The sequence below is a fragment of the Sphingobium sp. 3R8 genome (assembly GCF_020166615.1).
Classification (GTDB): Bacteria; Pseudomonadota; Alphaproteobacteria; order Sphingomonadales; family Sphingomonadaceae; genus Sphingobium; species Sphingobium bisphenolicum.
On the sequence record NZ_JAIQXR010000023.1, the window covers coordinates 1 to 56872 of the forward strand.

51 protein-coding genes, 1 pseudogene and 1 riboswitch (1 of these 53 cut by a window edge) are annotated in these 56872 nt (G+C 65.0%); of the genes and pseudogenes, 34 read left to right on the forward strand and 18 right to left on the reverse strand.

What is annotated here, in order from left to right; all coding sequences use genetic code 11:
• Nucleotides 1-314: 314 nt before the first annotated feature.
• The 3 genes from K9B33_RS18825 to K9B33_RS18835 are packed head-to-tail and all read right to left on the reverse strand — an operon-like array spanning nt 315 to nt 2617.
• A complete protein-coding gene (locus K9B33_RS18825; RefSeq protein WP_224550599.1) occupies nt 315-1076 on the reverse strand; it encodes an IclR family transcriptional regulator in 762 nt (253 codons plus the stop codon).
• Nucleotides 1077-1094: 18 nt separating this feature from the next.
• Nucleotides 1095-1484 (reverse strand): nuclear transport factor 2 family protein, encoded by a 390-nt coding sequence (locus K9B33_RS18830; RefSeq protein ID WP_224550600.1) that lies wholly within the window; start codon nt 1482-1484, stop codon nt 1095-1097.
• An 8-nt stretch (nt 1485-1492) separates the two neighbouring features.
• Nucleotides 1493-2617, reverse strand: a complete 1125-nt coding sequence (locus tag K9B33_RS18835) for a cobalamin-independent methionine synthase II family protein (RefSeq protein ID WP_224550601.1) — start codon at nt 2615-2617, stop codon at nt 1493-1495.
• Between the two features lie 135 nt (nt 2618-2752).
• Here K9B33_RS18835 and K9B33_RS18840 point away from each other — a divergent pair, with 135 nt between their 5' ends.
• The 5 genes from K9B33_RS18840 to K9B33_RS18860 all read left to right on the forward strand — a co-directional run bounded on the left by K9B33_RS18840 (nt 2753) and on the right by K9B33_RS18860 (nt 10079).
• Entirely contained in the window at nt 2753-3364 is a 612-nt protein-coding gene (locus tag K9B33_RS18840; protein WP_224550602.1) for a TetR/AcrR family transcriptional regulator, read from the forward strand.
• A 348-nt stretch (nt 3365-3712) separates the two neighbouring features.
• Entirely contained in the window at nt 3713-4114 is a 402-nt protein-coding gene (locus K9B33_RS18845) for a hypothetical protein (protein WP_224550603.1), read from the forward strand.
• Nucleotides 4111-5382, forward strand: coding sequence for an efflux RND transporter periplasmic adaptor subunit (locus K9B33_RS18850; RefSeq protein WP_224550604.1), 1272 nt, complete (start codon nt 4111-4113; stop codon nt 5380-5382). Before K9B33_RS18845 ends, K9B33_RS18850 begins: the two co-directional genes overlap by 4 nt.
• A gap of 90 nt (nt 5383-5472) precedes the next feature.
• Nucleotides 5473-8655, forward strand: a complete 3183-nt coding sequence (locus tag K9B33_RS18855) for an efflux RND transporter permease subunit (RefSeq protein ID WP_224550605.1) — start codon at nt 5473-5475, stop codon at nt 8653-8655.
• An 11-nt stretch (nt 8656-8666) separates the two neighbouring features.
• Nucleotides 8667-10079 carry an efflux transporter outer membrane subunit gene (locus tag K9B33_RS18860; RefSeq protein ID WP_224550606.1) on the forward strand — a complete coding sequence of 471 codons (1413 nt, stop codon included), beginning with the start codon at nt 8667-8669 and terminating at the stop codon, nt 10077-10079.
• A 20-nt stretch (nt 10080-10099) separates the two neighbouring features.
• Here the strand turns inward: K9B33_RS18860 and K9B33_RS18865 are convergent, their stop codons facing one another.
• Nucleotides 10100-10936 carry a p-hydroxycinnamoyl CoA hydratase/lyase gene (locus K9B33_RS18865; RefSeq protein ID WP_224550607.1) on the reverse strand — a complete coding sequence of 279 codons (837 nt, stop codon included), beginning with the start codon at nt 10934-10936 and terminating at the stop codon, nt 10100-10102.
• Nucleotides 10937-11102: 166 nt separating this feature from the next.
• Between K9B33_RS18865 and K9B33_RS18870 the strand changes: the two genes are divergently transcribed.
• From K9B33_RS18870 to K9B33_RS18885, 4 genes are read left to right on the forward strand one after another with little or no spacing between them, the layout of a single operon-like run.
• On the forward strand, nt 11103-11858 hold the full coding sequence (locus K9B33_RS18870) for an SDR family NAD(P)-dependent oxidoreductase (RefSeq protein ID WP_224550608.1): 756 nt from the start codon (nt 11103-11105) through the stop codon (nt 11856-11858).
• Nucleotides 11859-11886: 28 nt separating this feature from the next.
• Complete coding sequence (locus K9B33_RS18875) at nt 11887-13419, forward strand: FAD-binding oxidoreductase (RefSeq protein WP_224550609.1); 1533 nt, start codon at nt 11887-11889, stop codon at nt 13417-13419.
• Nucleotides 13419-13814, forward strand: a complete 396-nt coding sequence (locus tag K9B33_RS18880) for a c-type cytochrome (protein WP_224550610.1) — start codon at nt 13419-13421, stop codon at nt 13812-13814. Before K9B33_RS18875 ends, K9B33_RS18880 begins: the two co-directional genes overlap by 1 nt.
• Entirely contained in the window at nt 13811-14317 is a 507-nt protein-coding gene (locus tag K9B33_RS18885; RefSeq protein WP_224550611.1) for a hypothetical protein, read from the forward strand. The genes K9B33_RS18880 and K9B33_RS18885 overlap by 4 nt, the downstream gene beginning before the upstream one ends.
• Before the next feature lie 118 nt (nt 14318-14435).
• On the opposite strand, the gene K9B33_RS18890 is transcribed toward K9B33_RS18885, so the two are convergent.
• Nucleotides 14436-14933 (reverse strand): nuclear transport factor 2 family protein, encoded by a 498-nt coding sequence (locus tag K9B33_RS18890; protein ID WP_224550612.1) that lies wholly within the window; start codon nt 14931-14933, stop codon nt 14436-14438.
• A gap of 97 nt (nt 14934-15030) precedes the next feature.
• Here K9B33_RS18890 and K9B33_RS18895 point away from each other — a divergent pair, with 97 nt between their 5' ends.
• From K9B33_RS18895 to K9B33_RS18965, 15 genes are all read left to right on the forward strand, one after another.
• Nucleotides 15031-15945, forward strand: coding sequence for an NAD(P)H-binding protein (locus tag K9B33_RS18895; RefSeq protein WP_224550613.1), 915 nt, complete (start codon nt 15031-15033; stop codon nt 15943-15945).
• 5 nt (nt 15946-15950) lie between these two features.
• Nucleotides 15951-18131 carry a PQQ-binding-like beta-propeller repeat protein gene (locus tag K9B33_RS18900; protein WP_224550665.1) on the forward strand — a complete coding sequence of 727 codons (2181 nt, stop codon included), beginning with the start codon at nt 15951-15953 and terminating at the stop codon, nt 18129-18131.
• An 8-nt stretch (nt 18132-18139) separates the two neighbouring features.
• Nucleotides 18140-19747, forward strand: coding sequence for a GMC family oxidoreductase (locus K9B33_RS18905; RefSeq protein WP_224550614.1), 1608 nt, complete (start codon nt 18140-18142; stop codon nt 19745-19747).
• A 105-nt stretch (nt 19748-19852) separates the two neighbouring features.
• Nucleotides 19853-21160 (forward strand): cobyrinate a,c-diamide synthase, encoded by a 1308-nt coding sequence (locus tag K9B33_RS18910; RefSeq protein ID WP_318011154.1) that lies wholly within the window; start codon nt 19853-19855, stop codon nt 21158-21160.
• A gap of 11 nt (nt 21161-21171) precedes the next feature.
• Nucleotides 21172-21363: riboswitch (cobalamin riboswitch) on the forward strand.
• A gap of 149 nt (nt 21364-21512) precedes the next feature.
• Nucleotides 21513-23453 (forward strand): TonB-dependent receptor plug domain-containing protein, encoded by a 1941-nt coding sequence (locus tag K9B33_RS18915; RefSeq protein ID WP_224550615.1) that lies wholly within the window; start codon nt 21513-21515, stop codon nt 23451-23453.
• Nucleotides 23454-23479: 26 nt separating this feature from the next.
• Nucleotides 23480-24016, forward strand: coding sequence for a hypothetical protein (locus K9B33_RS18920; RefSeq protein ID WP_224550616.1), 537 nt, complete (start codon nt 23480-23482; stop codon nt 24014-24016).
• Nucleotides 24016-24423 (forward strand): DUF1636 domain-containing protein, encoded by a 408-nt coding sequence (locus K9B33_RS18925; protein ID WP_066609172.1) that lies wholly within the window; start codon nt 24016-24018, stop codon nt 24421-24423. The genes K9B33_RS18920 and K9B33_RS18925 overlap by 1 nt, the downstream gene beginning before the upstream one ends.
• A complete protein-coding gene (cobT, locus tag K9B33_RS18930; RefSeq protein ID WP_224550617.1) occupies nt 24420-25436 on the forward strand; it encodes a nicotinate-nucleotide--dimethylbenzimidazole phosphoribosyltransferase in 1017 nt (338 codons plus the stop codon). Before K9B33_RS18925 ends, cobT begins: the two co-directional genes overlap by 4 nt.
• Nucleotides 25433-26002, forward strand: coding sequence for a histidine phosphatase family protein (locus K9B33_RS18935; RefSeq protein ID WP_224550618.1), 570 nt, complete (start codon nt 25433-25435; stop codon nt 26000-26002). Before cobT ends, K9B33_RS18935 begins: the two co-directional genes overlap by 4 nt.
• A complete protein-coding gene (gene cobS / locus K9B33_RS18940) occupies nt 25999-26718 on the forward strand; it encodes an adenosylcobinamide-GDP ribazoletransferase (protein ID WP_224550619.1) in 720 nt (239 codons plus the stop codon). Before K9B33_RS18935 ends, cobS begins: the two co-directional genes overlap by 4 nt.
• Nucleotides 26715-27704: a threonine-phosphate decarboxylase gene (locus tag K9B33_RS18945; protein WP_224550620.1), complete on the forward strand. Its 990-nt coding sequence runs from the start codon at nt 26715-26717 to the stop codon at nt 27702-27704. Before cobS ends, K9B33_RS18945 begins: the two co-directional genes overlap by 4 nt.
• On the forward strand, nt 27697-28638 hold the full coding sequence (cbiB, locus tag K9B33_RS18950) for an adenosylcobinamide-phosphate synthase CbiB (RefSeq protein ID WP_224550621.1): 942 nt from the start codon (nt 27697-27699) through the stop codon (nt 28636-28638). The genes K9B33_RS18945 and cbiB overlap by 8 nt, the downstream gene beginning before the upstream one ends.
• Nucleotides 28635-29141 carry a bifunctional adenosylcobinamide kinase/adenosylcobinamide-phosphate guanylyltransferase gene (gene cobU, locus K9B33_RS18955; RefSeq protein ID WP_224550622.1) on the forward strand — a complete coding sequence of 169 codons (507 nt, stop codon included), beginning with the start codon at nt 28635-28637 and terminating at the stop codon, nt 29139-29141. The genes cbiB and cobU overlap by 4 nt, the downstream gene beginning before the upstream one ends.
• 79 nt (nt 29142-29220) lie before the next feature.
• On the forward strand, nt 29221-30696 hold the full coding sequence (locus K9B33_RS18960) for a carotenoid oxygenase family protein (protein ID WP_224550623.1): 1476 nt from the start codon (nt 29221-29223) through the stop codon (nt 30694-30696).
• A gap of 235 nt (nt 30697-30931) precedes the next feature.
• Nucleotides 30932-33331 (forward strand): TonB-dependent receptor, encoded by a 2400-nt coding sequence (locus K9B33_RS18965; RefSeq protein ID WP_224550624.1) that lies wholly within the window; start codon nt 30932-30934, stop codon nt 33329-33331.
• Between the two features lie 56 nt (nt 33332-33387).
• On the opposite strand, the gene K9B33_RS18970 is transcribed toward K9B33_RS18965, so the two are convergent.
• The gene (locus K9B33_RS18970; protein WP_224550625.1) at nt 33388-34431 is read right to left on the reverse strand and encodes an aromatic ring-hydroxylating dioxygenase subunit alpha; all 1044 of its coding nucleotides are present in this window, start codon (nt 34429-34431) and stop codon (nt 33388-33390) included.
• Nucleotides 34432-34496: 65 nt separating this feature from the next.
• Here K9B33_RS18970 and K9B33_RS18975 point away from each other — a divergent pair, with 65 nt between their 5' ends.
• The 3 genes from K9B33_RS18975 to K9B33_RS18985 all read left to right on the forward strand — a co-directional run bounded on the left by K9B33_RS18975 (nt 34497) and on the right by K9B33_RS18985 (nt 37046).
• The gene (locus K9B33_RS18975) at nt 34497-35060 is read left to right on the forward strand and encodes a TetR family transcriptional regulator (RefSeq protein WP_224550626.1); all 564 of its coding nucleotides are present in this window, start codon (nt 34497-34499) and stop codon (nt 35058-35060) included.
• Between the two features lie 103 nt (nt 35061-35163).
• Nucleotides 35164-36633, forward strand: coding sequence for an aldehyde dehydrogenase (locus tag K9B33_RS18980; protein ID WP_224550627.1), 1470 nt, complete (start codon nt 35164-35166; stop codon nt 36631-36633).
• Nucleotides 36634-36635: 2 nt separating this feature from the next.
• Nucleotides 36636-37046: a hypothetical protein gene (locus tag K9B33_RS18985; protein ID WP_224550628.1), complete on the forward strand. Its 411-nt coding sequence runs from the start codon at nt 36636-36638 to the stop codon at nt 37044-37046.
• Nucleotides 37047-37123: 77 nt separating this feature from the next.
• Here the strand turns inward: K9B33_RS18985 and K9B33_RS18990 are convergent, their stop codons facing one another.
• Genes K9B33_RS18990 through K9B33_RS19005 form a run of 4 tightly spaced genes read right to left on the reverse strand, consistent with a single transcriptional unit; the run spans nt 37124 to nt 41058 of the window.
• Nucleotides 37124-38035: a CmcJ/NvfI family oxidoreductase gene (locus tag K9B33_RS18990; protein WP_224550629.1), complete on the reverse strand. Its 912-nt coding sequence runs from the start codon at nt 38033-38035 to the stop codon at nt 37124-37126.
• Nucleotides 38035-39471, reverse strand: a complete 1437-nt coding sequence (locus K9B33_RS18995; RefSeq protein WP_224550630.1) for an aldehyde dehydrogenase family protein — start codon at nt 39469-39471, stop codon at nt 38035-38037. The genes K9B33_RS18990 and K9B33_RS18995 overlap by 1 nt, the downstream gene beginning before the upstream one ends.
• Nucleotides 39472-39480: 9 nt before the next feature.
• Complete coding sequence (locus K9B33_RS19000) at nt 39481-40302, reverse strand: glutathione S-transferase family protein (RefSeq protein ID WP_224550631.1); 822 nt, start codon at nt 40300-40302, stop codon at nt 39481-39483.
• 3 nt (nt 40303-40305) lie between these two features.
• Nucleotides 40306-41058 carry a glutathione S-transferase family protein gene (locus tag K9B33_RS19005; protein ID WP_224550632.1) on the reverse strand — a complete coding sequence of 251 codons (753 nt, stop codon included), beginning with the start codon at nt 41056-41058 and terminating at the stop codon, nt 40306-40308.
• 220 nt (nt 41059-41278) lie between these two features.
• On the opposite strand from K9B33_RS19005, the gene K9B33_RS19010 reads away from it, so the two are divergent.
• The 4 genes from K9B33_RS19010 (at nt 41279) to K9B33_RS19025 (ending at nt 43512) form a co-directional block, all read left to right on the forward strand.
• Nucleotides 41279-41950, forward strand: a complete 672-nt coding sequence (locus K9B33_RS19010; protein WP_224550633.1) for a glutathione S-transferase family protein — start codon at nt 41279-41281, stop codon at nt 41948-41950.
• Complete coding sequence (locus K9B33_RS19015; RefSeq protein WP_224550634.1) at nt 41947-42369, forward strand: acyl-CoA thioesterase; 423 nt, start codon at nt 41947-41949, stop codon at nt 42367-42369. Before K9B33_RS19010 ends, K9B33_RS19015 begins: the two co-directional genes overlap by 4 nt.
• A gap of 133 nt (nt 42370-42502) precedes the next feature.
• Complete coding sequence (locus K9B33_RS19020) at nt 42503-43174, forward strand: DUF4197 domain-containing protein (protein WP_224550635.1); 672 nt, start codon at nt 42503-42505, stop codon at nt 43172-43174.
• A 74-nt stretch (nt 43175-43248) separates the two neighbouring features.
• Nucleotides 43249-43512 (forward strand): hypothetical protein, encoded by a 264-nt coding sequence (locus K9B33_RS19025; RefSeq protein WP_224550636.1) that lies wholly within the window; start codon nt 43249-43251, stop codon nt 43510-43512.
• 10 nt (nt 43513-43522) lie between these two features.
• Here the strand turns inward: K9B33_RS19025 and K9B33_RS19030 are convergent, their stop codons facing one another.
• Nucleotides 43523-44356 carry a helix-turn-helix transcriptional regulator gene (locus K9B33_RS19030; protein ID WP_224550638.1) on the reverse strand — a complete coding sequence of 278 codons (834 nt, stop codon included), beginning with the start codon at nt 44354-44356 and terminating at the stop codon, nt 43523-43525.
• 119 nt (nt 44357-44475) lie between these two features.
• On the opposite strand from K9B33_RS19030, the gene K9B33_RS19035 reads away from it, so the two are divergent.
• From K9B33_RS19035 to K9B33_RS19045, 3 genes and pseudogenes are all read left to right on the forward strand, one after another.
• The gene (locus K9B33_RS19035) at nt 44476-45351 is read left to right on the forward strand and encodes a 3-keto-5-aminohexanoate cleavage protein (protein WP_224550639.1); all 876 of its coding nucleotides are present in this window, start codon (nt 44476-44478) and stop codon (nt 45349-45351) included.
• 14 nt (nt 45352-45365) lie between these two features.
• Nucleotides 45366-46301, forward strand: a complete 936-nt coding sequence (locus K9B33_RS19040; RefSeq protein WP_224550640.1) for an SDR family NAD(P)-dependent oxidoreductase — start codon at nt 45366-45368, stop codon at nt 46299-46301.
• A pseudogene (locus K9B33_RS19045) lies at nt 46298-47190 on the forward strand (SDR family oxidoreductase). The gene K9B33_RS19040 and the pseudogene K9B33_RS19045 overlap by 4 nt, the downstream one beginning before the upstream one ends.
• Before the next feature lie 159 nt (nt 47191-47349).
• Here K9B33_RS19045 and K9B33_RS19050 read toward each other — a convergent pair.
• The 7 genes from K9B33_RS19050 to K9B33_RS19080 all read right to left on the reverse strand — a co-directional run.
• Nucleotides 47350-48135, reverse strand: a complete 786-nt coding sequence (locus tag K9B33_RS19050) for a class I SAM-dependent methyltransferase (protein ID WP_224550641.1) — start codon at nt 48133-48135, stop codon at nt 47350-47352.
• A gap of 175 nt (nt 48136-48310) precedes the next feature.
• Entirely contained in the window at nt 48311-49180 is an 870-nt protein-coding gene (locus K9B33_RS19055; RefSeq protein WP_224550642.1) for an amidohydrolase family protein, read from the reverse strand.
• Nucleotides 49170-51299 (reverse strand): PQQ-dependent dehydrogenase, methanol/ethanol family, encoded by a 2130-nt coding sequence (locus K9B33_RS19060; RefSeq protein ID WP_224550643.1) that lies wholly within the window; start codon nt 51297-51299, stop codon nt 49170-49172. The genes K9B33_RS19055 and K9B33_RS19060 overlap by 11 nt, the downstream gene beginning before the upstream one ends.
• 102 nt (nt 51300-51401) lie before the next feature.
• On the reverse strand, nt 51402-52964 hold the full coding sequence (locus tag K9B33_RS19065; RefSeq protein WP_224550644.1) for an AMP-binding protein: 1563 nt from the start codon (nt 52962-52964) through the stop codon (nt 51402-51404).
• A gap of 4 nt (nt 52965-52968) precedes the next feature.
• Nucleotides 52969-53718 carry a glutathione S-transferase family protein gene (locus K9B33_RS19070; protein ID WP_224550645.1) on the reverse strand — a complete coding sequence of 250 codons (750 nt, stop codon included), beginning with the start codon at nt 53716-53718 and terminating at the stop codon, nt 52969-52971.
• The gene (locus tag K9B33_RS19075) at nt 53715-54482 is read right to left on the reverse strand and encodes a glutathione S-transferase family protein (protein ID WP_224550646.1); all 768 of its coding nucleotides are present in this window, start codon (nt 54480-54482) and stop codon (nt 53715-53717) included. The genes K9B33_RS19070 and K9B33_RS19075 overlap by 4 nt, the downstream gene beginning before the upstream one ends.
• 64 nt (nt 54483-54546) lie before the next feature.
• Nucleotides 54547-56872, reverse strand: the 3' portion of a protein-coding gene (locus K9B33_RS19080) for a TonB-dependent receptor (protein ID WP_224550647.1). 182 nt of this gene lie beyond the right edge of the window; 2326 of the gene's 2508 nt are visible here — the last part of the coding sequence; the start codon falls outside the window, past its right edge; it ends in the stop codon at nt 54547-54549.

Below are 56872 nucleotides of genomic sequence, written 5' to 3' on the forward strand. Positions count from 1 at the left end.
TTGTCGCCATTCAAAGACAGATAGGCTTTCGGCATTTCTTCCAGCCGCCCAACCCCTTCCAATGTAGGATAATGTCTGATCTATCCTGATGGATGAAGCAGCGTTTCGCCTCATTCAGACCCGCCCGGACCGTTGATGCGTTCCTGTCGCGTCGGCGGCGCATAACCGTCGTGCGCCTGTCGCGCCGCTGTCGCCCATGCGGCGCGTCACAGACGCTTCGCAGGGGCGTCGGAAGCGCTTCGCGAGCGCGTCCGGCCTCTTTCACCCGACGACACTGTATACTTTGCCTCGCCGCGTCCATGGCGCGCCACGCTTCACACCGCCGGCATCTCGGCGGCGGTGAACAGGCTCACGGCCTGCGCCAGCTTGGCGATGGTTCGTCCCTCCACCTCGGCGGTGAAACGCGGCACGGGAATCGCCAGGGCAAAGGCGCCGACCGCCACATCGTCCACCATCACCGCCATGCCAAGGCCGCAGATGCCCGGCGTATATTCCTCGCGAGTGCGGCCGATGCCGGTGGCGCGGATCTCCGCCAGTTCCGCGCGCAACTGCGCTTCATCGGTAATGCTGCTGGGGGTGAAGCTCTCCAGCCGCGCCTGTGCGAAATAGCCGTCCAGTTCGGCATCGGCCATGGTGGCGAGCAGCGCCTTGCCCGCGGCCAGGCAATGGAGCGGGCTGCGCGTGCCCACGCTGATCGAATAGCGGAGCGACTGTTCCGCCGTCTCGGTCACGATCGCCTCCAGATGCCAGCCGTCGCGGATGAAGAAGGACGCCGTCTCGTTCATCTGCAACCGCAGCGACTTGACCAGCGGCCGGACCTTGTCGGCCAGCGACATGGCGATGCGCGGCGACGCCAGCCGTTCCAGCGCTGGCCCCGGCAGATAGCGCCGCCCTTCGCGGGTCAGATAGTGGCGCTCCGCCAGCGTCGCGAGCAGGTAGGACAGGCTGCTGACCGGGATCGCCAGCCCGGCGGCGATCTCCTGCGCCACCACCCCGGCCGGGCGCGCCACGACATATTCGATGATGTCGATGGTGCGCATCGCCGATTTGACGGTGGACGGCGTGGTGCCATTCATGAGCCAGCGAACCCCTGTTTAAAACGTAAGACTGCCCCGCCTTTCGGCAAAGCGCCAGCCCGCCTCTATGCGCACGAAACGGTCGTGAAAGGAACCGACTTTCGGCGCGCCCTCGCCTGTGAACAACAGCATTGCGCTTTCCCCCGTCGCTTCGCTGTCGCTCAGGACGTCGATGACGACATTGGAGCAGGCATGCCGCGTCGTCCGCGCCGGCCGGGCGAGGAAAGCGGCGAGGATCGCGTCGCGCCCCTCCGTCCACTCGTCCGGCGCAGTCGGGCGCGCCATGCGGCCATCGGGCGCATAGAGCGCCGCGACATCCGCCCAGCGCCCCGCGTCATTCAGATTGGCGTAGAGCGCAACCAGACGGGCGCAATCCTGTTCGATTCCGCGGCGCTGCTCTTCCGTCACTGCCGACCTCACAGGCGCGCGTCCGCCAGGTCCGCGCCGGCGCGTAGCGACCGCAGCTTCTTCCAGGTCACCGCCGGATCGATCTTGCCATATCCGGCGAAGGTGCCGAAGCCGCAATCGGTGCTGGCGATCACCCGGTCCTTGCCGACAATCCCGGCGAAACGCGCGATCCGCTGGGCGATCAGTTCGGGATGTTCCACATAGTTGGAGCAGGTATCGATCAGGCCGGGGGCGAGGATCTTGTCGCCCGGCACTTTGGCGTCGCGCCACACCGTCCATTCATGCTCGTGGCATGGATTGGCGCCCTCGAACAGCACGGTCGCGGGACGGGCGGCCAATATGATGTCGATCACCTTCTCCAGCGGAATGTCGTGATCGTGCGGCCCTTCATAATTGCCCCAGCAGATATGCATCCGCATCCGGTCCGCGGGGATATTGGCGGTCGCGGCATTCAGTGCTTCGACATTGGCGGCGGCGATCCTGATGAACTCCTCGTCGCTCGCATCCTGATAGCCGGTGTGGCGCGACATGGCGAGGTCGGGGCAATCGAGCTGCAGGTCGAATCCCGCCGCGACGATCGTCTCATATTCCTCGCGCATCGCATCGACCAGATCGGCCAGATAGGCTTCGTGGCTGGGATAATGGCGGTTGACCTGGAAAGCGGTGATGAGGCCGGGGGACGCGGCGTTCATGAAGGCGCGGGTGCCGGCATGACCGGCCAGCGCCGTCTTGAACCGGCGGATGTCGTCGTGCAGCGGCGCCAGCGTCACCAGCCGGACCGGTCCGATGCAGGAGGCGCGGGTAAATTCCTGGCTCCCCATGATCGCCGCCAGCTTCTGCCGCAGTTCCGGCAGCGGAGCGAGGTCGGCCGCGACCTTGCGATCGATATGCCCGCCAAAGCCCGACAATCGCTCGATCATATAGGTGGAATAGCCGACCTTGCCCAGTTCGCCGTCGCTGACGATGGACACGCCCGCGCCGACCTGCGCCGCGACCGCGTCCGTCACCGCCTGCTGGACTGTCGTGTCGAACGAAGCGGCATCATAGGGCTCGCCCTTGTCGCGGGCCAGCAGCAGCGGGGTCAGCGCGTCGCCGCGCGGCAGGCTGCCGACATGGGTGGTGGCTATGGACATGCATCTCTCTCCCTCGAATGGCAGATAGGTGCCATAAATTCACGAATATGGATATATCATAAATGTGAAGCGCCCTGCGAAAGGGATGGTGCGGCATCTGGACAATCGCGCCGCCATGCCTATATACCGATCGGTATGAAAATGGCAGCCGAACCCGTAACGAGAGGACGCCCCAGGGAATTCGATCCCGAGGAAGCCCTGTCGGCTGCGCTCCAGGTCTTCTGGACCCGCGGCTATGAAGGCGCGTCGCTGGCCGAACTGACCGAGGCGATGGGCATTACCAAGCCCAGCCTATACGCCTGTTTCGGCAACAAGGAAGCGCTGTTTCACAAGGCGCTCGACCTCTATGAGCGCGACAAGCTCTGCTATATGCGCTCCGCTCTCGATGCCCCCACCGCGCGCGGTGTCGCCGAACGTCTGTTGCGCGGCACCCTGCAAATCCAGACCGGCGGCAATGATCCGCGCGCCTGCCTCGGCGTCATCAGCATGGTCGCCTGCACCACCCAGGCCGAATCGATCAAGACCGATGTGATCGCGCGCCGCGCCTCGTCGGACAAGGCGCTGGTCGAACGGCTGGAGCGCGCCAGGGCGGAAGGCGATCTGCCCGCCGCGATCGAACCGGCCGCGATCGCCACCTATCTGACCGCCGTCATCCAGGGCATGGGCGTCCAGGCCAGCGGCGGGGCGACGCCCGCGCAGCTCGAACAGCTGGTTGAAACGACGCTCGCCATGTGGCCCAGCGCCTGAGCATTTCCGCCTCGTTCAGCATCGCTTCATAAATTTTTACCAAGCGGTACAGAAAGCGGTTGACGACATGCCGCATCGCATTATATACCGATAAGTATGAAATCCGGTTGAGGCTCAGCCTCGAAGGAGGCTCAATGGCAAAAGCCTGTTTATCCATAAGCGAGTGACATCGACTTAACGGCCGTTCCGGCGCGCCGCATCTGCATCAACATCTGGTCATGCCGGGTGGGGCCTGCGTCCTGCCGACCATGACCTGCGCATCCTGACGCCGCCGCGGTTCGGGAGAGGATCGTGCATGCCCCATCGGGCGGCGCGGCCAGGTTTGCGCATCATCAGGGGACCGATCAAATGGCCTATATCGATTTTGCCCAGCCGCTGCTCGCGGTTGGCGACGGCATCGCCTTGTCTGTCGTGCGCGACCGTATCAAAGCCGCCGCCACCGGCTTTTCGCCGACCGAATGGCAGGTGGTGCAACTGGCCCGCGGCGATGGTCTGGCATCTTTGCGCGAACCGGGCCTCTGGACGCGGATCAAGACCATGATCTTCGGTCCGCAACCGCATTTCCGGCTCGCCAGCGCGCGTCTGGAAGCGCTGCGCCGGCTCGCCGTGGAGGGGTGGCACAATGGTTTCGCTGTCCGCCCTTCCGCCATCACCGATTTCCGCACAGCGGGTTTCAGCGAGGGGCAGCTTGAATTGCTCCTTTCCGCGATCACCGCCGCGCGCCACAGCATCAAGGGGACTGTCGCATGAACATGATCACGAAGATCGACGCGGACGCACCGGCCGCGGAAATCCGGTCTGAAGCGGTGCGCAAGCGCTGGAGCGGCCGGCATGTCGCCTGGGCCGCGCTGGCGCTGGCGATCGTCGGTGGCGTCGGCTGGAAATATGCGGGCCAGCCGCAGGCGCAGGCGTCCGCCGCGCCGGTGGTGACGGTGGGCGTCGCCGCACCGCTGATGCGGCAGGTGGTGCAGTGGGACGATTATGTCGGCCGCTTCGCCCCCAGCCAGACGGTCGATGTCCGGCCGCGCGTGTCCGGGCCGGTGACGGCCATCCACTTCCGCGACGGCGACATCGTACGCAAGGGGCAGTTGCTCTTCACGCTCGACCAGCGGCCCTTTCTCGCCGCGCTGGCCGAAGCCCGCGCCAATGTTGCCAGCGCACGCAGCGGCCTGCGACTGGCACAGGCGGACTATGCCCGCGTCCAGCGCCTGACCGGTGACGAAGCTGTGTCAGCGAGCGAGATCGATACGCTACGCGCCCGCCTGCAAGCGGCGCAGGCGGCGCTCGCCGCGGCCGACGCCCGCGCCCGCACTCGTGCGCTGGATGTCGAATTCACCCTGATCCGCGCCCCGATTTCGGGTCGGGTATCCGATCGAAAGGTCGATATCGGCAATCTGGTATCGGGGGCGGAAGGGGCGGGCGCCAGCCTGCTCACCACCATTAATGCGCTCGACCCCATCTATTTCAGCTTTGACGCATCCGAAGCGCTGTTCCTGAAATCGCAGCGGGATCATGCGGAAGGCAATGGCGGCGAAGTCGAAATCCGCCTGCAGGATGAAGCCGATTATCGCTGGAAGGGGCAACTTGACTTCACCGACAATGGGCTTGATCCCCGGTCGGGCACCATCCGTGGCCGCGCCGTGCTGCACAATCCCGACCTGTTCCTGACGCCCGGCCTGTTTGGCAATATGCGCCTGTCCAGCGGCGGCAAGGTCAACGCTCTGCTGGTCCCGGACGAAGCGATCCAGTCCGACCAGGCGCTCAAGACGGTGCTGGTGGTCGGCCGCGACGATGTGGTCGCCGCCAAACCGGTGCAACTGGGGCCGCTGGTCGATGGGCTGCGGATCATTCGTTCGGGCCTGTCACCGCAGGACAAGGTCGTCGTGACCAACGCTCAGGCTGCCATGCCCGGCACGAAGGTTGCGACCCGCAGTGCCCCGATCAAGGCAACCCCGGCACCGATCACGCCGACCGACAGGGCCGCGCCGGTCGCGTCTCAGGCGACTTTCGAGCGGTAACACAACCGCGTTCCGGTTGATTTCCCCGCCCGCGATCCGACCCGTCGGATCGCGCGGCCTCCCTTTTGCTTTTCGCAAAGGACTTGCCTGATGCGTTTCTCGCGCTTTTTCATCGACCGGCCGATCTTCGCGGCGGTCATCGCGGTGGTCATCACCGTCATCGGCGCGCTGGCCTTTATCGGCCTGCCGGTCAGCCAATATCCCGACATCGTGCCTCCCACGGTCACGGTGTCCGCCCAATATCCCGGCGCATCCGCCGAAACGGTCGCGTCGACCGTGGCCGCGCCGATCGAGCAGGAAATCAACGGCGTCGACGATATGCTTTATCAAAGCAGCCAGTCGACCGGCGATGGCAAGGTGACGATCACCGTCACCTTCAAGATCGGCACCGACCTCGACGCCGCGCAGGTGCTGGTCCAGAACCGCGTCGCCGTCGCCGTGCCCCGCCTGCCCGAAGAGGTGCAGCGGCTGGGTGTGGTGACGCGCAAGACGACGCCCGAATTCCTGATGGTGGTCAACCTCCAGTCGCCCGACGGCACGTTCGACCGCAACTACCTGTCCAACTATGCGCTGACGCAGGTTCGCGACCGGCTGGCCCGGCTCGACGGCGTCGGCGATGTCCAGCTATTCGGGTCGCGCGACTATGCGATGCGCGTCTGGATCGATCCGGGCCGGGCCGCCGCGATGGACCTGACGGCGGGCGAAATCGTGTCGGCCCTGCGCGCGCAGAACGTCCAGGTATCGGCTGGTGCGATCGGCCAGCCCCCTTACGACCGGGGCGAAGCCTTCCAGCTCGGCGTCGAGATGCAGGGCCGCCTGACGTCGCCCGACCAGTTCGCCAATATCGTGATCCGCAGCGATGCCGACGGCCGCCAGGTGCGCGTCCGCGACGTCGCGCGTGTTGAGCTGGGCGCGCAGGATTATGCGATCAACACCTATCTGTCGGGCAAGCCCACCGTCGTCATCGCGGTGATGCAGCGCCCCGGCTCCAACGCGCTCGACGCGGCCGAGCATGTGAAGGCGGAGATGGACCAGCTTTCCCAGCGCTTCCCCAAGGGGCTGGAATATAGCGTCATCTACAACCCGACCGAATTCATCAGCCAGTCGATCGACGCGGTCTATCACACCCTGCTGGAAGCGGTGCTGCTGGTGGTGCTCGTCATCCTCGTCTTCCTCCAGAACTGGCGCGCGGCGATCATCCCGATCATCGCCATCCCGGTATCGCTGATCGGCACGGCGACGATCCTGGCGGGCCTGGGCTATTCTCTCAACAACCTGTCCCTGTTCGGGCTGGTGCTGGCGATCGGCATCGTCGTCGACGACGCGATCGTCGTGGTCGAAAATGTCGAGCGCAATATCGGTCGGGGCATGACGCCGCTGGAGGCCGCGCGCACGTCGATGGACGAAGTGTCGGGGGCGCTGGTGGCGATCGTGCTGGTGCTGTGCGCCGTGTTCGTGCCGACGCTCTTCATCACCGGCATTTCCGGGGCCTTCTACCAGCAGTTCGCGGTCACCATCTCGACCGCGACGATCATCTCGCTGATCCTCTCGCTCACCCTGTCGCCCGCCGCAGCCGCTTTGCTGCTGCATGCCAAGCATGGCCCGCGCGACCGCAGCAACGACCCGCTCTGGCGGCAGAAGCTGGGCGTGGTGGTGGATGGCTTCAACACTGGTTTCGACCGGATGAGCGAGGGCTATGCCCGCCTCACCCGCTGGCTGGTTGCTCGCCCCAAAAAGATGCTGGCGACCTATGCCGGGCTGATCGTGGCGACGGCGGGCCTGTTCTGGGTGACGCCCGCAGGCTTCATCCCGTCGCAGGACCAGGGCTATTTCCTGGCCGTGGTGCAACTGCCCTCGGGCGCGTCGCTCGAACGCACCGACAAGGTGACGCGCGAGGTCGCGGACAAGATACTGCCGATCAAGGGGCTGCGCGGCGCGGTGATGTTCGCTGGCTTCCATGGCCCGTCGCAGACCGCGGCGCCCAATTCGGCGGCGATCTACTTCCCCTTCAAGAGCTTTGCCGAACGCAAGGCGGAGGGCGTCACCTATGCCGGGATCATGGAGCAGGCGAACAAGGCGATGGCCGGCTATGACAAGGCGCGCATCCTGCTGGTGCCGCCACCCGTCATCCAGGGCATCGGGTCGGCCGGCGGCTATCGCATCATGCTGGAGGACCGGCAGGATCGTGGCTATGCCGAACTGAACAAGGTCGCGCAGGACTTCATCGCCAAGGCCAACCAGACTCCCGGCCTGTCGATGATCTACACGCTGTTCGACGTCAGCACCCCGCGCATCTACGCCGATGTCGACCGCGCCAAGGCCGACCTGCTCGGCGTCCCGCCGGAGCGCGTGTTCGAAGCGATGCAGGTCTATCTGGGGTCGGCTTTCGTCAACGACTTCAACCTGCTGGGCCGCACCTATCGCGTCACCGCGCAGGCCGATGCCGAACATCGCGGCACGGTCGCGGACATCGCCAACCTCAAGACCCGGTCGAACGCCGGGGGCATGGTGCCGATCGGGTCCGTCGCCACCTTCCGCGACAAGACCGGCCCCTATCGCGTCGTCCGCTACAATCTGATGCCCGCAGTGGAGGTCGATGGCGACACGGCGCCCGGCTATTCGTCCGGCCAGTCGCTCACGACCATCGACAAGATGAGCGCGGCGCTGCCCGAAGGCTATGCCAGCGAATGGACCGGCATCGCCTATCAGCAGAAGAGCGCGGGCAACACCGCCGGCATCGTCTTCGGCATGGCCGTCTTCTTCGTCTTCCTGGTGCTGGCGGCGCAATATGAAAGCCTGACCTTGCCGCTGGCGATCATCCTGATCGTGCCGATGTGCCTGTTCGCCGCGATGCTGGGCATCAACCTGCGGGGCATGGACAATAATATCCTGACGCAGATCGGCCTGGTGGTGCTGATCGCCCTCGCGGCGAAGAACGCCATCCTCGTGGTCGAATTCGCCAAGCAGGCGGAGGAAGAACAGGGGCTGTCGCCGATCGAGGCCGCCGTTCAGGCCGCGCAGACCCGTCTGCGCCCGATCCTGATGACCAGCTTCGCCTTCATCCTCGGCGCGGTGCCGCTGGTGATCGCGACCGGTGCGGGGGCCGAGCTGCGGCAGGCGCTGGGGACGGCGGTGTTCTTCGGCATGGCCGGTGTAACCGCCTTCGGCCTGCTCTTCACCCCCACCTTCTATGTCGTGTGCCGCGCGCTGGGCGATCGTTTCGCCCGCCGCCGGCGTCCAGAGGCCGACGCTGCCTTGCAGCCGGCCGAATGAGGAACAGAGATATGACCCGGACTTTCATCGCTCTCCTGCTAGGCGCAAGTGCGCTCACCGCCTGCGCCGCCGGGCCGGACTATCGGCTGCCCGCTACCCCGACAACGGCGGCCGCGCCCTTCATCGGCGCGACCGGCGCGGCGGTCAGCACGGCCGCCGTGCAGGATCGCTGGTGGACGCTCTATGGCGATCCGCTGCTCGACACGCTCGTCGGGGACGCGCTGGCCGCCAACACCGACATCCGCGTGGCGGTGGCGCGGATCGAGCGGGCGCGGGCGTCGCTGCGCGGCGCGCAGTCGGATCGTCTGCCGCAGACCAGCCTCGGCGCGTCCGGCACCTATAACCGGACGTCGGCGGCGCAGTCGCTGCCGGGCATAGACCGGGAAAATTGGGTGCTCGATGGCGGGCTCGACGTCTCCTACGAAGTCGATCTGTTCGGCCGGGTGAAGCGCGGCGTCGAAGCGGCACGGGGCGATCTGGCGGCGGTGCAGGCCGATGCCGACGGCGTCCGCGTCGCGGTGATCGCCGACACGGTGCGCGCCTATCTCGACGTTACCGCTACGGCCGAACGGCTGGCAGTGGCGCAGCGGACGGTGGCGCTGCTCGACCAGTCGATCCGCATCACCGGCGCGCGATTCGAAGTCGGTCGGTCCGATCGACTGGACGTGATCCGTGTGACCGCGCTGCGCGAACAGCAAAAGGCGACGATCCCGGCGCTGGCCGCGGATCGGGATGCGGCGCTGTTCCGATTGGCCACGCTGACCGGGCGGACGCCGCAGCAATTGCCCGACAGCGTACGCGCGGCGACCCGCACGCCGCAACTGGCCCAGCCGATCCCGGTCGGCGATGGCCAGGCGCTGCTGGCGCGGCGGCCGGATGTGCGCGCGGCCGAACGGCGGCTGGCGGCGGACACGGCGCGGATCGGCGTAGCGACGGCCGACCTCTACCCCCGCATCACGCTGGGCGGATCGGTCGGCACCACGGCGCTGGGTGGCGGCAATGTGCTGGGCGGCGGCCCGTTGAACTGGGTGCTGGGACCGCTCATTAGCTGGGCCTTCCCCAACACGGAAGCGATCCGGGCGCGGATCGGCGCGGCGAAGGCGGACGGCGCGGCCTCGCTGGCGACCTTCGATGGTACGGTGCTACAGGCGCTGGAGGAAAGCGAGCGCGCCTTGTCGGCCTATGCCCATGCGATCGAGCGGGCACAGACGCTGGGCCTGGCGCGGGACGAAGCGGCCCGCGCGGCCCGGATCAGTCTGGCCCGGCAGCGCGAAGGGCAGATCGATTTCCTGACGGTGCTGGACGCGCAGCGCACGCTCGCCAGTGCCGAGGCGGATCTGGCGACCGCGACCCGCGCCCTGTCCTTCGCGCAGGTCGATCTGTTCCGCGCGCTGGGCGGCGGATGGGGTCAGGCCGCGGCCTGACCCCATATCGCTGATCGGCTTCAGGCCTCGGTCTTCGCCTTGCTCAGATCATAGGCGCCCAGGCCCGGCTTGTAGCTCTTCTCGTCGATAAACTGGCGGATGCCTTCCTTGCGGCCTTCGCTCTTGTCGTGGAAGTTTGCGGCTTCCTGCATCCGGACCAGATAATCTTCCGCCTCGTCATAGGTCATGGTGCCGACGCGGCGGACGGCATCCTTGGCGAATTTGAGCGCCACCGGATTCTTCTTCAACAGCATCTCCGCCACTGCGGTCGTGCGCGCCTTGAGCTGCTCCAGCGGGACGCTCTCATTGACAAGCCGCATGGCGGATGCGGCCTTGCCGTCGATCAGGTCGCCGGTCAGCGTCAGCCACATGGCGTCGCGCATGGGCAGCAGGTCGACCACCACCTTGGTCACGCCACCGCCGGGCAATATGCCCCAGTTGATCTCGGACAGGCCGAACTGCGCCTCGTCCGCGCAGATGGCGAGGTCGCAGGCGAAGAGCGGACCAAAGCCGCCACCGAAGCACCAGCCATTGACCATGGCGATGGTCGGCTTCTGATACCAGCGCAGGCGGCGGAACCAGCCATAGCTTTCGGCCTGCGACTTGCGCACGCCACGCAGGCCCTGAGATTCGGTGTCGCGGAAATATTCCTTCAGGTCCATGCCCGCCGACCAGGCGGTGCCTTCGCCGCCCAGCACCAGCACGCCGACATCGTCGCGATATTCCAGTTCGTCCAGCACCTCCATCATGCGCCGGTTGAGCGTCGGGCTCATCGCGTTGCGCTTGGCCGGCCGCGCGAAATTCACCCAGGCGATCCGGTTTTCGACATGTACGGAAACGACGTCCTGCTCTTCCATCTTCCTGCTCCTGCACGATATGTATCATAGGCATACAATCCGGCAACCATGATAGGCAAGCGCTTTTTCAAGGTCGCCGCGGGCAGTCCGCTTGACAAGCAGGCCATACCGCCAGATAATAACGATCGTTATTAATAGACTGGCATGGCCGGCGAAGCGAGGCGAGATGGATGTGCAAGGCAAGACGGCGCTCGTCACCGGCGGCGCATCGGGGCTGGGCGCCGCACTGGTGTCCAACTTGCTGTCCGCGGGCGCACATATTGTGGTGATGGACATATGCGCCAGCAAACTGCCAGGTGTGCGCTCCATCCTCTGCGACATTACAGATGAGGCGGCGGTGGCCAGCGCCATCGCCCAGCTCGGCCCCGTGTCGATCCTGGCGAACATGGCCGGGATAGGCGGCATCGGACCGATCGCCACGTCGGCGGGGCCGGGTGATGTCGCTGCCTTCCGCCGGGTGATCGACGTCAATCTGATCGGCGCCGTGAACGTCACGGCCCATATCGCGCATCGCATGATCGGCAACGCACCGGACGGCCCGGATGGCACGCGAGGCGTGATCCTCAATGCCTGTTCGATCGCGTCCTTCGAAGGGCAGGAGGGGATGGGCGCCTATGGCGCGTCCAAGGCGGCGCTTGCCGCGCTCACGCTCATCTGGGCGCGCGACCTGTCCCGCCACGCGATCCGCTGCGTCGGCATCGCGCCCGGCTTCTTCGCGACACCGATGACCGCGCACATGCCGCAAGCGCTGGTCGAGGAACTGGTCGGCGGCATGGAATTTCCCCGCCGCGCCGGCACGGCCGAGGAGTTTGCCGACGCCGCCATGTTCCTGATCCGCAATCCGATGATCAACGCCGAAGTCCTGCGGCTGGATGGTGGGGCGCGTCCGCCCGCGCGCACCCGCTGGACCGCGGCGGCCTGACCCCTTTTACGACAAGGCACACCACAGCATGGCCCAAACGCTTCCATCCGCCACCATCGCCGCCTTCGCGGCGATCGTCGGCAAGGATCATGTCTTTTTCGATGAGGCCGACCAGGCAAGCTATCAGGACAAGTTCGCGATCGACGACGCCCGCCATCACCCGGCCGGGGCAGTCGCCCCCGCGACAGTGGAGGAGATTCAGGCGATCGTCCGCATCGCCTCCGACCGTGGCATTGCGCTGTGGCCGATCAGCCGGGGCAAGAATCTGGGCTATGGCGGTTCCGCCCCGCTGCTGGCGGGGTCGGTGGTGCTGGACCTCAGCCGGATGAAGAAGATCGACTATGACGAGGCGAACGGCACGGTGCTGCTGGAGCCGGGCGTCGGCTTCTACGACCTCTACGACTTTCTGAAATCGAGGGGCATGAAACATTGGCTGTCGGTGCCGGGCAATAGCTGGGGATCGGTGGTCGGCAATGCGCTGGATCGCGGCATGGGCTATACCCCCTATGGCGAACATGCGACGCGCATCTGCGGCATAGAGGCGGTGATGGCCGACGGCCTCGTCGTGCGGACCGGCATGGGCGCTCTGGACGGCGCGCCGACCTGGCAGCTCTACCGCTTCGGCTTCGGCCCCGGCTGGGACCAGATGTTCGTCCAGTCCAATTTCGGCATCGTCACCAAAATGGGCCTGTGGCTGATGCCCGCGCCGGAATCGCTGATGGGCATGGATCTGGAATTCGACCGGCCGGAGGATCTGGGACCGCTGATCGACGCGATCGCGCCGCTCCGTCGCGAAGGGCTGTTGCAGCAGTCGCCGACCATCGGCAACTGGCTGCGCGCCGCTGCCGTGGTCACGACCCGCGACCAGTGGACCGACAAGCCCGGCGCGCTGCCCGACGATGTGATCGCGGCGATCCGCAAGAAGTTCAATGTCGGCTGGTGGGGGGTGAGCCTGCGGCTTTACGGCCGGGAGTCGGTCAACAAGGCGGCCTATGCGATCCTGGAGCAGGAACTGGGCAAGCTCAAGCCCATGTCGCTGCGCCCCACGACATGGAAGACCGGCGAACCGCTGGAGGCGACCGGCTGGACCGGCACGCCGCTCACCATGCCGATGCAGAACGCCAACTGGCATGGCGGCCGCGGTGGCCATATCGGCTTCTCGCCCATCCTGCCGCAATCGGGCGCAGCGGCGCAGGCCCAGTTCCAGCGCACCTACGCCCGCTACAAGGAATATGGCATGGACTATCAGGCCAGCTTCGCCTTTGGCGAGCGCCACCTCATCAACGTCAACGCCGTGCTCATCAACAAGGACGATCCAGACCTGATGGGCCGGGTCGACCCCTTCCTCAAACATCTGATCGCCGACGCCAAGGCCCAGGGCTATGGCGAATATCGCACCCATCTCGACTATATGGACGCAGTCGCGGGCACCTATGATTTTAACAGAGGTGCGCTGGGGCAGCTGAATCGCAGGGTGAAGGATGCACTCGATCCCAAGGGTGTGATCGCACCGGGGAAGAGCGGCATCTGGCCCAGCAATCGCATGGGAGGGCGGGGCTGATGCGCCGGGGCATGATCGCGCTGGCGGGCGCCGCGCTGATATTGGCAGGCGCCGCCTGCGGCCGGGCGAGCGAAACGCCGACGCAGGCATCCAAGGGGCCGCCGCCCTTGCCCGCGCCCGAAACGCTGTCGTCGCGGCCGGCGGCGGGGCCGGGCGAAAAACTCTATCTGGCGAAATGCGCCATGTGCCATGGACCCGGTGGCATGGGGACCGGCTTGCTGGCGCGACGCACCGACCAGCCCTTGCTGGAAAAGCGCACCGACCTGACCGCCGACTATGTCGTGCAGGCCGCGCGCATGGGCATCGGCAACATGCCCGCCATCCCGCGGGGCGAAGTGAGCGACGCCGAGTTGCAGCAGATCGCCGAGCATCTGGCCAAGGCGGCAAAGCCATGAGCGGCCTGTCTCGAAGGGGCTTTCTGGCAAGCGCAGCGGTGGCCTCGACGGCGGTGATCGGCGGACGGACGGAGGCGACCACCTTGCCGCTCCTCCTGCACGACGCGCAATTGATGGCCGGCCGCCGCTTCGCGGCCCGCGCTCAGTCATTGGGCGGCCAGGCCGTGACGCTCGACGGCGATCGCGTGCGGCAGATGCGGGCTTTGCTGGCGACTTCGCCCACGGCGATCTTCGCTGTCACCCGGCGCAGCGACGAACTCCTGGTCGGCGAGATCGCGGCCGAGGCAGGCTATCGGCGCGTGGCGCTGGTGCGGCATGGCCATGCTTCTATGGTAGCCAACTGCGAGGCGGACGGCGCCACCGTCGCCAAGCTGGCGCACCTTTCCCAAGCCAACTGGCCCGAAGCCTTTGCCGAACTGGCGCTGGACAAGATCGGCCATTGCACCGTCGCGCCCGCCAGCGAGATGATGCCCGCGTTCAGTTGGGTGATGGTTAGACCTTAAACATCCGTTCGCTTCGAGCCCTTCGACTGTTTGACAAGGCAGGCGCTCAGGACAGGCCAAGGTCGAGAAGCGGCCAGAGCCGCGCTCCCGTTTTTCGACATACTCGAAACGGCTGGTGTTACAGCCGGATAATCAGCGAGTCCGGCCGCTTGCGCGGCACCCATTCCCCGCGACCGGGAAAATTCTTCAGCACTTCGCCATCCCAAAGCCGCACGGTACGGCGATGGAAGCGCCACTGGCCGTCGGCGCCCTTCACCGCATGGTCGTCATACCAGCCGGCAAAGCGCAACAGATAGGGCGGCTCGCCCTCGCACTCGGTCACGAAGGCGAAGCCGCGCATCTTGCAACTGCCGTCGTCCTGTGCGGTATATTGAACCTGCGTCACATGATGCTGGCGCCCCGGAAAGCCCGGCGCATTGCGATAATGTTCGGCGATGCCGCGAATCCCTTCATGGCCCTCCCAGATGTCGGGATCGTCAAATACTTCCTCCACCATGCGCGCGTCCGGGGTGAAGCAGGCGACCAGCCCGTCGACGTCACCCGTGTCGAGCGCCCAGCTATAGGCGGCGATCAGGTCTTGCAGCGCAATCCGGTCCTCGATCGGAAGGGAAGGCATGATAGTCACTCTCCTTAGTTTCTATGGCTTGACGCAATAATAACATTCGTTACGATTATCTGCAACAAGACGATAGATCATGCAAGCGAGAGGACGCATGGGGAAGATCATCATTTCAGGCGCTTCGGGATCGTTCGGCCGGGCGGCGGCGGAATTGCTGCTGGAACAGGTCGCGCCGCAGGATGCGATATTGCTGACCCGCACCCCGGCCAGGCTGGCCGATCTGGCAGCAAAAGGCGCCGACGTCCGCTTCGCCGATTTCGACGATCCCGGCACCCTTCTCGCCGCGATGGCGGGGGGCGAAAAGATGCTGCTCATCAGCACCGCGCGCGTCGGCACCCGCGTCGGCCAGCATCGCAACGCCGTGGAGGCGGCGGTCGCGGCCGGCGTCCGGCATATCGTCTACACCTCGATCATCGCCGCCGACGCGCCCGGCAATCCCGCCATCGTCAAGAACGATCATCGCGCGACCGAGGAGATTATCGAAGGCTCCGGCGCCGCCTGGACCCATTTGCGCGACAGCCAATATGCCGAGGCGATCGCCGGGCCGATGACCATCCCCGCACTGATGATGGGCGGAAAGCCCGACAATTGCGGTGATGGCCCGGTCGCCTTCGTCAGCCGCGACGATTGCGTCGCGACTGCCGTGGGCGTGCTGACCCAACCGGGGCATGAGAACCAAGCCTATGTGCTGACCGGTCCCGACCTCATCACCATCCCGCAGGCGATGGCGCTGGCGAGCGAACTGGCCGGCAAGCCGATCGTGGTCGAAGCCGTCGATGACGAGGCGATGTTCGCCTATTTCGATGCACTGGGCGCTCCGCGCCATGCGTCCGATATCGTGCCCGACGGGCCGATCCCCTGGTCGAGCGACGATATGGTGACATTCGGCCAGTCGATCCGCGAAGGCTATTTCGCGGAAAGGACCGACTGGGTGGAAAAGATCACCGGTCGCAAGCCGAAAAGCCTGCGCGACGTGATGCTGGCGCACAAGGAAGGCTGGCCGCTGTGAAGAAGATGATGGCCGCGCTGGCGGCGTTGCTGGCGCTCGCAGGATGCGCGGGCGGTGGAACGACGGGTGACAGCGGGGCGGGCGACGACTGGCCCTATACCGGCGGCGACGTCTGGGGCAGCCATCATTCGCGCCTGACCGATATCGACAAGGGCAATGCGGGGCGGCTGGGCCTCGCCTGGTCCTATGACCTCAACACCAACCGCGTGCAGGAAGCGACGCCTGTGGTGGTCGATGGGGTGATGTACACCAGCGGCAATCTCGGCCGCGTCTATGCGCTCGACGCCGCGAGCGGCCAGCCGCTCTGGACCTTCGAGCCGCAGGTCGACATGCAGTCCAATCGGTCGACCTGTTGCGATCAGGCCAATCGCGGTGTCGCCGTGGCCAATGGCAAGGTCATGGTCGGCGCGCTTGACGGGATGCTCTACGCGCTCGACGCGAAGACCGGCAAGATCCTCTGGAAGACCGACACGGTGGTCGATCACAGCCGGGGCTATACCAGCACCGGCGCGCCCGAAGTGGCCGGCGACCTCGTCATCCTCGGCAATGCCGGCGCGGAATATGACACGCGCGGCTATGTCACCGCCTATCGCATCGCCGACGGCACGCAGGCCTGGCGTTTCTACACCGTACCCCATGATCCGGCCAAGGGACCGCAAGAGGACAAGGCGCTCGACGCCGCGCTCAAGACCTGGGACGCCAACAGCCGCTGGGATATCGGCGGCGGCGGCACCGTCTGGGATGCGATCAACTATGATCCCAAGTTCGGCACCGTCTATATCGGCGTCGGCAATGGCGGCCCCTATTCGATCGCGACCCGATCGCCCAAGGGTGGGACCAACCTCTATCTCTCCTCGATCGTCGCGCTGGACGCCAAAAGCGGCGCGGTGAAGTGGCATTATCAGGAAACGCCCGGCGATAGCTGGGACTTCACCGCCACCCAGCCGATGGTGCTGACCGAGATGGAAGTGGACGGGCAGGTTCGACCGGTCATCCTCCATTCGCCCAAGAACGGCTATCTGTTCGTGCTGGATCGCGAAACCGGCAAGCCGCTGCGCGTCAATCCACTCGTGCGGACCAACTGGACCAGGGGATTCGACAAGGATGGCGTGCCGCAGATGACGCCGGACCGCACCGATTTCTGGAACGGCCCGCGTATCGTCTTCCCGGCATCGGCGGGCGCGCGCAACTGGTATCCGGCCGCCTATGATGCGGAGCGCAAAAGCTATTATGCCTCTGTGCTGGACATGGGGAACCTGATGTTCACCGTGCCCCCCGGCACCCCGGCGGAAGCGCGGCGGCCCAAGGCGCTCAATGTCCAGACGACGCTCATCTTCACCCCGCAATTGCAGGCCGTGCTGCCGACCCTGCCGCCCGCGATCCGTGAACAGGTGGAAAAGCTGCCCGAAATGCAGTGGGTGAAGGACAAGCCTTATTCGTCGGAATTGCGCGCGATCGACCCGCTGACCGGCAAGGCCCGCTGGGCGGTGCCGACCGAAGGGTGGCAGGACCGGATGGGTATGCTCTCCACCGCGTCCGGCCTCATCGTCCACGGCACGATCGGCGGCAAGTTGATGGTCCGCGACGCCGACAACGGCAAGCTCATCAAGGCAATCGACACCGGCACTTCGATCATGGCCGCGCCCATGACCTATCGCGTGAAGGGCGTGCAATATATCGCGGTCGCGGCTGGCTTCGGCGGCGGCGGCTGGGGCTATGTGCCGCGCTATTCCGCCGCCTATCGCAACGGCAATGCCAACCGCATCCTGGTGTTCAAGCTGGACGGCGGACCGGTGGCGCAGCCAACGCCGCTACCACCCGTGGAGGTGGCCTCCGCACCGCCCGCGCAAAAGCCCGGCGTGACGCCAGCGATGATCGCCAAGGGGCAGGGGCTGTTTTTCCAGAATTGCGCCATCTGCCACAGCAACCAGCTACGCTCGACTGCGCCCGACCTGCGGCGGATGCAGCCAGGCACGCATGACATGTTCAATCAGATCGTGCGGGAAGGACTGTTGCTGCCGGGCGGGATGCCACGCTGGGACGACCTGCTGGGCGTGGAGGATGCCGATGCGATTCACGCGTGGCTGATCGCCGAACAGGGGCCGTTGCGGGAGCGCGAGTTGAAGCTGAAAGCCGCCCGCAAGCCGCTCGACGCGCCCAGCGCCGCCATCATGTCCAATTTCTAGGAACGACCATGGAAGACACCGACATCATTGTCGTGGGCGGCGGTTCGGCCGGGTCCGCGATGACCGGGCGGCTGGCCGATGCGGGCCTGTCCGTCACCCTGATCGAGGCGGGCGGGACCGACCGGCATATGCGGTCGCGCATCCCCGCGCTTACCAGCGCCATCGTGCAGAATCCCGCCTATGACTGGTGCCATCAGGTCGAGCCGGACCCGTCGCTGGGTGGCCGGGCCGATATCTGGCCGGCGGGCAAGATGCTGGGCGGTGGCAGTGCGCTCAACGGCATGATGTTCATCCGCGGTCATCGCTGGGACTATGATGAATGGGCGCGGCAGGGCGCGGCGGGATGGGATTATGAATCGGTCCTGCCCTATTTCCGGCGGATGGAGGATAATGAGCGCGGCGCCGACCAGTGGCGCGGCACTGGTGGACCGATCGCGGTGTCCGAAGGGCGCGCGCGCTATCCGATTACCGACCAGTGGATCGCAGCGGCGCAGGCGGCGGGCATCCCCCGCTCGTCGGATCTGAACGGGCAGAACGCCGAGGGCGTCGACTATGTGCAGGTGTCACAGCGAGGCGGCACACGCTGTTCCGCGGCGCGGGGCTATCTGCACGAGCGGCGCAGTGGCAAGGCGCCCACCATAATGCTGGGGGCGCAATTGCTGCGCATCCTGATCGAGGCAGGTCGCGCGGTCGGCATCGTCTATTGGCAGGACGGCGTTGAAAAGACGCTGCGTGCGCGCCATGGCGTGGTGCTGAGTGCCGGGGCGATGAACACGCCGCGCCTGCTGATGCTGTCCGGTATTGGCCCGGCCGACCATCTGCGCGCCCATGGGATAGAGGTCGTCCGCGACCTCCCCGGCGTCGGCGCCAATCTTCAGGACCATGTGGGCACCCATGTCGTGAACGAGGTGGATGTGCGGACGCTCAACAGCGATGCGCAGGGGCTGCGCGGGGCGTGGCAGGTGCTGCGCTACGCGCTGTCGCGTCGCGGCGCGCTGACCACGGCGATCGGCCACGCCCAGGCCTTCGTGAAGAGCCGGCCGGACCTGCCTGCGCCCAATCTGCAGATCAGCTTTGCCGCCTTCGCTTTCGATTTCGACGAACAGGGCCGGCTGATGCTGCGCAAGACGCCGTCGGTCTCGACCCTGGTCGGGCTTATGCGGCCCAGCCATCGTGGGCGGATCAGTCTGCGCTCGGCCGACCCCTTCGCGCCGCCGAAAATCGAACATCGGCAACTGGGCAGCGACGATGATATCGAGCAGATCGTCGAGGGCATCGGCATCGCCCGCTCGATCTTGCATGAGACACCGATTGCGACACATATAAGGGGGGAGCTACGCCCCGGCTCGGGGCTGACCGACCCGGAACAGTTGCGCGCCTACGTGCGCATGGCATCGATCCCACTATATCACCCGGTCGGCACGGCCAGGATGGGCGCGCGCGACGATGCGTTGGCGGTGGTCGACGCCGATCTGGCCGTCATCGGCGTCGAGGGGCTGTGGGTCGCCGACGCCTCGGTCATGCCCAGCCTTCCCGCCGGCAATACCAACGCCACCGCGATCATGATCGGCGACAAGGGCGCGGATCACCTGCTGAGGCGCCTCCGCCGCAATTGACGCGCTGGCGGCGCGGGGCCTGCTTTGCCACAAGGCGGGCATGACACCGAATCGCGCCGCCCTCTTCGTGGATGCCATCGCCCCCTTGCCGGTATGGCGCACGTCGTGACGCCGCGACTGGGCGCGGGACTGGTGATCGCCGCCCCGGCGTCGGGCGCGGGCAAGACGATGGTGACGATTGGCCTGCAACGCGCCTTCACCGATCGCGGCCTGAGCGTGCAGGGTGCCAAATGCGGACCCGACTATATCGACCCGGCCTTTCACGAAGCCGCGACCGGCCGGCCCTCGATTAACCTGGACGGTTTCGCCATGGCGCCGACCATGCTGCAGGGGCTGGCGGCGCACGTCGCTACAACTGTCCAACTCGTCGTCGCGGAAGGCGCGATGGGCCTTTATGACGGCACGCGGGCGCCGGGTCGTTCGGGCGCGTCGGCCGATGTGGCGCGGCTGCTGGGCTGGCCGATGCTGCTGGTCGTCGATGCCCGCGCAGCGGCGCAGACGGTGGCGGCGGTGGCGCATGGCTGCGCGACTTTTCCCGGCGCGCCGGCCATCGCCGGAGTGATCGCCAACAAGGTGGCCAGCACGCGCCATGTCCGCATGATCGAGGATGGGTTCGCGCGTATCGGCCTGCCGCTGCTGGGTGCGATGGCCACGGACGAGGGATTGGCCATGCCGTCCCGCCATCTGGGACTGGTGCAGGCTGGCGAAACGGAGGAACTGGAACGGCGAATCGACGCGATCGCAGCGCGGGTGACGGCGCAATGCGATCTGGATGCGATCCAGGCGGCGGCCGGCGCTACGACAGACGTGCCGGCGCAACCGCCCGGCATCCGGCCACCGGGGCAGCGGATCGCCGTCGCCAGGGACGCCGCCTTCAGCTTCTTCTATCCCCATATCGTACATTGGTGGCGGTCGGCCGGCGCGGAGCTGCGCTTCTTTTCTCCGCTGGCGGACGAATCGCCGCCCGCCGATTGCGATGCCTGCTGGCTGCCCGGCGGCTATCCCGAACTCCATGCTGCGCGGATCGCGGCCAATGGCCAGTTCCTGAACGGCCTGCGCGCCTTTGCGCAGAGCCGGCCGGTGCATGGCGAATGCGGCGGCTATATGGTGCTGGGCCGCACGCTGGAGGATGGCGACGGCATCGTCCACCCGATGGCGGGCCTGTTGCCGATGGATACCAGTTTTGCGCGCAGGCGCCGAACATTGGGCTATCGCAGCGCGCGGCTGCGGCACGGCACCAGCTTCGCCTCTGTCGGGCAGCTATTGCTGGGTCATGAGTTCCACTATGCCAGCATCACCGCCAGCGAGGGCGAGCCGCTGGCCGACATGGCCGATGCGGAGGGGCAGGCCCTCCCTCCGGCGGGCCACCGCGCGGGCCAGGTGACCGGTGGCTTCTTCCACTTGATCGCCTGATCCAAGTCGATTAGGGCGGCTGCGCGTCAGGTTCCCCGCAAGGGGATCAAAAGGGAACGGGGTTAAAGACCCCGGCTGCCCCTGCAACTGTGAGCGGCGAGCCATCGAGGCACAAGCCATTGGAATCGATGATTCCGAGAAGGCGCTTCGAATACGGCATTGACCCGCAAGCCAGGAGACCTGCCTGTCGCGGTCGTTCTTCGTCCGGACAGGGTGTGCCGGTCGAACGAGGATATCCTCGCGCAACGACAAGCTGACCGTGCGGGTTCGCACGGTGGCGATGTCGTGCGCGCGTGCGCTCTGCATCGCCACCGCGTCGCGTCCGCCCGGTCCTGTCAACGACTGGGGGATTATGATGCATTGGATTTCAAAGAGCGGCCTTCTGCTTCTGGCGGGCCTGTCGACGCCGGCCTTGGCCGATGATGCGGGCGAGGTGATCGTGACTGCGCTGCGCCAGCCGCAGGCCATCGAACAGGTGGCATCGAGCATCACCATCATCGACAAGCCGGCAATCGACGCCGCACAGGCGTTGGCGGTGTCCGACCTGCTGATCCGCACGCCGGGCGTCAGCTTCACCCGCAATGGCGGCTATGGCACGGCGACCTCGATCCGCATTCGCGGCGCGGAGGCCGACCAGACCGTGCTGGTCATCGACGGCGTGAAGCTGGCCGATCCGTCCTCGACCGGCGGCGGCTATAATTTCGCGACGCTGATGACCGGCGACATCGACCGGATCGAGATATTGCGCGGTCCACAGTCGATCCTCTGGGGCAGCCAGGCGATCGGTGGCGTGGTGAACATCGTCACCGCGCGGGCCGAACGCCCGATCGAAGGCAGCTTCGATATCGAGGCGGGATCGCGCGATACCGTCAGCGCCCGCGCTGCGCTGGGCGGACGACAGGGCGCGATCGACTGGCAGGTCTCGGGCAGCCGCTTCACGACGGAGGGCATCTCGGCGATCAGCCCGCGCTTTGGCGCCAAGGAGAAGGACGGCTACACCAACGGCACGCTCAACGGGCGGCTCGGCGTCGCGCTGGCGCCGGGCGTGTCGATCGATATGCGCGGCTATTATGCCAAGGGGCGCACCGACATCGACAGCGCCGGGGCCATTCCGGACAGTCCCGAATATTCAGAAGTCGAGGAATGGATCGGCTATGCCGGCCTCAACGCCGACCTGTTCGGCGGCGCGCTGCGCAATCGCCTGTCCTTCAGCCGCAGCGAGACGCTACGCGACAACGTCAACCCCGCCCGCAAACTGCGCCAGACCAGTTTCACCGCCAGAGGCGAGACGAAGCGCTACGAATATCAGGGCGTGTTCACCATCGCGCAGGGCTGGACCGCGGCCTTCGGCGCGGAGCGCGAGGAGCAGCGGATGCGCACGGCTTCGCCTTCCGATAGTTTGGCTGCCTACGCCACGACCCGCGGGTCTGCCGATATCGACAGCCTCTATGCCCAACTGAGCGTCGAGCCGCTGGCCGGCCTGACCGTCAATGGCGGAGTGCGCTACGATCATCATTCGACCTTTGGCGGCAACACAGTCTTCGGCGCGGGCGCAGCCTGGGCGCTGGTCAAGGACCGCACGATCCTGCGGGCGAGCTATGGCGAGGGCTTCAAGGCGCCGACGCTCTACCAGCTCTACAGCGATTATGGGAACACCGCCCTGGTGCCTGAAAAGGCGCATGGCTGGGATGCCGGCATCGAACAGCATCTGTTCGACCATGCGCTGATCCTGTCGGCGACCTGGTTCGATCGCAGCACCGACAATCTCATCACCTATAATGGCTGTCCGACGACCAACCGGCCGCCGCTCTGCTATGCGCCGGGCACGACGACACCGCGCTTTGGCTATTATGCCAATGTCCAGCGCAGCGAGGCGCACGGGCTGGAACTGGCCGGCGTCGCCCATGTCGGTCGGCTGACGATCGACGGCAATTATAGCTGGGTGTCCGCGGAGGATCGGTCGCCGGGCCTGAACTATGGCAACCAACTGGCGCGGCGACCGCGCCATGCGGCCAATGCGACAGCGCGGTACGACTGGGCGTTCGGTCTGAGTACCGCCGTGGCGGTGCGCTGGTCGGGCAAGGCGCTCGACACCGCGCGCACCAGCGCCACGGTCGCGCCACTGGTCAACGCGGCCTACACGCTGGTGGATCTGCGTGCCGAAATGCCGGTGATGGGCAAGCTGACGCTATTCGGCCGGGTCGAAAATCTGTTCGACGAATATTATGAAACCGCGCGGCGCTACGGTCAATTGGGCCGCAGCATTCATGCTGGCCTGCGGGCGCGGTTCTGATCCCCCCTGACAAGGAACGTATGACCATGGACAGCCTGTCCCCTGCCGCCGCCCGCCATCTCTGGATCGGATTGATGACGCTGGCCAGCACCATAACCACTCTGGCGCTGGCCTGCGCCACGCCTTTCCCCGCCCTGGCCGCCCTCGCCGCGTTGCATGTCCGCCGGCAGGACGGCATCATCCTGATGCTCGCGGCCTGGGCGGTGTCGCAGGGGGTGGGCTATTGCCTGCTGGGTTATGAAACGACTGTGGAGAATGGCGTCTGGGCCGGGACCATGGCGCTGGCGGCGATCGCGTCGCTGCTCGGCGCGGATGGTGCGGCGCGCCTGTTGCCGCACGCGCATCCGGCGGTGCGGCTGGTCGTGGCCTATGGGGCAGCGTTCGCTACGTTCAAGCTGGCCGTCCTGGCGGGCGCGTGGGCGCTCGATTCCGGCTGGGCGGCCTTCGCGTCGGATGTAATGGCGCGGCAGTTCGCGCGCTACGCCATGATCCTGGCCGGCCTGCTGGCTTTGCAGCATCTGGCCGACCGCAGCGGCCTGCTGCGCCGTGCGGTGACCGCCTGATGTTGCGCGCGGTCGAGGATGGTCCGGCGGTGGTGGTGTGCAGCAGCTGCCGCCACTCGCCGGGGCAGCGGGAAGATGCCGATGGCGTGCGCGGCGGTGCGCGGCTGGCGGAGGCGCTGCGCCGGGTGAAGGCCGGGTCGGACCGCTATGACGGGGTGGCGGTGCAGGACATGCCCTGCCTCTTCGCCTGTTCCGACCATTGTGCCGTCCATCTGCGGGCGCCGGGGAAGATCGGTTATGTGCTGGGGCGCTTTACGCCCGACGAGGATGCCGCGCGCGCGATCCTCGACTATGCGGCGCATCATGCCGCGAGCGCCCATGGCCAGGTGCCTTATGCCGACTGGCCGCAAGGGGTGAAGGGCCACTTCATCGTGCGTCTGCCGCCTGCCGGGTTCGTCGCCACATGAGCCTGTTTCCCACCGTGGCGGCGTTCGACGACGCGCTGGCGTCCCTGCCGGGGGCCGACCTGGCCTGCCGCGCCGCTGCCGCAGCGCGGCAGGGGCAATTGACAAAACCGGCCGGGTCTTTGGGTCGGCTGGAGGAGATCGCCATCTTCCTGGCCGGCTGGCAACGGCGCGCGCGCCCGCATATCGATCGCGGCCGGGCGGTGATTTTTGCGGGCAATCATGGCGTGGCGCGGCATGGCGTCAGCGCCTTTCCGCCCGCGGTGACGGCGCAGATGGTTGCGAATTTCGCCGCTGGCGGCGCGGCCATCAATGCGCTGGCGGGCGCAGCCGGGCTGGATCTGCAGGTCGTGCCGATCGACCTTGATCGCCCGACCGAAGACTTCACGGTCGCCGCGGCGATGGGCGAGGCGGATTGCCTGGCCGCGCTCAACTGCGGGGCCGACATGGTCGATCCGGGCCTGGACCTGCTGTTGCTGGGTGAGATGGGCATTGGGAACAGCACCGCCGCCGCGGCCCTGTGCCAGCGCAGCTTCGGCGGCAGCGTGGCGGAATGGGTCGGCGCGGGGACCGGCGTGGATGCCCATGGACTGGCGGTCAAGCGACAGGTGGTCGATCTGGCCATGGCGCATCATGCCCAAGCGCCGATGACGCCGTTCGAGACGCTGCGCCGGGTTGGCGGGCGGGAGATCGTCGCCATTGCAGGGGCCATGCTGGCGGCGCGGCATCGCCATGTGCCGGTGGTGCTTGACGGGTTCATCTGCGCATCGGCGCTGGCGCCGCTGGCGGCCACCACGCCCGCGATCACCGATCATGTGATCGCCGGACATCGCTCGGCCGAAGCCGGGCACGGGCGGCTGCTCGACCGGCTGGGACTGAAGCCAGTGCTCGATCTCGACATGCGGTTGGGCGAGGGCAGCGGCGGCGCGGTGGCGGTGGCGGTGATCCGCGCGGCGGTGGCGGCCCATGACCAGATGGCGACCTTCGCCGATGCGGGTGTATCGGCGGGCGGATGAGCGGCACGCTGCTCCATCTGATGCGGCATGGCACGCCCGAACTTGCCGGGCGATTGCTGGGACATGCCGACTGGGCCGCCACCGATGCGGGGACGGCCGCCTGCGTGGCGCGTGCCTGCGGGCTGGAGGCGGAGGTTATAATATCGTCTGACCTGACCCGCACGCGGCAGGCGGCGACGGCCATCGCCGCGCCGCGTGGCATCGCGCCGCAGATCGACCCGCGCTGGCGGGAGCTGGATTTCGGGGCATGGGATGGCGCCGATCCGGCGATGCTGGACCAGGCGGCCCTGGCGCATTTCTACGCGGACCCCGATGCCTGTCCGCCCCCCGGAGGCGAGCGCTGGTCTGCGCTGGTAGCGCGGGTCGGTGCGGCGATCGCCGCCCTGTCGCCCCGGCCGACGCTGGTCGTCACCCATGGCGGGGCCATGCGCGCCGCGCTGGCGCTGCTGTGCGGCTTCGACCAGCGCCAGATCTGGGCGATCGACCTGCCCTATGCCGCCCGTCTTACGCTGCGTCTCTGGCCTGGCGAGAAACCTTGGGCGCAGATCGCGGGGCTTGCGGCGTGAAGGGCCTCATCTTCGCGCTCCAGTTCTTGACGCGATTGCCTATGCCGCGGGTGGAGGCGGACGGGGCGGCGTTCGCCGCCGCGATGCGCTGCTTTCCGGCGGCGGGCCTGGTGGTCGGCGCGCTGGTCGCCGCCGCGGGATGGGCCGGCGCCTGGATCGATGCGTGGACCGGCGCGCTGCTGGCGCTGGTGGCGTGGGTCTGCGTAACTGGCGCGCTGCATCTGGATGGACTGGCCGATCTGGCCGATGCGACGAGCGCGGCGCACAAGAATCGCGAGCGGTTGCTGGCGGTGCTGGCCGATCCCCATGTCGGCGCCATGGGCGCCACCGCGGTGGCGTTGCAGGTGATCGCCAAGCTGGTGCTGCTCCATGGCCTTGTGGAATCGAAGGCATTCGCCGCGCTGCTGTTGATCCCCTTCGCCGCACGGATTGGGCCGCTGCTCTGGAGCCGCCGGCTGCCGCCTCTGCATGACGGCCTTGGCGCGCAATTCCGCGCGGTCATCCGCCCCGCCGATCTGGCGCTGTGGGGCGTCATGCTCCTCGCCGCCGCCTTCTGGATGCCGGCGCTGCTGGCCGTGGCGCCGTTGGCCGGATTGTGGGGCTGGTGGGTCCGGATGCGGATTGGCGGTATTTCCGGCGACAGCCATGGTGCGGGCATCGAACTGCTGGAAAGCGGCCTGTTGCTCGCAGCACTGATCCTGACGCGGGCGTCATGACGCGCTGGACCCATCATGGTGGCAAGCTGGACGAGGCGCGGCGATGGTTCGGCGAAGGCCGGGACCCGTGGATCGACCTGTCGACCGGGATCAATCCGCTTGGCTGGCCGGTGGAGAAAGCGCCTGCGATCGATTGGCGCGGCTTGCCCGGCGATGCGCTACTGGCCGAATTGGAGCAGAACGCTGCGCGGCATTTCAGCGTCGATCCGGCCCATTTATGCGCGTTGCCGGGGAGCGAGGCGGGATTGCGGCTGCTGCGCGGGATCATAGCCGGGAATGTCTTGCATGGCGCAGCCTGCTACCGCACCCATCGCGATATCCATCCCGACGGCCGCGCCTTCATCCCCGGCGTAGATGATCCGGCCTTGCTCGACGGCAATATCCTGCTGATCGCCAATCCCAATAATCCCGACGGCGGCTTGTTGGACAAGGTTCAACTGAACGCGCTGCTGGAGCGACAGACTTCGAGCGACGGCTGGCTGGTGCTGGACGAAGCCTTTGCCGACTGTCTGCCGGACATCAGCATGGCGGATCGCATTGCGGACGATCGGCGTCTCCTCATCTTCCGTTCCTTCGGCAAATTCTTCGGGTTGGCTGGCATACGGTTGGGATTTGTCATCGGGCCGCGCGCGACCATCGCGCGATTTCGCGAACGGCTGGGGAGCTGGCCGGTATCGACCGCGGCGTTGGTTATCGGGGCGGCCGCCTATGCGGATCGGGACTGGATCACTACCACCCAGGCACGCCTGATCGAACAGGCGGCAACGCTGGACGGATTGTTGCACGCACATGGCCTGTCTCCCCAGGGCGCTTGCCCCCTGTTCCGCCTGATCGTCACCGATGTCGCCGCGACGTTGTTTGCCCGTTGCGCCCGGCACGCGATCCTGACCCGGCCCTTCGACGAGAATGCAGGCTGGTTACGAATCGGTCTGCCTGCCGACGCGGCGGCGCTGGCGCGACTGGATCGGGCGCTGGAGGGTGGCTGAGCCCGTGGCCCTGCTGGCGCTGGCGATCGAGGGTGCGATCGGCTGGCCCCAGCCATTGTATCGGCGCATCGGCCACCCGGTCGGCGCCTTTGCGGCGATCATCGACGGGTGCGAGCGGGCCTGGAACCGAGCGGAATTGCCCGGTCGGCTACGACGCGTGGCGGGTATTGGTTGTCTATTGCTGCTGCTGATCGTCGCCATGGGGGCAGGGCTTTTGCTGGAGTGGGGCCTGAATGGGATTGGAGGACGCTGGGCCTGGATTTTCATCACGCTCTGCGCCGTGCCGGGCATGGCGGCAGGCAGCCTCTACCGGCATGTCCGCGCGGTGACGGAACCCTTGCAGGCGAATGATCTGGCTGCGGCCCGCACCGCCGTCGCCATGATCGTGGGCCGGGATACCGAAAGGCTCGACAGCGCGGGCATCGCGCGCGCCGCGATCGAGAGCCTGGCCGAAAGCTTTTGCGACGGCGTGGTGGCGCCGCTCTTCTGGCTGCTGCTGGGCGGGTTGCCGGGCCTGTGGGCTTATAAGGCTATCAACACCGCCGACAGCATGATCGGTCATCGCGAAGAACGGTGGCGCGCCTTCGGATGGGCGGCAGCAAGACTCGATGATTTGCTCAATCTCATACCCGCGCGGTTTGCCGGCCTGTTGCTTTGCCTGAGTGCGGGGCGAGGCTGGCGCATCATGCTGCGCGACGCGCGTCGTCACGCCTCTCCCAATGCCGGATGGCCGGAAGCGGCCATGGCGGGCGCTCTCGGCGTACGGCTGGCCGGGCCGATCGCCTATGATGGCGTGGCGCAGGACAAGCCGTGGATCGGATCGGGCCGAGGGGATCTCGCCGCCGCCGATCTCGAAGCTGCGCTGCGCCTTTATCTGCGCGCCTGCCTGCTGCTTGGATTGGCGGCTGCGCTCTTTGCATGGAGTGGCTTATGACGGTGCTATTGGTGCTGGGCGGCGCGCGATCGGGCAAGAGCCGCTATGCGCTCGCCCGTGCAGAAGCGATGCCGGGCGACTGTCTGTTCGTTGCGACCGCGCAGGCGCTGGACAGCGAAATGGACAGTCGTATCGCGCGCCACCGGGAGGAGCGCGGCGCACGCTGGCGCACGATCGAGGAGCCGGTCGCGCTGGATAGTATCGTGCGGACGGAAGCGCGGCCGGGCCGGGTGTTGCTGATCGACTGCCTGACCTTATGGGCGTCCAACCTGATGATGGCGGAGCGCGACATCGACGGAGCGGTGGATGCTCTCGTCATGGCGCTACGCCAGGCGCGGGGGCCGGTGATTTTGGTCGCGAACGAGGTGGGGCTGGGCATCGTCCCGGACAATGCGCTGGCGCGGCGGTTCCGCGACGTCGCGGGCACCATCAACCAGGCGGTGGCGACCTGTTCTGACGAAGCGGTTTTCCTGGCGGCAGGCTTGCCCCTAACACTGCGCTGACGGCGCCTTGCACTCTCCGCTTGGCAACAACAGTAACGATTGTTACTATGAGTCGAGATAAGAGAGGAGCCTCAAGGCCATGCCAGCCTATCCCCAGACCATTCATTTCGTCGGGTTGAACACACCTGTCGGCATCGAATGGGCGGCCCGCAATCTGGACGTTATCGGCGAAATCCCTGCCGGGATAGCCGGCGCCTTTTTCCGCGCCGTCCCGGACCCCTCCCATGCGCCGATGTTCGACGACGATATCGTCCTGTCGGGCGACGGCATGGTTGCCAAGTTCACCATCCAGGACGGCAAGGTGGATTACGCGATCCGCTATGTCGAAACCGAGCGCTACCGGCTGGAAAAGGACGCGCGGCGCGCGCTGTTCGGGCAGTATCGCAACCCGTTCACGGACGATCCCGTCGTTGCCGGCCGCGATCGTACGGTCGCGAACACCACGCCGGTCTGGCATGGCGGGCGGCTGTTCATGACCAAGGAAGACGGGCTGGGCTATGAGATCGATCCCGATACGCTGGAGACGATCGGTCGCTGGGACTATCATGGCGCCTTCACATCGCAGACCTTCACCGCCCATCCCCGCGTCGATCCGCAGACGGGAGAGATGTTCTTCTTCGGCTATGAGGCGGACGGCCTGTGTTCGACCAAGGTCGCCTATGGCGTGGCGGACCGCAATGGCAATCTGGTCAGCGAAATATGGTTCGATCAGCCCTATTGCTCGTCGATCCATGATTTTGCGATCACCGAACGCCACGCGATCTTCCCGGTCTTTCCGACCACGGCCGACCTGGATCGGCTGAAGGCCGGCGGCGCGCATTGGGCGCATCAGCAGGATCTGGACAGTTGGGTCGGCATCATGCCGCGCCATGGCATGGGTGCGGAGATGCGCTGGTTCCGGGGGCGACCGGGCGTGTCGGCCTTCCACATCGTCAACGCCTATGACGATGGCGATCTCGTCCATCTCGACCTCTGCCTGTCGGATACCAATGCGTTCGGCTTCATGCGGGAAGCGGGCGGCATCCGGCGCGACCAGCGGGAGATACAGGGCGGGTTGACCCGCTGGACCTTCGACCTGTCGAAGGAAGGGGACCGTTTCGGGGAACGGTTGGTCGGGCCGCCCGGTGACATGCCGCGCCTGCGCGACGCGGACCAGGGACGGCCCTATCGGTCGGCCTGGTATCTGTCGATGAACCCCCAGGGTGGTCCGCCGCTGCCGGGCGGGCCGGTCGGCTTCGCCTTCAACGCGCTATTGCAGATCGAGCCGGGTAACGGCCGCATCGACATGATGGGGCTGGAGTTCGGCATGGCCATCAGCGAACCGGTGCATGTGGCTTCCCCGGAAGCGGGACATGACGGCTGGCTGCTGATGGTGGTGGACCGTCAGGCGAGCGAGACAGAGTTCAGGTCCGAATTGTGGGTGGTCGATGCAGGCGCGATCGCGGCCGGGCCGATCGCGCGCGTGCCCATGCCCTTGCCGATGCGCGCGCAGGTCCATGGCGCCTGGGTGTCGGCGGCGCAATTGGCTTCGGCGCAAGGTAAAAAGGCCGCCTGATCGCTATGCGGCCCGCTTGACAAAATACTAACGATCGTTATTGATAAGCGAGAGAGGGGCGGTCTACGTCTGCCCCCTCCAACAAGAACTGCAACGCGCAAGCCGGCCGCCGGTATGGGCGAGAGGATGACATTATAAGGCAGGTGCAAAGCACCGCCCGACCGGAACCTGCGACATGCGGGGCCGGTGTCGCCCTTTCCATGCCATGAGCTGCAAGAGAGGGAGGAAGACCAAGATGTCCGACTGGAAACGCATATTTCGAGGCCATGTGGCGGGGTGGGCGCTGGCGAGTGCGATGATCGCTGCGCCGGCTCTGGCGCAGGATGCGACCGTACCGGCCGACGCGCCCGCACAGGCAGCGGATCAGGCCGGCGGGGCCGCCGACATCATCGTCACCGCCCAGTTCCGGGCCCAGAATCTTCAGGATACGCCGATCGCGATCACCGCGGTATCGGCCGATACGCTGGCGGCGCGCAGCCAGACCAGCGTCACAGACCTCGGCCAGTTCGCGCCCAATGTCGCGCTGGCCCCCGCGACCAGCATCCAGGGCAATGCCGTGGCCGCGTTCATCCGCGGGGTCGGCCAGCTCGACGCAAGCTTCGCGCTGGAGCCGGGCGTCGGCATCTATATCGACGATATCTATTACGGCACGACCTTCGGCGCGGTCATGGACCTGACCGACCTGGAGCGGGTCGAGGTGCTGCGCGGGCCGCAGGGCACACTGGCTGGCAAGAACAGCGTCGGCGGCGCGGTAAAGCTGTTCAGCAAGAAGCCGGATTCGACGCCGGGGGGCTTTGTCGAGGCGACCTATGGCCGGTTCGACCGGCTGGAATTGCGCGGCAGCGCCAATGTCCCACTGACCGACGACCTGTTTCTGCGGGTGTCGGGCGTGTCGAAGAATGTCGACGGTTATATGAAGCTGCTCGACTATGGCTGCGTCAATCCAGCGTCCGGCATTCCGCCCAGCAGCGGCAACAAGAATTGCCAGATCGGCACCGAAGGCGGCATCGACGTGATGGCGCTGCGTGCCGCACTGCGCTACGCGCCGGCCGGATCGCCGCTGGAAATCAATGTCGTCGCCGACGTATCGAAGGACAAGAGCGAGACGGTCGCGACCAAATTGCTCTATGCCGATAACCCGTCGGTGCGCAGCTATGTCGCGGGCGATCCCACAGCCGGCATCCCGTTCGACAGCCGTTTCCTGACCGGGGACAAAAGCTATACCTCCTATGCCACCTATGCGACGGGGGGCAACTATACGACGGTGTTCGGCATCCCGACCCAGATCGCGCCGGGCGGCTTCACCGCCAGCCCGACCAGCACCGTCAAGGCCTGGGGCCTCTCCGGCACGATCGATTATGACCTGTCCGACAGTCTGAAGCTCAAGTCGATCACCGGCTATCGCAGCGCCGATGGCACCAGCGCGATCGACGTGGACGGATCGCCGCTCGCCATTCTGCTGCAGGAATTCACCTACGACCATGAGCAGTTCACGCAGGAACTGCGCCTCAGCGCCAATTTCAATGACAAGGTCGACCTGACCGTCGGCGGTTTCTATTACAAGGCGACCGATACGATCCAGGGCCGTAGCCAGATCCCGACTCTGTTGTTCGATTTCCTGGCGGACGATGTCGTCAAGAATCGCAGCGCATCGGTTTTCGCCCATGGCGAGTTTCATGTGACAGACGCCTTCAACATTATCGGCGGGCTGCGCTACACCGACGACAAGAAGAGCTATCGCTATTCGCGCCGCAACGTGGACGGCACGCTGCCCAGTGGCGCCTTCTTCACGCCCAATTTCCTGCTCGTCGGGCTGGACGGGCTGACCGGCACCTTCAAGGGCAATCGGGTCGATTATCGCATCGGCGTCAATTATCGCTGGTCCGACGAACTGATGACCTACGCCCAGCTATCGACCGGCTTCAAGGGTGGCGGTATCAACCCGCGCCCGTCGGCGCCCGACCAGGTCCAGACCTTCGGTCCGGAAAAGCTGACCACCTATGAAGCCGGGTTCAAGGCCGATCTGCTCGGCCGAATGCTGCGCCTGAACGGCGCGGTGTTCCTCAACAAATATAACGACATGCAGCTGGTGCGCTATCAGTGCCCGGAAAGCGTCGTCCTGTCCTGCTCGGTGCCGTCCAATGCGGGCGATGCGGAAGTGTTCGGATGGGAACTGGAAGCGCAATTGCGTCCGGCGGACGGCCTGTCGTTCGATGCGTCGGTCGGCTATCTGGACTTCGATTACAAGAAGATCACTAATCCCGCGACCTTGGTTACCAAGGATATGATCGCGCCCTTCATCAGCAAATGGCAACTGTCGGCGGGCGTGCAATATGAAGCGGACCTCGGCGGCAACGGCACGCTGACGCCGCGGATCGACTGGTCCTGGCGGTCGAACTTCTATTATAACTCGGTCAACAATCCCTATAATCTGATCGACGCGCCCAGCTTGGTCAATGCGCGGCTGACCTATCAGGCGGCCGACAAGGACTGGTCGCTCAGCGTCGGCGTGACCAATGTATTCGACAAATTCTATTATAATGGCGTAGCGGAAAATGTCGGCACCTTCGGGGTCGTCACGGGCACGGTCGGCCGGCCGCGCGAATGGACGGCCACGGTCAAGAAGAGCTTCTGATCTTTTCTGCAGGGATAGGGGGAGGAGGGCTCGTCCGCGGACGAGCCCTCCTTGCGTCAGGCAGCGACCGCTTCGCCGGCTTCGGTGCGGGCAAGACGATCGACGAGGCGCGTGAACAGTGTCACGCCGCGATCATGGACGGTGGGCATGATACGCGGCGCAGGCGTGCGATCGATCACGCGCTGCTGCGCTTCGATCATCAGCTTGTCCTCGGCAAAGGCCATGTCGGCCAGGCGCATCAGCATGTCGCGGACGGCTTCGTCGCCATGGTTGCGATGCGGTCCCCAGGAAAAGAAATAACGCGCCGTCCGGTCGCCGGTCGGCGTCACCGCCTGGCTGGTGAAGGTCACCGCGCCGATCGCCTCGTCATAATCGGGCCGTTCGAAGCCGCACCGTTCTGCCGTGCCAGCCGCAAAGCTGCCGCTCCACATCAGCAGCACGCCGGGCAACAGGAAGTCGTAGCTTTGCCAGCTATCGATCGGTGCATCGCTTTGGCGCCCGCCCGGTCCATGGGTGCCGACCACCCAGCGCTCGAAACGCACCCCCCGGTCCAGCGGCAGGAGACGCGGGCGTTCCTCTGCAAATTCCGGCCCTGCGCCGAAACTCTTGGCATGGACATAGCTCAGATGGCTGAAGTCCAGCAGATTGTCGTTGATAAGCCGGGCTTCGGCCGCATAGTCGAGAAAGCCGCGCCCCAATATATAGTCGGGGTCGTCAAAGCCGACCGCCGGCGGGATCAGCGCCGGGTCCGCCAGTGCGGGATCGCCCATCCAGATCCAGACCCAACTGTGGCGCAGTGCGACGGGATAGGTGCGCAGCCGCGCCTGCGGCGGGATCATCTCCTGCCCCGGTATCTGCACCACCGCGCCGTCCGCATCGAACAACAGGCCATGATACATGCAGCGCAGCCGCGCGCCCTCGCAGCGGCCGAGCGACAAGGGAGCAAGGCGATGGACGCAACGATCCTCGCACGCGACCAGCCGGCCGTCCGCCGACCAGAGTGCGATAGGGTCATTCAGGATCGATACGGCCATCGGCTTGTCGGGCTCCAGATCCTGCTCCCAGGCGGCGACATACCAGGCGTTGCGGACATAGGTCATTTCGACTCTCCCTCATTTATTGAACAATGTTCAATGAACGTTGTTCAATTGTCAAGGCGCGCGCCATGGGGCAAGAAGGGTCGGTGAAGATCAGGCAGGAAGAGATTGTCGAGGCGGCGCTGACGCTGGTGGACGAACAGGGGTTGGGGGCGCTCAACATGCGCGCGATCGCGGCGCGGTTGGGCGTGCAGGCTTCGGCGCTCTACTGGCATTTCCCATCCAAGACGGTGCTGATGCGGGCGATGGCGCAAAGCTTTCATGCGCGCGCCCTGGTTGCGGCCGGCACGGGTGCGGCCAGGGATTGGCGGCACTGGTTGCTGGACTATGGTGCGGCCTTGCGCCGCGCGCTGCTCAACCATCAGGGATCGGCGCTGCTCTGCGCCACGGCGCGGCCCGCGCCGGACACGGCAGCGGCAGCGGCCGATCTACTGTCCGCGCCGTTGGTGGCGCAGGGGCTGTCGCGCGCCCACGCGCTCAGTTGCCTCGCGTCGATCAATGCGCTTGTGCTGGGCTGGGCGGTCTATGAACAGAGCGAGGCGATGCACGATCATCTGGCCGAGATGATCGGCTTTGACGAGAGTTTCGCGTTGGGGCTGGAAGCGATGGTGTCGGGCTTCCGTGTCGATTGACCCGTTGCAATAATTATAACGTTCGTTATGATGAAGTGGTCAGTCAAGGCCAGCCGCATGGTCCAGCAAGGGTGCGGTGGCGACATGCAGAAGAGGATAGACCATGACTCCCGACGCCATCCGCATCGCCCATCCCGATAAGCTGTTCATCGGCGGCGCCTGGATCGATTCGACCGGCGACGGCGTGATCGAGATCGTCTCGCCCAATAGCGAGGAGGTCGTCGCGCGGGTCGTTGATGGCACGGAGACGGACATGGATCGTGCCGTCGCCGCCGCGCGCAAGGCGTTCGATGAAGGACCATGGCCGACCATGGCCCCCGCCGAACGTGGTGCGATCGTAAAGCGCGTGGGCGCGGAACTGGAGAAGCGCGCGCCCGAACTGGCGGCGGCCTGGACCGCGCAGGTTGGCGGGCTCGCCAGCTTCGCGCCGATCATGACCGGTGGCGCGACCGCGACCCTGATGGCGATCGCCGGCTATGCCGAGACCTATCCCTTCGTGGAGCGGCGACCCTCGCACATGGTCAATACCGCGATCGTGGTGCAGGAGCCCGCAGGCGTGGTCGCTGCGATCGCGCCCTGGAACGCGCCCTATGGCATCATGTCGGCCAAGGTCGCCTATGCGCTGGTCGCGGGTTGCACCGTCATCATGAAACCATCGCCCGAAACCCCGCTGGAAGCCTATATCATGGCCGAAGCGGCAGAGGCGGCGGGCGTGCCGGCGGGCGTCGTCAATCTGGTCGCGGCCGGACGCGATGCGTCCGACCATCTGGTCCGCAATCCCGGCATTGACAAGGTGACCTTCACCGGATCGACGCTGGCGGGCAAGCGGATCGGCGAAGTGTGCGCTGGCCGCGTCGCACGCTGCACATTGGAGCTGGGTGGCAAGTCGGCAGCGATCGTCCGCGACGATTTCCCGATCGAGGTCGCTGCCGCAATCCTGGGCAACACCATCACCATCATGAGCGGGCAGGTCTGCGCGATGCTGAGCCGCGCGATCGTGTCCAGGCACCGGCATGACGAGCTGGCCGACGCCATTTCCAAGGTGATGCAGGGTATCCGCATCGGCCATAGCGACGCGCCCGACACCCAGCTTGGCCCCGTCGCGATGAAGCGGCAACTGGAACGGGTGGAGGACTATATCGCCCTGGGTCGGGAGAGCGCCGATCTGGTGACGGGCGGCAATCGTCCGGCGCATCTGAACAAGGGCTATTTCATCGAGCCGACCCTGTTCGCCAATGTCGATAACGCCAGCCGCATCGCGCAGGAGGAGATTTTCGGTCCGGTGCTCTGCCTGATTCCCGCCGAAGATGAGGAGGATGCGATCCGTATCGCCAACGACAGCAGCTTTGGTCTGAACGGATCGGTGCTGACCAACGACGCCGATGCCGCTTATCGCATCGGCCGGCGCATCCGCGCGGGCGGCTTCGGGCAGAATGGCATGAAGCTGGAATTCGGCCTGCCCTTCGGCGGCTTCAAGCAATCGGGCATCGGTCGCGAAGGCGGGGTGGAAGGCTTGCAGCCCTATCTGGAAACCAAAACGATCCTGCTCGACGCCGCGCCCGCGGGGTTCTGACCATGATCGCATTGAACGGGCAGGGGCGCGGCACCGGGGCGGCGTTCACTGCCGCCCGGATCATCTTCGGCGGCTGGTTCCTGTTTTCGGGGGTGGAATATTTCACCCCCTTCGACCTTCAGCCGCTGGGCAATACGCCGCTGGCGCAGGAATTCACGCTGGCGCTGATCCATAGCGGCCTGTTCGCCTGGATCAAGCTGATGGAGGTGGTCGCCGCGCTGCTGATATTGGCCAACCGGGGGGTGCTACCCACGGCGCTGGCCTGCGTCCCGCTCAACATCGTGATCGGCTACTGGAATTTCGTGCTCGATCCCGGCGTGGTCGAATATGCGTTCGGTATCGTAACGCTGGTACTGAACGCGATATTGCTTTGGCCTTGGCGGCGAGAGTTGATCGGGTTGCTGCGCTGGTAGGCCAATTTATTCCGTTCGGTTCGAGCCTGTCGAAAAGCATAGCGCAATGTTCTCGACAAGCTCGAACCGAACCGGGGCTATTCGAAAAACGCCACCGCGCGCACTTCGATACTTGAGCGCGTCTTCGTGTCGGGCAGGCTGCTGTCGTGAAAGGCGGTGTGCGGGCATCGCCAGGTCACATTATGATCGCTGTCCTGGAATTTGAACAGCAGCACATCGTCAGCCGCCATGTCGGAAAAATACCACCAGCGATGCCGGTCGCGATGGCGGAAGATGGAGGCCGCGATCATCTGATCTTCGCCTGGGACCGGCGCGGTCAGCGCGTCGCCGGTCGGCAATTCGTCCACCACGAACAATGTGTTGGACGTCGCTTCCTCGTCGGACACGGTGCGCCCGTCGCATACCGCCAGCGGCCAGTCCTGTGGACCGGGGGTGAAGGTGCGCCAGAAGCTGACGCAAACATAGCGCTTATAGCCGGGGCCGTCGGGAAAGGCGGCGGCGTAGGCCCGTTCGGCGGCCCGGCGGCCGGTAATCTCATTATAATCGACATGGGCCTCGCCCGCGGGCGGCTGGATGCCGCCTTCATGGCGGTAATTCTCGACCTTTTCCTGCGCACGGGCCGTCAGGTCGGCGGAGGTGCGGATCATCCAGCCCCCTGCCGACACGCCACTCGCGCCGGTTAGCGCGCGGATCGCTTCTTCACATTCGCGCAGATAGAGACGATCGACCTCCTCCTTGTCGAAGAAGTCGGTGATTGCGCTAGGGTGTTTGCCCAGCATGAAGCCGTGGGTGTCGAAACGGAAATGATCGCGGATCGGCATCCCGTCGCGCACGACCATGCGGTGATCGCCATAGCGGCCGGTGTTGATCTCGACCCCGCGCGACACGTAGCGCCGGGTGATGAAATCGCCTTCATCGAGATAGCGGATCAGCGCGGGCGCCTGCCGCGCGCTATCCTCGACATCGGCTGCGATCGGCAGGCTGGCCATCAGTCGACTTCCTCTGGCAGCGCGCCTATGACCGACTTGACCTCCAGAAATTCCTCCAGCCCGAACTTGCCGAATTCGCGGCCATTGCCCGACTGTTTATAACCGCCGAACGGCATGTCGAAGGCGAGGCCGCCGGCATTGACGAATACGGCGCCCGCGCGAATGCGGCTGACGAACTTGCGCGCGTGGGCGGGATCGCCCGCGACATAGGCGCCCAGGCCGTAGGGCGTGTCGTTGGCGATGCGGATGGCGTCTTCATCGTCTTCATAGGGCATGAGGACGAGGACGGGACCGAAAATCTCCTCCTTCGCGATCGTCATGTCCGGCGTGACATTGGCGAAGACGGTGGGACGGACATAGCTGCCCTCGCTCAACCCTTCGGGACGGCCGGGGCCGCCGGTGACGAGGGTCGCGCCTTCGTCGATGCCGGTCTGGATCAGGCGCTGGATGCGGTCCCATTGCCGCTGGCTGACGACCGGGCCGATATGGTCGCCCTCGACCTGCGGATCGCCGACCTTCTTGGCGGCGAACAATGCGCCGACCTTTTCCGCCGCTTCGTCATGCTGGGACTTGTGGACCAGCATCCGGGTGGGCGCGACGCAGCTCTGGCCGCTGTTGAGCAGCACACCGCCGACCCCGCCGGGGAGCGCCTTGTCGAGCGGCGTGCCTTCCAGGATAATGTTGGGCGATTTGCCCCCCAGTTCCTGCGCAACGCGCTTCACCGTGTCGGCCGCGTTCTTGGCCACCATAATGCCCGCACGGGTCGATCCGGTGAAGCTGACCATGTCGATGTCGGGATGTTGGGCGAGCGCGGTGCCGACGCCTTCGCCATCGCCCTGCACCAGATTGAACACACCTGGCGGCACGCCTGCTGCATCCAGAATCTCTGCGAAAATGGCGGCGCAGCTAGGCGCTTCTTCCGAAGGTTTCAGGATCATGGTGCAGCCCGCCGCCAGCGCCGGGCCGACCTTGGCCACGATCTGGTTCATCGGCCAGTTCCACGGCGTGATGAGCGCGACCACGCCGATCGCTTCGCGCACCACCCGGTTGTCGCCGATCTTCTCGGAAAATTCGTAATTCTTCAGGGCATTGAGCGCCTGTCCCAGATGCCCCAGACCCGATCCCGCCTGCGCCGTCTGCGCCATGGAGATGGGGCAGCCCATTTCGGTGGCGATGGCGCGGGCGATGTCGGGCACTCGTTTCTGATATTCGGCGACGATCCGTTCCAGCAGCGCGGCACGTTCCTCGCGGCTGGTCTGGGAAAATGTCTCGAACGCACGGCGCGCGGCGACGACGGCGGCATCGACATCGGCAGCGGTGCCCAGGATCAGGTCGGCGGCGCTCTGGTCGGTGGCGGGGTTGATGACGGTGATGGTGCGGCCGCCCTGGCTGTCGGCCCACTGGCCATCGATATAATGTTGCTGCGTGTTGGGCATGGGAAATCCTTATGCGGGAAGAAGGCCGAGTTCGGCGTCGGTGGCGGGCGCGCCCCATTTGTCGCGCGGGGGCAGCGGGCGGCTGTCCCAGCGGGGGTCGAGTGCGAAACTGGAGATGGCGCGGCCTTCGGGCAGGCGACCATTGCCGCTGCCCTGACTGTAATCATAATAGAGCGTCATCAGTTCCCGATGGCTATGATGGCGCTGCGCTAACGGATGCGACAGGCAGGCCTCGCGCCAGCGCAACAGGCGGGTCAGATGCTGGGGGATCTGATAGGCTTCATAATAGTCGAGGAACCAGAGCCGCTTGAACATCGGCGTGAAGGCGACCTCCGCCCAGCCGAACCGGTCGAACAGATAGTCGCCATTCGGGGCGTAGTGGCGCAGATAGTCGTCCAGCCGCATATATTGCGCGTCCACTTCCGCCTTATGCTCCTCGCGCATGGCCGGATCGCGGTTGAGGATCATGCGGTATCCCGCGCCGGTGAACTGCCCGTCGGTTGCGCACAGCATCGCTTCGACCGCATGTTCATAGGGGTCTTGCCGCGCCACCGGCGGATCGGGGAAACGATCCTCGACATAGCGCATGATGACCATGCTCTCCTTCAACGTGGCGCCATTTTCCAGCTCCAGCGCCGGCAGCGCGGTGGTGCCGCGCGTCTTGGCGAGCAGCCAGTCGGGGCGGGGCTGCGCTATGTCGATCTCATGATCGGCCATGATGCCCTGCAATCCCTTCAGATCGAGCAGCAGCTCGATCCGTTCGGAAAAGGGGCAGCCGGGAATATGGTACATGCGCAGTCGTCCCGCGGCCGGTTCATCCTGCCAGCCCATGGATCAGGCCGCCGTCGCGGTGGGACGGGGCGGCATTTCGCTCTTGGATTTGGCGAACATGGCCTGCGCTGCCGGGCGGGCATTGATGCGATCGATCCAGGCGACCAGATGCGGCGTCGCCTCCCTGTTGACGATGTCGGCATAGCCAAACTGCATCCCGTTCGCGATCGCGAAGTTGCAGACATCGGCCAGCGTATAGTCGTCGCCCGCCAGCCAGGGGCTCTGCGCCAGCCGCTGTTCCAGTCGGTCGATCGACACGCGAATCTTGCGCATTTCCTCGTCCAGCACCGCCTGGGGGAAGCCGGCGCGGGCGCTGCGCCACTTGGCTCGCTGTTCGGGGATGGGGATATGTTTCAGCTTCTCCTCGAACTCGGCGTCGGACAGCTTGCGCGCCATCGGGCCGATCATCCGTTCCCAGCCGATGGTGGACACGCACCAGCAGAAATATTCATCCACCCATTTGGTCCAGACGCGCATCTCCGTGATCTGCACCGGATCGGTCGGGCGCAAGCGCGTGGCATTCGGAAAGGCATCCTCCAGATATTCGCAGATCACCGTCGATTCGGTGATGATATGGCCGTCATGGTCCAGCGCCGGCACCTGGCCGCGCGGGTTGATCGCCTTGAACCAATCCTCATGATGTTCGAACCGGGTCGGGTCGACGAAGCGGGGCGTGAAATCCAGCCCCTTTTCATACAGGGCCAGCAGGGGCTTCAGGCTGTTGGCAGCCGGACCGAAGCTGTAGAGCGTCAACATGCGCTGTTCATCCTCACCTTATGGTTATGGCGTCTGGTGCGCCTTCAGGCATGAAACTGGCCATCGATCCGGCAGGCCGCAAGTCGTCTGTCGATACTATCAGCGGAACTACCCGGCAGCGCGGGCTGCTTAACCTGTCAGTTTCAATGATAGCGCCGCCACTCGTCTTGCGGTGGAGTCAAGGCTTTGCTTTGGATGGTGACAAGAAAAGCCGGAGAGAATGATGCTGGAACTGCTGACGTCGGAGACGCCCAACGGGTGGAAGGTGTCGATCCTGCTGGAGGAACTGGGCGAGCCCTATAAGGTGACGCCGATTTCGCTGACCGATCGCGTCCAGAAACGGGACTGGTATGTCGCGCTCAATCCCAATGGCCGCATCCCGACGTTGCTCGATCATGACGCTGGCGATTTCGCCATCTTCGAATCTGGTGCGATCCTGCTCTATCTGGCGGAGAAATACGGCCGCTTCATCCCCACCGACGCGCAGGACCGCAGCCGTGTCATCCAGTGGGTGATGTGGCAGATGTCCGGCCTCGGCCCGATGATGGGGCAGGCGACTGTTTTCAACCGCTATTTCGACGAGAAACTGCCATCGGTGATCGACCGCTATGTGCGTGAAAGCCAGCGCCTGTTCGGCGTGATGAACACGCACCTCGCGACCCGCGATTATCTGATCGGCGACTATTCGATCGCCGACATTGCCTGCTTCCCCTGGGTGCGCGGCCATGACTGGGCCGGCGTTGACATGGGCGGTTTCCCCAACCTTCAGCGCTGGTTCGACAGGATTGCAGCGCGGCCCGCGGTGCAGCGCGGGCTCCTCATCCCCACCCCGCCGACCGACGAAGACATGGCGGAGAAGACCACGAAGCAAGGAAAGACTATCCTCGCGTGAGCGCCTTCCTCCAGCGGATCGTCCGCATCGAATGGGGGCATTGCGACCCCGCCGGCATCGTCCATGCCCCGAGATATTTCGACATTTTCGGCGAGAGCACCATGCTGCTGTTCGAGCATGCCGGCCTGCCCAAGAAGCGGCAGATGCTGGCGACCATGCCCTTCGCCGGCTTCCCGATGGTCGATGTGTCGGCGCGCTTTTTCGTGCCGACCGCCTATGGCGACGACACGCTGGTGGAGGCCGACGCGCCGGTCTTCGGCAACAGCAGTTTCACCGTGGCGCACCGATTGTCGCTGGACGGGCGGCTGTGCGTGGAATGTGTCGAAAAGCGGGTATGGACAGCGCCCGACGCCAGCCGACCGGGGGGATTGCGGGCGGAGCGGGTGCCGGATGCCGTCAGGGCGTTGTTCGCCAAATAGCAACAAACGCTCGTGCAGTGCCAGCCGCTTCTCGACACGCTCGAAGCGAACGGAGATCATGGCCTTATCCACGTTCAGCGCCCGGCAAGCCTGACCACGCCATAGCGTCCCCTGCAAAAAAGGGAGATGCGTCATGGAGCAATCATTCGGCCTTTCCGACAGGCGCAGCCTGATCGCGGCATTGGCGCTGTTGCCGCTGGCCGCCTGCGCCACGCCGATGGGCCGCTATACGGTTGAGGATGCCGTGCGCCGCCTGCTCCAACTGTCAAGCGAGCGGGCCTTTGCCCGGCTGACCGAACCGGGCGGCTTCTATGACGACCAGTTGACGCGCATCGTCCCGCCCGACCTGAGCGGCGGCAAAGGCGGCGCGGTGCTGTCTGCACTGCTGCGCACCAATGCGGTGCGCAATCAGGTTGCGCGATCGCTGAATGATGTCGCGGTCGACCTCGCCGATAATGCGACCCCGATCGTGATGGACGCGGTGCAGCGCATGACATTGGCCGACGCCGTGTCGGTGCTGCGTGGCGGGCCGACAGCAGCGACGGACCTGCTGGCGCGCGAAGCGCGCGGCTCGGTGGTCGAAGCGTTGCTACCCGGCGCGTCGCGCGCGTTGCGGTCGGACATGTTCGAAATGCTGTCTGCCGCGCTTTCCGCCAGCGGCGGCCGGGATTATGCGGCGCTGGCCGACAACGTCTCCGGCCAGATCGGCGACGCGATATTTCGGGCGATCGGGCGCGAGGAGGCGGAGATTCGCCGCGATCCGGGCGCCACGCGCGACCCGATCCTGATGGCGTTGCTGCGCTAGTTTGGTGGGGCGATTCCCCCGGTAAATCGCTTAGGCCTTGATTTCGACGCCGGGAAATGGTGTCGCTTCGTCCCATGGAACAGAAATATCCCGGTGTCGCCGCCATCCCCTGGGATCAGCCCGCGACCATGATCGACCTGGACGGCAAGCCGCCGCTGATCGGCACGATTCGCGACTGTGCCGTCCATTTCGGCCTCTACAAGCCCGAAGCCAAGGCGCAGGCGCGCGTGTTGCTGACCCAGCCTGTCCATCGCGAGGGGCGCAAGACGCGCACCTGGCTGCTGGAGCCGGATGAGATTGCGGCGCTGGCTGATCGACTGAAGCGCGAGACCAACTGAGCGTCACCTGTCAGGCGGCGACGCTCTCCGTCTCCGCCACCAGCTTGGCGAGGCGCGCGGCGCTGACGTCGTCCAGCGGCGCGAACAGCAGCAGGCGCTGGCCCGGCGCTTCCTCGATCGCATAGCTGGTGTGGCGGAACATGATTTCACCCACACCGGGCATGTCGGCGATGTTCGTGTCCTCGAAATGCGCCATGATCTCCGATTCCTGCCAATAAAGCTGGAAAAATTCGGACTGTTCCATCATGTCGGCGATGATGCCTTCGAACACTTCCGGCTGGGCGGTGCGGCTATAGTCCCATTTGAAACGGGCGATCAGCCGGCGGCACATGTCCTGGAATTTCTCCGGGTCGGCGCGGTAGCGCGGGTTCAGCATCAGGATGCGGAACAGGTTGCGCTCCTCCCGCGGCAATTTGCTGTAATCGCGAAAAGCCCGACCGACGAGCCGGTTCCAGCCGATCACCGTCCAGTCCTCCACGATCACCAGCGCCGGGATCGACAAGGCATCCATCAGATGCTGGGTGCCGGCATGGATCGTTTCGTCCGGCCGGCGCGCCAATGGCGGCGGACGATGCTGGGCCAGGGCAAAGAGGAATTCGCGCTCGTTGGCGCTCAGGCGCAGGGTGCGGCTCAATCGTTCCAGCATCGGCGCGGATAGCTGGACTTCCCGCCCTTGCTCGAACCATGTGTACCAGGTCACGCTCATCCCCGCGAGCGTCGCCACCTCCTCGCGCCGCAGGCCGCGGGTGCGGCGGCGTTCGCCGGCGGGCAGGCCGACCTCGACCGGGGCCAGCTTCGCCCGCGCGGCTTTCAGGAACCGCGACAATTCTTCCCTTTGTGCCATGCCTTATCCAGTTACTCGCAATAATGGGACATCCACCGGCCTTCTTGCGGGCCGTCGCCTCTGCAAGACCCTGTGGTCTGCGATCGGCAGCATAGCCGAGACTGGACAGGAGAGTAAGATTGGCTGGCAAGCTATTTGTGACCTGCGCGGTGACCGGGAGTTCGCCGATCCCGGCGCACCCCAATTTCCCCTTCCGCCCCGATCATGTCGCGGCCGAAGCGCTGGCGGCGGCGGAGGCGGGCGCGGCGATCATCCATCTGCATGTGCGGGATCGCGAGACTGGCGACCCGTCACAGGCGCTGGACGATTATCGCGAGGTCGTCGGCCTGATCCGCGCCAAGAACAACGAAGTGATCCTGAACGTCACCACCGGGCCGGGCTGTACCTGGATGCAGGGGGATGAAGATCCCGCCGTCTGCGGCCCCGGCACCTTGATGTTCACCGCCGAACGGCGGCTGGAACATATTCTCGATCTCAAGCCCGATATGTGCACGCTCGATATCTGCACGATGCAGCTATGGGGTGGGGTGGCGATCAACCTCGACCCCATGATCACCAAGATGGGGCATATGATCCAGGACGCCGGGGTGCTGCCGGAGATCGAATGTTTCGAGGCGGGCGACTTCGTCTTCGCCGACGATCTGATGGCCAAGGGCGCCATTCCCAAGAATGTGCCCTTCACCTTCGTTCTGGGCACCAAATATGGCCTGCCCGCGACCACCGAGGCGATGCTCTATTCCAGGAACCAGATTCCGCGCGGCGCGCAGTTCACCGGCTTTGGCGTCAGCCGTCACAGCTTCCCCATGGCGGCGCAGTCCGCGCTGCTGGGTGGCAATATCCGCGTGGGATTCGAGGATACGATCTACCTGCGCAAGGGCAGGATGGCGCAGGACAATGCCGACCTGGTGCGCTGGGGCGTCGAAATCATCGAACGCATCGGCGCGGATGTCGCCAGTGCCGGCGAAGCGCGGGCGATGCTGGGCCTGAAACAATAAGGGAGAGGATCGATATGACACAGACAGCAGCAGCGCCCATGGGCGACGTCAGCGGCCGCACGGCCTTCATCACCGGCGGCGCGAACGGCATAGGCCTAGGGATAGCCCGCGCGCTGGTGCGGGCCGGCGCCAATGTGGTTATCGCGGACATTCGCGAGGACGCCCTGGCGCAGGCGAAGGCCGATCTGGCCGCCGATGGACAGGTGGAAACCGTGCAACTGGACGTCACCGACCGTGCCGGTTTCGCCCGCGCCGCCGATGCGGCGGAGGCGCGCTTCGGCAAGATTCACATCCTGATCGGCAATGCCGGCGTGGGTGTGATGGGGCCGGTGCTGAACGCGCGTTTCGACGATTGGGACTGGGGCATGGGCGTCAATCTGGGCGGGGTCATCAACGGTCTGGTCACGATCCTGCCGCGCATCAAGGCGCATGGCGAGGGCGGGCAGATCGTCACCACATCGTCCCAATCGGCGCTGATCCCGATCGGCTATTCGGCCATCTACACCGCGGCCAAGGCGGCCGTACTGGGCATTTCCGAGGCCATTCGCGGCGAACTGGCGGCGGAGAATATCGGCGTCTCCGCCTTCATGCCCGGCCCGGTGCAGAGCAATATCGCGCATAGCGGCGAACTGCGTCCCGCCGAATATCGCGAGGATAGCGGCTATCGCCAGCGCGAGGAGGAACTGGAAAAGCGGCCCGTGTCGCCGCTTTGGATGAGCGCGGACGAGGTTGGCGAACGGGTGCTGGCCGGCATCCGTGCCAACGACCTCTACATCCTGACCCACCCCGAATTCGCCGCCGGGATGCGGACGCGCTTCGACGCGATCCTGGCGTCCTTCCCCGATGAGACGATCAATCAGGACCGGGCGAAGGAAATCGGCTTCCTGCTCGGCAATCCGGTGTTCGACGACCAGTTGGCGCGGCGCAAGGCGAGGGAACTGGCGGCATGACGCAGGTTGCGGGGCGCACCGCCTTCATCACCGGCGGAGGATCGGGCGTGGCGCTGGGCCAGGCAAAGGTCTTCGCGCAGGCGGGATGCAAGGTGGCGATCGCCGACATCCGGCAGGATCATCTGGACGAGGCGATGGCCTGGTTCGAGAGGCGCGAACTTGCGGTGATGGCGGTAAAGCTGGATGTCACCGACCGCGCCGCCTATGCCCGCGCCGCCGACGATGTCGAGGCAAAGCTGGGGCCGGTCGAGTTGCTGTTCAACACGGCGGGGTATCGATCTTCGGCTCGCTCCAGAACGCCACCTATGACGATTGGGACTGGCAACTGGACGTCAATCTGAAGGGGGTCATCAACGGCATCCAGACCTTCGTGCCGCGCATGATCGAGCGGGGCAAGGGCGGGCATATCGTCAACACCGCGTCGATGTCCGCCTTCGTCGCGCTCAAGGGGACCGGCATCTATTGCACCTCCAAGATGGCGATCCGGGGCCTGAGCGAATGCCTGGCGCTGGACCTGGCCGATCATGGCATCGGCGTATCGATGTTGTGTCCCGGCGCGGTCAACAGCAATATCCATGAAGCGGTGCTGACCCGGCCGGCGCATCAGCAGAATAGCGGATATTATGGTGCAGACCCCGAAGTGATGGCGCATCTCAAACGGGTGATCGCGGTCGGCATGGAGCCGGAAGTTCTGGCCCAATATGTGCTGAAGGGCGTGGAGGCGAACCAACTCTACATCCTGCCCTATCCGGAATTTCACGGCACGCTGGAGGAGATACACGGACGGGTGATGGCGGCAGTCGCGCGGCCCGAAGACGATCCCGACTATGAAAAGCGCGTCGCCCATGGCGTGCCGGGCGGCGAGAAACGGGAAAAGGTCGACAGCTGAAAATGCCTCTGGCCGGGTGGATAAAGGGGGCCGCCCGGTCAGCTTTTTCGGGAGATTTCAGTGGATGCCATGGTGTCTATCACCAGCTCCATTGGATATGCCCCACCAAGCAAGGCGGGTCAGGCAGAACATCCTTTTAGCCTGTAGTCCTGGTTCATTTCACTTATCGGTTGGGCGTTGGGCAACAAGCAAGATCCAGTCTTCGAACAATGTTGCTTCATCGACGCCTTCCAAATTCAAAAAATCGCGATTTTCTTCTAATAATGCCATGGTTTCTTGTGTTGGAAGCTGCTTATGCTCCTTTATGATCTCAAGACCGGCGTCGACAACATATCTGATAAGTTCTGCATGAGTAACTTTGTTCAATTCTTCAAAATACTGCATGCTCCAAGAAGAAACCTTATGCTCTTCGACAAGATTGGTGAAATCCTTTCGGAGATGCGCCCATGGAAATTTTTCTGGCCCAAAGTCATCAAATAAATGATGTCCGACATTGGAGTAGAATAGGGGGCAGGTATCGAGAAGGAAGTAACCTCCCGGCGCGACATAGTTTGCAGCTACATCGATAAAGGCTTTAGGATTGGGAACATGCTCAATACTATCGAGCATCATGACGCATGAAAAACTCTTTGGCTGAAGCTTGCATTTGAATATATCTGCTTCGATCATCAATGATCGTGCGGCATCAATATCATAGACTTTGCAAATTTTATCGAATTCTTCAATAATGAACCAAGAAAATCCTGTGAAACTACGATCTATGCCTACTGCCGTTTTGAATCCTGCCTGTAATGCCGCAATGACGCCGTTGCCTGATCCACATCCAATATCCAGAAACCGACCTGCATGGGCACCAGGTTCGATGTGGTCCTGAATTTTATTCAGAGCATGCTGGCGTCTACCCTCGAAATCGGACGGTATGCTGTTCAAATCAAGTTCCATCATTACCCTTTCAGAGTAGCTTTGGCAGCATCCGCTCACTTATCCGTCGAAGACGTCGGCCCTGTCAATTGGCGCAACAGCTAATGTCGATAATTAAATGGAATTTCGATGGGGATATGCTTTGGAGTCTTCGCAAACAGCCAATCCATTCGCTATTCCCAAGGCAGCCGGATCCCGATTACAGCCCCAGCAGCTTGACCGCATTATCCTTCATGATGAGCGGCAGCACCTCGTCGCGGAAGCCCGCTTCCCGCGCGGCGTAGATCCATTTTTCAGGGCGGATCAACGGCCAGTCGGAGCCGAACAGCATCTTATGTTTCAACTGTGTGTTGGCGTACTGGATCACCTGTTTGGGGAAATATTTGGGCGACCAGCCGGACAGGTCCATGAAGACATTGTCCTTGTGCAGGGCCATCGACAGGCTTTCGTCGGTCCAGGGCCAGCTCGGATGGGCCAGGATGATCTTCATGTCGGGAAAGTCCACCGCGACATCGTCCACCAGGATTGGCTGGCCATATTTCAGCCGCACCCCGCCGCCGCCGCGCATGCCCGTCCCCATGCCCGAATGGCCGGTATGGAAGATGGCGGGCAGCTTATATTCGGCGATCACTTCATAGATGGGATAGGCAACCCGGTCGGCCGGGTGGCAATCCTGCATGATGCCGTGGAACTTGAAGCCCTTCACCCCATAATTCTCGACCAGGTCGCGGGCCTCGCGCGCGCCGAACTTGCCCTTGCGCGGGTCGATCGAGGCGAAGGGGATGACGATGTCGCTGTCGTTGGCGGCCAGTTCCGCCACCTCGTAATTGCTGATCCGCTTGGCCCCTATCCCGCTCTCGCAATCGACCGTGAACAGGCAGAAGGCGATATTTTGCGCCCGGTAATAGGCGATGGTTTCGGGAATGGTCGGCCGCTTGCGGTCCGCCTTGAAATAGGCCGACGCCGCGTCGAAATATTTGGCCATCACCGGGTCTTCGGGATCATGGCACGACACTTCGGCATGAACATGGACGTCGATGGCGATAACCTTCGTCGGATCAACGGGCATTGGGCTTGCTTTCCAGTGTCTTGTCCTCATTGGCGCGATGGATGACATAAGCGCGGATATCTTCGATCTCCTTGGCTGAGAAGATCGACGCGAAGCTGACCATGCCATTATCCTTGAGCGCACCGTCATGCACGATCATCTGCCATGTGCCCCTGTCGTTCAGCGCGGCGCTGCGGCGCAGGTCGGGGACGATGCTGCCGCCAACTGCGGCGTCTCCATGGCAGGTGCTGCAATAGCGGCCGAAACGTGCGCCGCCGGCGGCTATGTCCGCTGCGCTGGCGGTGGAGGGCGGCGGATCGAGCGGCATCGCCGAATGGGGCGGCGGCGCTGGCAACGCGCCCTTGCCGTCCAGCTTGAATACCAATAGCCGGCTGATGTTGCGGCTGGGACCGCTCTTGTCGGACAGGATGCCGGGCGCCAGCGCCCAGACGCCGCCCCAGCCGGCCATCACCGCCACATATTGCTGCCCGTCCAGTTCATAGCTGATGGGGGCTGCGACGATGCCGGTCTGCGCCGGGAAGGACCAGAGCTTGCGGCCATCCTTGGTGGCGTAGGCGTTGAAGTCACCTGTTGCCGTCCCCTGAAACACCAGGTCGCCCCCGGTTGCGAGCAGGCCGCCATTCCACGGCCCCTTGTAGGAGACGCGCCATTTTTCCTTCTGCGCGATCGGGTCCCAGGCGATGAGCGCCCCGGTGGTCGCCTTCATCGCCGCGTCGCGTACCGTCTTGTCGGCGGGCATGGCGGCGGCCGCGATATCGACGCCGACATTGAAGCCCAGCTTGTTCGCCTTCCATCCCTTTTCCGGGATATAGGGGAAGGCGGCGAGGTTGGCGGGGATGAAGACGGTCTGGCTCTTGGGATCGAAGGCCATAGGGTGCCAGCTATGCGCGCCGGTCGCACCGGGCGATCCGATGAAGGGTTTGCCGGTCTTGTAATAGCGCGCTTCCGGGTTTTCGATCGGGCGCCCGGTCTTCATGTCGATGCCGCTGGCCCAGTTGACCGGCACGAAATTCTTCGCCGACAGCAGCTTCCCGTTGGTGCGATCCAGCACATAGAAGAAGCCGTTCTTGGGCGCCTGCATCAGCACTTTCTTCTTCTGCCCGCCCATCTCCATGTCGGCCAGCATGATATGCTGGGTGGCGGTAAAATCCCAACTGTCGCCGGGCGTGGTCTGATAATGCCAGGCATATTCGCCCGTCTTGGCATGAACCGCGACGATCGAGGACAGATAGAGATTGTCGCCCTTGCCATCGGACCGATAGGCCTGGTTCCAGGGCGATCCGTTGCCGACGCCGATATAGAGAAGGTCTAGCTCCGGGTCATAGGCCATGGCGTCCCACACGGTGCCGCCGCCGCCCTGCTTCCACCACTCGCCATACCATGTCGCGGCGGCTTTCTTGAGGTAATCCGGCTCCTTTTCCGTGCCGGGCTGGGCCGGGACGGTGTAGAATTTCCACTTTTCGATGCCGGTGTCGGCGTCATAGGCGGCGACATAGCCGCGCGCGCCGAATTCCGCGCCGCCATTGCCGATGACGACCATGCCGTTCACCACGCGCGGCGCGCCGGTGATGGTGTAATTCTTCGTCTGGTCGAGCGTGACTTTGCTCCAGACCGGCTTGCCGCTCTTGCGATCGACAGCGATCAGCCGGCCGTCGAGCGTGCCGACGAAAATCTTGTCGCCCCATGCCGCCACGCCGCGATTGACCGCGTCGCAGCAGGCCTTGACCAAAGTGTCGCGCGGCACTTCCGGATCATAGGACCAGAGCAGCTTTCCGCTGCGCGCATCATAGGCCTTCACCATGCTCCAGGCGGTCGAGACATAGAGCGTGCCGTCGATGAAGAGCGGCGTCGCTTCCTGCCCTCGATTGGTGTCCATGTCGGCCGACCAGGCGAGGCCCAGTTTGCCGACCGTGTCCTGATTGATCGCGGACAGCGGGCTGAAGCGCTGCTCGTCATAGGTCCGGCCGGTCGACAGCCATTCGGCGGGCTTGGCGGCGATAATCCGGGCGGCGTCCACGCCGCCTGTGGAGGCAGGGGCAGTAACGTCCTGGCTCGTGCCCTTGCCACAGGCCGACAGGGCCAGACTCGTTCCCAACAGCAGCGCAATCGCGACCCGCATCCTCTTCCTCTCCATTTGTCGAGCGGATGTCTGCATCTCGCTCAGTTCATTTGTTTGTCGCGATTTCCAAGCCGTCAAATGTGCCATTTGACTAGAAATCGCTCAGTTCACCATCCGCGCGCCGGTCCAATAGGCGGCGCGCAGGGCTTTCTTGTCCATCTTTCCGGCGGCAGTCCGGGGAATGGCGGGGACGAAGGCGACGCTCTTGGGCGCCTTCACCCCGCCCAGCCGGGCCTTGGCATGGGAGATGATCTCTGTTTCACCGATATTGTCGGCGACGACAATGGCGTGGACGGCCTCGCCCCATTTTTCATGCGGAATGCCGATCACCGCACATTCGCGCACGGCGGGCAATTCCGTGACGGCGGCCTCCACCTCGGCGGAAAAGACGTTGAAGCCACCGGACACGACCATGTCCTTCTTGCGATCGACGATATAGAGATAGCCGTCCTTGTCGCGCCGGGCGATATCGCCCGTATGGTGCCAGCCATGGGTGCGGACTTCGGCCGTGGCATCGGGCATGTCATAATATTCGCGGGATACCAATACGCCGCGCACCACCAGTTCGCCCGCCTCGCCATCGGGCAGCAGCGCGCCGTCCTCACCCATGATCGCGACCCGGACGGAGCGGCTGGGCCGGCCGCAACTGGCTAGCCGTTCGGGCCGGTCGCCCGACGCCGCCGCTGCCACATCCTCCGGCGAGAGCCATGTGACGATCATCGGCGATTCCACTTGGCCATAGGCCTGGCAGAGGCAGGGGCCGAATATCTCCACCGCCTGCCGTAATTTCTCCGGCGAGACGGGGGAGCCGACCAGCAGGAATATCTTGAGCGAAGACGTGTCGCTGCCCACCCGTTCCGGCGCGTCGAGCAAGTTGTAGAGCGCGGTCGGCGGCATATAGACATGGGTGACGCGATGGCGCGCGATCGTGTCCAGCACGGCGGCCGCCTCGAAGCCGGGCAGGATCACCTGCGTCGCGCCCAGCGACAGGGTAGCGAGCGCCACCGGGCCGGCCGCATGGGTGATCGGTGCGACAACGAGCGAGACAGGTGAATCGGTGCGCCCGTCGACCGCTTGTGCCAGCGTCTCGATCATCGTGCCCCAGCCCAGATTGGTCACCACCACCCCCTTGGATGGGCCGGTGGTGCCCCCGGTGGGGAAGAGGCCGACGATGTCGTCGGGCTTGCCGAAGGGGTCGGAAAAGTCCGGCAAGCTGTCCAACTCGCTGTTCGCAATGAACTGGTCGAGCGAGGGATCGCCATCATGCGCGCGGTCTAGGCAGACGAAACGGGTCAGGCTGGGGACGCGGGCCTTGAGTGCCGCCACGTCCTCCGCCTGGCTGCTGTGATAGAAGAGCCAGCCGCAGCGGACATAGTCGAGATAGGCGGCATTGGCGTCGATCGCGTTGCGGGTATTGACCGGCACCCACTGACCATTGGCGCGCCAGATGGCGAGCAGTGCGACCATCATCGTCGCGCTGTTGGGACCATAGAGCGCGACCGGCTGCTGGTTGCGGAAGCCCGCCGCATGGAGGGCGGCGGCGACCTTGATCGTCAGCGCCCTGACCGCCGCGAAGCTCAGCGCCTCGCCGCTCTCCGCGTCGATCAGGCAGGGGCGTTCCGGACCAAGATCATGGCCCCGGTCGAAATAATCGATCGCGCGCATCTCATCAGCCCCAGCGGTTGATCTCCGGGCCGATGGCCCAGATCGCTTCGGGTTCAGGAACGGTGGCGAGGCCCAGCGCCTGCGCCACGGCGGGGCGGGCGCGCAGCCGCGCTTCCCAGGCGTCGGTCAGCGGTGCGGCGGCGAAGGCCTCGGGCACGAGGCCGCGCATTCCGGCCAACCAGGCATGGGTTTCAAGGTCGGCAATGGTGAAATCGCCCATCAGCCAATCGCGGCCGTCGGCCAGTTGCGCTTCCAGCTTCTCGACCGCCTGCGCGATCTTGGTGCGGCTGTCGGCCAGTTGGGCTTCGTCCACCTTGCCTTCCACCGCCTGCGACCAGCGGGCGGCGAGGTCTGCGCTGGCGATGCCGGCGGGGACCGAAGCTGGCGGGGCGGCGGCGTTGCCCAGCGCGGCGGCGGCGGGGGCCACGCGCTCGATCACATAGCGGCACCAGGCCATCATCTGCCAGCGGGCATAGGGATCGGCCGGGCGGATCGCGGGGCCGCTGCCCACCTCGTCCAGATAGCAGGCGAGGAAGACGCTATCGGTCATCGCAACGTCGCCCACGATCAGGACCGGCCCTTCGCCCTCGATCGATTGGTCGACTTCGATAGGGTGGGGCAGGGCGGCGCCATGGCGTTCACCTGCGACCAGATCGATCGGCCTACGGTCGAGATCGACGCCTTTCTCGAAAGCGGCGGCGAGGACGGTGAAGGACGGGCCATTGGGCTGGCCGTGATAGAGGATGCCGGTCATGCGGGTTCGCTTTCGAGCAGGGAGATGCGGCGGGCGAGGTCGGTGCGGCCCAACGCCCAGCAGGCGCGGGTCGCGGGGCGCGCATAGATGGCGCGCAGCCAGCGCATGATGTGGGGGGTCAGTTCGTCATTGCAGAGCTGCGGCTGCGACAAGGGCATGGCGTAGGCGAGGTTGAAGCCGTTGATGTCGGCCAGACCATATTCGTCCGACGCCAGCCATTGCCGCTCGCCCAGCGCCTGTTCCAGATAGCCGATGCAGAGGGCTACGCGCCGTTGCGATTCCGTCATTTCCTCTGGCGAAAAGGCGCCATGGATCGCCTTGCGCCAGGCGACGCGCCGTTCGGGCATGGGAATGCGGTCGATCGCCGCTTCCAACTCCGCCGGGTCTTTCTGCCGCACCGAAGGGCCGACGAAAACGCTCCAGCCGATCATCGAGAAGCTGGGGGCGAGCCACTGGTCCATGAACTTCATCCACCAGCGCGTGCGCCACTGGTCGACCGGGTCGGCGGGCATCAGGCGCGGGCCGTCGAACGCCTCATCCACATATTCCATGATGGCGGTGGATTCGGTCAGCACCAGCTTGCCATGGGTCATGGCCGGGATAGTGCCGAGCGGATTGACCGCCAGATAATCGGGCCGGTGCTGGTCGAAATTCAGCAGGTCGAGATAATGGCTGTCGAACGCGACGCCCTTTTCGAACAGCGCCAGCATCGGCTTGCCCGAATTGGCGTTGGGTTCCCAGTGATAGAGTGTGACGTCGGTCATGCCGGATGGGTCTCCGAAAAGAAGCCGGCCGGGCGTGCGCAGCCCGACCGACCGAGGGGGAGGCTTAGAATTTCTTCTTCACCGTGATCGCCCATTCGCGCGGATTGCCGGGGCGCGCCTTGCGCACGCCCGCGCCCGCGCCGCGCAGGTCGAACACGGAGAGATAATAATATTTGTCGAAGAGGTTGGTGACTTCGAACGAGACGTCGAGATCCTCGTCCGCATTCTGCCAGGTCAGCCGCGCATTGGCGAGCGTGTAGGCAGGCACGAAGTTCAGGACGCGGACGCCGCTGATGACTGCGGCGCCACCGAACTTCTTGTCTTCATAGGTGACGTCGAAGCGCGGGGTCAGGCTGCCGGCCTTGTCCAGATCGATCTTATATCGCGCGCCGACGCTGAACTTCCAGGGTGGCGACACCGGCGGATCATTGGCCGACACGCCGCCCGGATTGGTCGGATAGGCCGCTGCCGGATCGAGGCTGCTCGCCTTGTATTTGAAGTCGAGATAGCTGATCGAGGCGTCGATCGCGAGGCCGTCGATCGGGTAGGCGGACAGTTCCGCCTCGAACCCCTTGACCCGCGCATCGCCGGCGTTGAGCCGCGCGGCGCAAGGTGCGCCGGGGCAGGTCAGCACCGGGATCTGGATATCGATATAGTCGTTGATGAAGGCCGCGGCGTTCAACCGGACCCGGCGATTGAAGAAGTCGCTCTTGAAGCCGATTTCATAGGCGGTCAGCTTTTCCGGGCGGAAGGCGATGACCTGCTGCGTGTTGAAAGGGCGCGGGTTGGAGCCGCCGCCCTTGAAGCCGGTGGATACCGATCCATAGACCATCAGGCTGTCGGTCAGGCGATAGTCGGCCGCGATGCGATAGTCCCAGCGCTTGGCGCTATAATGGGCGGTAAGGCCCGACAATGCCGTCACGGTTTCGGTGGTGTTGCCATTGCCATTATAGTCGAGCGTGTCCGCGCCCGAATAGCCGATGCCATAGGCCGCGCCGACCGGATCGAGGAAGCGGTTGACCGTCCCGTCATAGTTCAGGCGATAATAGGTCTGGTCCTTGCTTTCCGTCGTGTAGCGCAGGCCGCCGCTCAAGGTCAGCCGGTCGATCGGCTTCCAGGACAGATGGGCGAACGCCGCCGTGGCCTCCGCCTTGGTCGGGTCGGGCTGGCGGAATTGCAGCGGATAGACCGGGACGTAGCGGATGTCCTGGAGCGAGTCATAGGTCGACTTCTGCTTGAAATAATAGCCGCCGACCGTGGCGTTGAGATTGTCGCCCAGCTCCGCGTTCAGCCGGACTTCCTGGCTGAAGCTCCAATTTTCCAGATAGTTGCGACCGAAACCGATATTGGCGGGGGATATATCGTCATCGGAATCGAACTGGGTGTTGAAGGTGCGGTATCCGGTGATGGACGACAATTTGAACGCATCGGACAGCGCATAGTTGATCTGGCCCGACACGCCCCAGCCCTTGTAGAGGCTGCGGTCGGTGCCCTGCGTCGCAGCCAGCGGCGTGCCCGCCGCGCCGAAGGGATCGACCGGGATCGGCGGTGTCCACACGCCGGCGGGCTGACCGGTGCCGATATAGTTGCAATAACGACCGCAGATGAAGCGGTCGTCATAGACGACGCCCGGCGCCGGATTGGTGTTGGGCGAATTGACGGGGTTGGTCGCGATCAGCACTTCGCCGGCGATCGTATGTTCGTCGCGGGTATAGTCGCCGATGACCGTGACATCCAGCTTGTCGCTGGGTTCCCAGAAGGCGATGGCGCGGATCGCCTGATAGCCCACGCCGCCCAGCTTGCTGATGGTGCAGTCGCCTGCGGGCTGGGTGGAGGGAATGCCGCTGCCGGGATTGGCGCAGCCATAATCGATCCGGTCGACGAACCCTTCCTGCTGCTTGGCGACGCCGGAGATGCGGACGGCGAGCGTGTCGGTGATGCCGAAATCGGCGGCGGCGCGAATACCGATCCGGTTGCGGATGCCGTAATTGACCTCAACGAAGCCGCCGCCATCGCCCGACGGACGCTTGGAATAGAGCTTGATCGCGCCGCCCTCGGCGTTGCGGCCGGCCAGCGTGCCCTGAGGCCCGCGCAGGATTTCGACCCGGTCGAGGTCGAGCAGTTCGAACACCGCGCCGGTCAACTGCGGATAATAGACATCGTCGATATAGATGCCGACGCCCGGTTCATAAGCGGGGTTGAAGTCGTTCTGGCCGACACCGCGGATCGAGGCGGTGATGGACGGGCCGAAAGAGGCGCCCTGCGGCTTCAACGACACGTTGGGCGCGGAATCGGCCATCTGCGCCAGGTTGGTCTGACTCTTGGCCTCCAGCTCGGCGGCGCCGACGGCGGTGATGGAGATCGGCGTGTCCTGCAACCGCTGGGCGCGG

What these genes read in the sequence shown, in the direction of transcription:
- K9B33_RS18880 (WP_224550610.1), top strand. Translation starts at nt 13,419, where the DNA reads ATGCGCCGGGGCATGATCGCGCTGGCGGGCGCCGCGCTGATATTGGCA.
- K9B33_RS18840 (WP_224550602.1), top strand. Translation starts at nt 2,753, where the DNA reads ATGAAAATGGCAGCCGAACCCGTAACGAGAGGACGCCCCAGGGAATTC.
- K9B33_RS18905 (WP_224550614.1), top strand. Translation starts at nt 18,140, where the DNA reads ATGGAAGACACCGACATCATTGTCGTGGGCGGCGGTTCGGCCGGGTCC.
- K9B33_RS19020 (WP_224550635.1), top strand. Translation starts at nt 42,503, where the DNA reads ATGGAGCAATCATTCGGCCTTTCCGACAGGCGCAGCCTGATCGCGGCA.
- cobT (WP_224550617.1), top strand. Translation starts at nt 24,420, where the DNA reads ATGAGCCTGTTTCCCACCGTGGCGGCGTTCGACGACGCGCTGGCGTCC.
- K9B33_RS19025 (WP_224550636.1), top strand. Translation starts at nt 43,249, where the DNA reads ATGGAACAGAAATATCCCGGTGTCGCCGCCATCCCCTGGGATCAGCCC.
- K9B33_RS19030 (WP_224550638.1), bottom strand. Translation starts at nt 44,356, where the DNA reads ATGGCACAAAGGGAAGAATTGTCGCGGTTCCTGAAAGCCGCGCGGGCG.
- K9B33_RS19000 (WP_224550631.1), bottom strand. Translation starts at nt 40,302, where the DNA reads ATGGGCTGGCAGGATGAACCGGCCGCGGGACGACTGCGCATGTACCAT.
- K9B33_RS18890 (WP_224550612.1), bottom strand. Translation starts at nt 14,933, where the DNA reads ATGCCTTCCCTTCCGATCGAGGACCGGATTGCGCTGCAAGACCTGATC.
- K9B33_RS19060 (WP_224550643.1), bottom strand. Translation starts at nt 51,299, where the DNA reads ATGCGGGTCGCGATTGCGCTGCTGTTGGGAACGAGTCTGGCCCTGTCG.
- K9B33_RS18965 (WP_224550624.1), top strand. Translation starts at nt 30,932, where the DNA reads ATGTCCGACTGGAAACGCATATTTCGAGGCCATGTGGCGGGGTGGGCG.
- K9B33_RS18980 (WP_224550627.1), top strand. Translation starts at nt 35,164, where the DNA reads ATGACTCCCGACGCCATCCGCATCGCCCATCCCGATAAGCTGTTCATC.
- K9B33_RS18895 (WP_224550613.1), top strand. Translation starts at nt 15,031, where the DNA reads ATGGGGAAGATCATCATTTCAGGCGCTTCGGGATCGTTCGGCCGGGCG.
- K9B33_RS18925 (WP_066609172.1), top strand. Translation starts at nt 24,016, where the DNA reads ATGTTGCGCGCGGTCGAGGATGGTCCGGCGGTGGTGGTGTGCAGCAGC.
- K9B33_RS18985 (WP_224550628.1), top strand. Translation starts at nt 36,636, where the DNA reads ATGATCGCATTGAACGGGCAGGGGCGCGGCACCGGGGCGGCGTTCACT.
- K9B33_RS18915 (WP_224550615.1), top strand. Translation starts at nt 21,513, where the DNA reads ATGATGCATTGGATTTCAAAGAGCGGCCTTCTGCTTCTGGCGGGCCTG.
- K9B33_RS18975 (WP_224550626.1), top strand. Translation starts at nt 34,497, where the DNA reads ATGGGGCAAGAAGGGTCGGTGAAGATCAGGCAGGAAGAGATTGTCGAG.
- K9B33_RS18845 (WP_224550603.1), top strand. Translation starts at nt 3,713, where the DNA reads ATGGCCTATATCGATTTTGCCCAGCCGCTGCTCGCGGTTGGCGACGGC.
- K9B33_RS18945 (WP_224550620.1), top strand. Translation starts at nt 26,715, where the DNA reads ATGACGCGCTGGACCCATCATGGTGGCAAGCTGGACGAGGCGCGGCGA.
- K9B33_RS18885 (WP_224550611.1), top strand. Translation starts at nt 13,811, where the DNA reads ATGAGCGGCCTGTCTCGAAGGGGCTTTCTGGCAAGCGCAGCGGTGGCC.
- cobU (WP_224550622.1), top strand. Translation starts at nt 28,635, where the DNA reads ATGACGGTGCTATTGGTGCTGGGCGGCGCGCGATCGGGCAAGAGCCGC.
- K9B33_RS19050 (WP_224550641.1), bottom strand. Translation starts at nt 48,135, where the DNA reads ATGATGGAACTTGATTTGAACAGCATACCGTCCGATTTCGAGGGTAGA.
- K9B33_RS18960 (WP_224550623.1), top strand. Translation starts at nt 29,221, where the DNA reads ATGCCAGCCTATCCCCAGACCATTCATTTCGTCGGGTTGAACACACCT.
- K9B33_RS18970 (WP_224550625.1), bottom strand. Translation starts at nt 34,431, where the DNA reads ATGACCTATGTCCGCAACGCCTGGTATGTCGCCGCCTGGGAGCAGGAT.
- K9B33_RS18860 (WP_224550606.1), top strand. Translation starts at nt 8,667, where the DNA reads ATGACCCGGACTTTCATCGCTCTCCTGCTAGGCGCAAGTGCGCTCACC.
- K9B33_RS18825 (WP_224550599.1), bottom strand. Translation starts at nt 1,076, where the DNA reads ATGAATGGCACCACGCCGTCCACCGTCAAATCGGCGATGCGCACCATC.
- K9B33_RS18865 (WP_224550607.1), bottom strand. Translation starts at nt 10,936, where the DNA reads ATGGAAGAGCAGGACGTCGTTTCCGTACATGTCGAAAACCGGATCGCC.
- K9B33_RS19010 (WP_224550633.1), top strand. Translation starts at nt 41,279, where the DNA reads ATGATGCTGGAACTGCTGACGTCGGAGACGCCCAACGGGTGGAAGGTG.
- K9B33_RS18995 (WP_224550630.1), bottom strand. Translation starts at nt 39,471, where the DNA reads ATGCCCAACACGCAGCAACATTATATCGATGGCCAGTGGGCCGACAGC.
- K9B33_RS19070 (WP_224550645.1), bottom strand. Translation starts at nt 53,718, where the DNA reads ATGACCGGCATCCTCTATCACGGCCAGCCCAATGGCCCGTCCTTCACC.
- K9B33_RS19065 (WP_224550644.1), bottom strand. Translation starts at nt 52,964, where the DNA reads ATGCGCGCGATCGATTATTTCGACCGGGGCCATGATCTTGGTCCGGAA.
- K9B33_RS18935 (WP_224550618.1), top strand. Translation starts at nt 25,433, where the DNA reads ATGAGCGGCACGCTGCTCCATCTGATGCGGCATGGCACGCCCGAACTT.
- K9B33_RS19055 (WP_224550642.1), bottom strand. Translation starts at nt 49,180, where the DNA reads ATGCCCGTTGATCCGACGAAGGTTATCGCCATCGACGTCCATGTTCAT.
- K9B33_RS18850 (WP_224550604.1), top strand. Translation starts at nt 4,111, where the DNA reads ATGAACATGATCACGAAGATCGACGCGGACGCACCGGCCGCGGAAATC.
- K9B33_RS19005 (WP_224550632.1), bottom strand. Translation starts at nt 41,058, where the DNA reads ATGTTGACGCTCTACAGCTTCGGTCCGGCTGCCAACAGCCTGAAGCCC.
- K9B33_RS18900 (WP_224550665.1), top strand. Translation starts at nt 15,951, where the DNA reads ATGATGGCCGCGCTGGCGGCGTTGCTGGCGCTCGCAGGATGCGCGGGC.
- K9B33_RS18870 (WP_224550608.1), top strand. Translation starts at nt 11,103, where the DNA reads ATGGATGTGCAAGGCAAGACGGCGCTCGTCACCGGCGGCGCATCGGGG.
- K9B33_RS18875 (WP_224550609.1), top strand. Translation starts at nt 11,887, where the DNA reads ATGGCCCAAACGCTTCCATCCGCCACCATCGCCGCCTTCGCGGCGATC.
- K9B33_RS19040 (WP_224550640.1), top strand. Translation starts at nt 45,366, where the DNA reads ATGACACAGACAGCAGCAGCGCCCATGGGCGACGTCAGCGGCCGCACG.
- K9B33_RS19075 (WP_224550646.1), bottom strand. Translation starts at nt 54,482, where the DNA reads ATGACCGACGTCACACTCTATCACTGGGAACCCAACGCCAATTCGGGC.
- K9B33_RS18920 (WP_224550616.1), top strand. Translation starts at nt 23,480, where the DNA reads ATGGACAGCCTGTCCCCTGCCGCCGCCCGCCATCTCTGGATCGGATTG.
- K9B33_RS18835 (WP_224550601.1), bottom strand. Translation starts at nt 2,617, where the DNA reads ATGTCCATAGCCACCACCCATGTCGGCAGCCTGCCGCGCGGCGACGCG.
- K9B33_RS18855 (WP_224550605.1), top strand. Translation starts at nt 5,473, where the DNA reads ATGCGTTTCTCGCGCTTTTTCATCGACCGGCCGATCTTCGCGGCGGTC.
- K9B33_RS18990 (WP_224550629.1), bottom strand. Translation starts at nt 38,035, where the DNA reads ATGGCCAGCCTGCCGATCGCAGCCGATGTCGAGGATAGCGCGCGGCAG.